Source organism: Jiangella muralis (assembly GCF_001270745.1).
GTDB classification, from domain to species: Bacteria; Actinomycetota; Actinomycetes; order Jiangellales; family Jiangellaceae; genus Jiangella; species Jiangella muralis.
The window spans coordinates 57,672-115,342 of the sequence record NZ_KQ434754.1 but is presented as its reverse complement, the minus strand read 5'-3'; the positions used below and the strand labels follow the sequence as shown (position 1 = coordinate 115,342).

52 protein-coding genes (2 of these 52 cut by a window edge) are annotated in these 57,671 nt (G+C 72.7%); 17 read left to right on the top strand and 35 right to left on the bottom strand.

Going from position 1 to position 57,671, the window contains the following annotated elements:
* The 3 genes from ACW62_RS08680 to ACW62_RS08670 all read right to left on the bottom strand — a co-directional run.
* On the bottom strand, positions 1-725 hold the 5' portion of the coding sequence (locus ACW62_RS08680; RefSeq protein WP_053203715.1) for a D-alanine--D-alanine ligase family protein. It extends 241 nt beyond the left edge of the window; the window shows 725 of its 966 coding nt (coding positions 1-725); it begins with the start codon at positions 723-725; the stop codon falls past the left edge of the window.
* A gap of 16 nt (positions 726-741) precedes the next feature.
* On the bottom strand, positions 742-2,079 hold the full coding sequence (locus tag ACW62_RS08675; protein WP_053204014.1) for an aminotransferase-like domain-containing protein: 1,338 nt from the start codon (positions 2,077-2,079) through the stop codon (positions 742-744).
* 98 nt (positions 2,080-2,177) lie between these two features.
* Positions 2,178-3,314: an N-acetylmuramoyl-L-alanine amidase gene (locus tag ACW62_RS08670; protein WP_053203714.1), complete on the bottom strand. Its 1,137-nt coding sequence runs from the start codon at positions 3,312-3,314 to the stop codon at positions 2,178-2,180.
* Positions 3,315-3,512: 198 nt separating this feature from the next.
* Here ACW62_RS08670 and ACW62_RS08665 point away from each other — a divergent pair, with 198 nt between their 5' ends.
* Both ACW62_RS08665 and ACW62_RS08660 read left to right on the top strand, forming a co-directional pair.
* Positions 3,513-4,112, top strand: a complete 600-nt coding sequence (locus tag ACW62_RS08665) for a hypothetical protein (protein WP_157574547.1) — start codon at positions 3,513-3,515, stop codon at positions 4,110-4,112.
* Entirely contained in the window at positions 4,106-5,023 is a 918-nt protein-coding gene (locus ACW62_RS08660; RefSeq protein WP_053203712.1) for a hypothetical protein, read from the top strand. The genes ACW62_RS08665 and ACW62_RS08660 overlap by 7 nt, the downstream gene beginning before the upstream one ends.
* Here the strand turns inward: ACW62_RS08660 and ACW62_RS08655 are convergent.
* The 12 genes from ACW62_RS08655 to ACW62_RS08600 form a co-directional block, all read right to left on the bottom strand.
* Positions 5,020-8,115, bottom strand: a complete 3,096-nt coding sequence (locus ACW62_RS08655; RefSeq protein WP_053203711.1) for a LysM peptidoglycan-binding domain-containing protein — start codon at positions 8,113-8,115, stop codon at positions 5,020-5,022. The two genes, ACW62_RS08660 and ACW62_RS08655, sit on opposite strands and share 4 nt — an antisense overlap.
* Before the next feature lie 80 nt (positions 8,116-8,195).
* Complete coding sequence (locus ACW62_RS08650) at positions 8,196-8,627, bottom strand: pilus assembly protein TadG-related protein (RefSeq protein ID WP_053203710.1); 432 nt, start codon at positions 8,625-8,627, stop codon at positions 8,196-8,198.
* Positions 8,624-9,061, bottom strand: coding sequence for a TadE family protein (locus tag ACW62_RS08645; protein WP_053203709.1), 438 nt, complete (start codon positions 9,059-9,061; stop codon positions 8,624-8,626). The genes ACW62_RS08650 and ACW62_RS08645 overlap by 4 nt, the downstream gene beginning before the upstream one ends.
* A gap of 1 nt (position 9,062) precedes the next feature.
* On the bottom strand, positions 9,063-9,497 hold the full coding sequence (locus tag ACW62_RS08640) for a TadE/TadG family type IV pilus assembly protein (RefSeq protein ID WP_083459510.1): 435 nt from the start codon (positions 9,495-9,497) through the stop codon (positions 9,063-9,065).
* A 3-nt stretch (positions 9,498-9,500) separates the two neighbouring features.
* The gene (locus ACW62_RS08635; RefSeq protein WP_157574545.1) at positions 9,501-9,701 is read right to left on the bottom strand and encodes a hypothetical protein; all 201 of its coding nucleotides are present in this window, start codon (positions 9,699-9,701) and stop codon (positions 9,501-9,503) included.
* A 124-nt stretch (positions 9,702-9,825) separates the two neighbouring features.
* The gene (locus tag ACW62_RS08630; RefSeq protein ID WP_053203706.1) at positions 9,826-10,731 is read right to left on the bottom strand and encodes a type II secretion system F family protein; all 906 of its coding nucleotides are present in this window, start codon (positions 10,729-10,731) and stop codon (positions 9,826-9,828) included.
* Positions 10,728-11,636 (bottom strand): type II secretion system F family protein, encoded by a 909-nt coding sequence (locus ACW62_RS08625; protein WP_053203705.1) that lies wholly within the window; start codon positions 11,634-11,636, stop codon positions 10,728-10,730. The genes ACW62_RS08630 and ACW62_RS08625 overlap by 4 nt, the downstream gene beginning before the upstream one ends.
* Positions 11,633-13,237: a TadA family conjugal transfer-associated ATPase gene (locus tag ACW62_RS08620; RefSeq protein ID WP_083459508.1), complete on the bottom strand. Its 1,605-nt coding sequence runs from the start codon at positions 13,235-13,237 to the stop codon at positions 11,633-11,635. The genes ACW62_RS08625 and ACW62_RS08620 overlap by 4 nt, the downstream gene beginning before the upstream one ends.
* Positions 13,230-14,039 (bottom strand): CpaE/TadZ family protein, encoded by an 810-nt coding sequence (locus tag ACW62_RS08615; RefSeq protein WP_053203704.1) that lies wholly within the window; start codon positions 14,037-14,039, stop codon positions 13,230-13,232. Before ACW62_RS08615 ends, ACW62_RS08620 begins: the two co-directional genes overlap by 8 nt.
* Entirely contained in the window at positions 14,039-14,740 is a 702-nt protein-coding gene (locus tag ACW62_RS08610; protein ID WP_053203703.1) for an SAF domain-containing protein, read from the bottom strand. Before ACW62_RS08610 ends, ACW62_RS08615 begins: the two co-directional genes overlap by 1 nt.
* Before the next feature lie 51 nt (positions 14,741-14,791).
* Positions 14,792-15,217, bottom strand: coding sequence for a hypothetical protein (locus ACW62_RS08605; RefSeq protein ID WP_053203702.1), 426 nt, complete (start codon positions 15,215-15,217; stop codon positions 14,792-14,794).
* Between the two features lie 807 nt (positions 15,218-16,024).
* Positions 16,025-16,825 (bottom strand): hypothetical protein, encoded by an 801-nt coding sequence (locus ACW62_RS08600; protein ID WP_157574543.1) that lies wholly within the window; start codon positions 16,823-16,825, stop codon positions 16,025-16,027.
* Between the two features lie 253 nt (positions 16,826-17,078).
* Between ACW62_RS08600 and ACW62_RS08595 the strand changes: the two genes are divergently transcribed.
* The 13 genes from ACW62_RS08595 to ACW62_RS08535 all read left to right on the top strand — a co-directional run bounded on the left by ACW62_RS08595 (position 17,079) and on the right by ACW62_RS08535 (position 31,788).
* Positions 17,079-17,405 (top strand): hypothetical protein, encoded by a 327-nt coding sequence (locus ACW62_RS08595; RefSeq protein WP_053203700.1) that lies wholly within the window; start codon positions 17,079-17,081, stop codon positions 17,403-17,405.
* Complete coding sequence (locus ACW62_RS08590; RefSeq protein WP_053203699.1) at positions 17,402-18,655, top strand: conjugal transfer protein; 1,254 nt, start codon at positions 17,402-17,404, stop codon at positions 18,653-18,655. Before ACW62_RS08595 ends, ACW62_RS08590 begins: the two co-directional genes overlap by 4 nt.
* Positions 18,656-18,701: 46 nt before the next feature.
* Positions 18,702-19,025: a hypothetical protein gene (locus ACW62_RS08585; RefSeq protein ID WP_053203698.1), complete on the top strand. Its 324-nt coding sequence runs from the start codon at positions 18,702-18,704 to the stop codon at positions 19,023-19,025.
* Positions 19,026-19,069: 44 nt separating this feature from the next.
* The gene (locus ACW62_RS08580) at positions 19,070-19,798 is read left to right on the top strand and encodes a hypothetical protein (protein WP_053203697.1); all 729 of its coding nucleotides are present in this window, start codon (positions 19,070-19,072) and stop codon (positions 19,796-19,798) included.
* Positions 19,791-22,358: an ATP-binding protein gene (locus ACW62_RS08575; protein WP_083459506.1), complete on the top strand. Its 2,568-nt coding sequence runs from the start codon at positions 19,791-19,793 to the stop codon at positions 22,356-22,358. Before ACW62_RS08580 ends, ACW62_RS08575 begins: the two co-directional genes overlap by 8 nt.
* Positions 22,355-24,541, top strand: coding sequence for a hypothetical protein (locus ACW62_RS08570; protein WP_053203695.1), 2,187 nt, complete (start codon positions 22,355-22,357; stop codon positions 24,539-24,541). Before ACW62_RS08575 ends, ACW62_RS08570 begins: the two co-directional genes overlap by 4 nt.
* Positions 24,538-25,077, top strand: coding sequence for a YbjN domain-containing protein (locus tag ACW62_RS08565; RefSeq protein WP_169792016.1), 540 nt, complete (start codon positions 24,538-24,540; stop codon positions 25,075-25,077). The genes ACW62_RS08570 and ACW62_RS08565 overlap by 4 nt, the downstream gene beginning before the upstream one ends.
* 167 nt (positions 25,078-25,244) lie before the next feature.
* On the top strand, positions 25,245-26,009 hold the full coding sequence (locus tag ACW62_RS08560) for a hypothetical protein (protein WP_157574541.1): 765 nt from the start codon (positions 25,245-25,247) through the stop codon (positions 26,007-26,009).
* A 4-nt stretch (positions 26,010-26,013) separates the two neighbouring features.
* A complete protein-coding gene (locus tag ACW62_RS33880; protein WP_053203692.1) occupies positions 26,014-27,234 on the top strand; it encodes a J domain-containing protein in 1,221 nt (406 codons plus the stop codon).
* 95 nt (positions 27,235-27,329) lie between these two features.
* Complete coding sequence (locus ACW62_RS08550) at positions 27,330-28,700, top strand: CHAP domain-containing protein (protein ID WP_053203691.1); 1,371 nt, start codon at positions 27,330-27,332, stop codon at positions 28,698-28,700.
* Entirely contained in the window at positions 28,697-29,515 is an 819-nt protein-coding gene (locus ACW62_RS08545) for a hypothetical protein (protein WP_053203690.1), read from the top strand. The genes ACW62_RS08550 and ACW62_RS08545 overlap by 4 nt, the downstream gene beginning before the upstream one ends.
* Positions 29,516-29,608: 93 nt before the next feature.
* On the top strand, positions 29,609-31,471 hold the full coding sequence (locus ACW62_RS08540; RefSeq protein ID WP_053203689.1) for an FtsK/SpoIIIE domain-containing protein: 1,863 nt from the start codon (positions 29,609-29,611) through the stop codon (positions 31,469-31,471).
* An 8-nt stretch (positions 31,472-31,479) separates the two neighbouring features.
* Positions 31,480-31,788 (top strand): hypothetical protein, encoded by a 309-nt coding sequence (locus tag ACW62_RS08535; protein ID WP_053203688.1) that lies wholly within the window; start codon positions 31,480-31,482, stop codon positions 31,786-31,788.
* Between the two features lie 139 nt (positions 31,789-31,927).
* Here the strand turns inward: ACW62_RS08535 and ACW62_RS08530 are convergent, their stop codons facing one another.
* The 13 genes from ACW62_RS08530 to ACW62_RS08470 form a co-directional block, all read right to left on the bottom strand.
* On the bottom strand, positions 31,928-33,157 hold the full coding sequence (locus ACW62_RS08530; protein ID WP_053203687.1) for a GNAT family N-acetyltransferase: 1,230 nt from the start codon (positions 33,155-33,157) through the stop codon (positions 31,928-31,930).
* Positions 33,158-33,636: 479 nt separating this feature from the next.
* Entirely contained in the window at positions 33,637-34,029 is a 393-nt protein-coding gene (locus tag ACW62_RS08525) for a hypothetical protein (RefSeq protein WP_053203686.1), read from the bottom strand.
* 2 nt (positions 34,030-34,031) lie between these two features.
* Entirely contained in the window at positions 34,032-34,637 is a 606-nt protein-coding gene (locus ACW62_RS08520; protein ID WP_053203685.1) for a hypothetical protein, read from the bottom strand.
* Positions 34,638-34,747: 110 nt separating this feature from the next.
* Positions 34,748-36,196 carry a hypothetical protein gene (locus tag ACW62_RS08515; RefSeq protein ID WP_053203684.1) on the bottom strand — a complete coding sequence of 483 codons (1,449 nt, stop codon included), beginning with the start codon at positions 36,194-36,196 and terminating at the stop codon, positions 34,748-34,750.
* Positions 36,193-39,060, bottom strand: coding sequence for an FtsK/SpoIIIE domain-containing protein (locus ACW62_RS08510; RefSeq protein WP_053203683.1), 2,868 nt, complete (start codon positions 39,058-39,060; stop codon positions 36,193-36,195). The genes ACW62_RS08515 and ACW62_RS08510 overlap by 4 nt, the downstream gene beginning before the upstream one ends.
* A 197-nt stretch (positions 39,061-39,257) precedes the next feature.
* Positions 39,258-39,746: a hypothetical protein gene (locus ACW62_RS08505; protein ID WP_157574539.1), complete on the bottom strand. Its 489-nt coding sequence runs from the start codon at positions 39,744-39,746 to the stop codon at positions 39,258-39,260.
* Positions 39,747-40,130: 384 nt separating this feature from the next.
* The gene (trxA, locus tag ACW62_RS08500; protein WP_053203681.1) at positions 40,131-40,454 is read right to left on the bottom strand and encodes a thioredoxin; all 324 of its coding nucleotides are present in this window, start codon (positions 40,452-40,454) and stop codon (positions 40,131-40,133) included.
* A 47-nt stretch (positions 40,455-40,501) separates the two neighbouring features.
* On the bottom strand, positions 40,502-41,473 hold the full coding sequence (gene trxB / locus ACW62_RS08495) for a thioredoxin-disulfide reductase (RefSeq protein WP_053203680.1): 972 nt from the start codon (positions 41,471-41,473) through the stop codon (positions 40,502-40,504).
* 76 nt (positions 41,474-41,549) lie between these two features.
* A complete protein-coding gene (locus ACW62_RS08490; RefSeq protein ID WP_053203679.1) occupies positions 41,550-42,368 on the bottom strand; it encodes an anti-sigma factor family protein in 819 nt (272 codons plus the stop codon).
* A complete protein-coding gene (gene sigM / locus ACW62_RS08485; protein WP_053203678.1) occupies positions 42,365-43,018 on the bottom strand; it encodes an RNA polymerase sigma factor SigM in 654 nt (217 codons plus the stop codon). The genes ACW62_RS08490 and sigM overlap by 4 nt, the downstream gene beginning before the upstream one ends.
* A complete protein-coding gene (gene murJ, locus ACW62_RS08480) occupies positions 43,015-46,536 on the bottom strand; it encodes a murein biosynthesis integral membrane protein MurJ (protein WP_053203677.1) in 3,522 nt (1,173 codons plus the stop codon). The genes sigM and murJ overlap by 4 nt, the downstream gene beginning before the upstream one ends.
* Entirely contained in the window at positions 46,533-48,728 is a 2,196-nt protein-coding gene (locus ACW62_RS08475) for a DUF6049 family protein (protein WP_053203676.1), read from the bottom strand. The genes murJ and ACW62_RS08475 overlap by 4 nt, the downstream gene beginning before the upstream one ends.
* Positions 48,725-49,180, bottom strand: a complete 456-nt coding sequence (locus ACW62_RS08470) for an NUDIX hydrolase (RefSeq protein ID WP_276202941.1) — start codon at positions 49,178-49,180, stop codon at positions 48,725-48,727. The genes ACW62_RS08475 and ACW62_RS08470 overlap by 4 nt, the downstream gene beginning before the upstream one ends.
* Positions 49,181-49,324: 144 nt before the next feature.
* Here ACW62_RS08470 and ACW62_RS08465 point away from each other — a divergent pair, with 144 nt between their 5' ends.
* Together ACW62_RS08465 and ACW62_RS08460 are read left to right on the top strand one after the other, a co-directional pair.
* Complete coding sequence (locus ACW62_RS08465; RefSeq protein WP_083459502.1) at positions 49,325-50,908, top strand: CCA tRNA nucleotidyltransferase; 1,584 nt, start codon at positions 49,325-49,327, stop codon at positions 50,906-50,908.
* Positions 50,905-51,279 (top strand): DUF3054 domain-containing protein, encoded by a 375-nt coding sequence (locus tag ACW62_RS08460; RefSeq protein WP_053203674.1) that lies wholly within the window; start codon positions 50,905-50,907, stop codon positions 51,277-51,279. Before ACW62_RS08465 ends, ACW62_RS08460 begins: the two co-directional genes overlap by 4 nt.
* Here ACW62_RS08460 and ACW62_RS08455 read toward each other — a convergent pair.
* The 7 genes from ACW62_RS08455 to ACW62_RS08425 form a co-directional block, all read right to left on the bottom strand.
* Positions 51,237-52,277 (bottom strand): NAD-dependent epimerase/dehydratase family protein, encoded by a 1,041-nt coding sequence (locus ACW62_RS08455; RefSeq protein ID WP_157574537.1) that lies wholly within the window; start codon positions 52,275-52,277, stop codon positions 51,237-51,239. The genes ACW62_RS08460 and ACW62_RS08455 overlap by 43 nt on opposite strands.
* Positions 52,278-52,340: 63 nt before the next feature.
* Complete coding sequence (locus ACW62_RS08450) at positions 52,341-53,180, bottom strand: hypothetical protein (protein WP_053203673.1); 840 nt, start codon at positions 53,178-53,180, stop codon at positions 52,341-52,343.
* A 42-nt stretch (positions 53,181-53,222) separates the two neighbouring features.
* A complete protein-coding gene (locus ACW62_RS08445; RefSeq protein ID WP_053203672.1) occupies positions 53,223-54,824 on the bottom strand; it encodes a hypothetical protein in 1,602 nt (533 codons plus the stop codon).
* Between the two features lie 45 nt (positions 54,825-54,869).
* Positions 54,870-55,466, bottom strand: coding sequence for a GTP-binding protein (locus ACW62_RS08440; protein WP_053203671.1), 597 nt, complete (start codon positions 55,464-55,466; stop codon positions 54,870-54,872).
* Positions 55,447-55,746 (bottom strand): DUF742 domain-containing protein, encoded by a 300-nt coding sequence (locus tag ACW62_RS08435; protein ID WP_240477274.1) that lies wholly within the window; start codon positions 55,744-55,746, stop codon positions 55,447-55,449. The genes ACW62_RS08440 and ACW62_RS08435 overlap by 20 nt, the downstream gene beginning before the upstream one ends.
* A 150-nt stretch (positions 55,747-55,896) precedes the next feature.
* Positions 55,897-56,292 carry a roadblock/LC7 domain-containing protein gene (locus ACW62_RS08430; RefSeq protein WP_053203669.1) on the bottom strand — a complete coding sequence of 132 codons (396 nt, stop codon included), beginning with the start codon at positions 56,290-56,292 and terminating at the stop codon, positions 55,897-55,899.
* On the bottom strand, positions 56,289-57,671 hold the end of the coding sequence (locus tag ACW62_RS08425) for a sensor histidine kinase (protein ID WP_053203668.1). Its footprint extends 1,737 nt past the window's final position; only the last 1,383 of its 3,120 coding nucleotides appear in the window; its start codon lies beyond the right edge, outside the window; its stop codon occupies positions 56,289-56,291. The genes ACW62_RS08430 and ACW62_RS08425 overlap by 4 nt, the downstream gene beginning before the upstream one ends.

Below are 57,671 nucleotides of genomic sequence, written 5' to 3'. Positions count from 1 at the left end.
GTCGCCGCGGCGTCGTCGAGGCGGGCCGGCACGAAGAACTCCGTGGCACCGGCCGTGTACCGGGCGTGGTAGTCGTAGGTGCCGGACTCGGGGACGATCTCGACCGCGGGCAGCGCCTGCGGGCCGTCGCCGGTGTCGAGCACGGGCACGGCGACCTCGGTGCCGTCGATCCACCGCTCGATCAGCGCCCGCTCGCCGTACGCGAAGCACTCGACCATGGCAGCGGGCAGCTCACCGGCCGATCGCACCACCGTGGTGCCCAGCGCCGAGCCGCCGCGCGCCGGCTTCACGACCAGCGGCAACCCGAGCCGGGCCACCAGCGCGTCGAGCAGTACGCCGGCGCCCAGCTCGCGGAACGTCGACTGCGACAGCACCGCCGACACTGGCGTGGCGATGCCGGCCCGCCGCACGATGGCCTTGGCCACCGGCTTGTCGAAGGCCAGCCGGCAGGCCGTCGGCGCCGAGCCGACGTAGGGCAGCCCGGCCAGCGACAGCACCTCCTGAATGGCGCCGTCCTCGCCGGACACGCCATGCAGCAGCGGGAAGACGACGTCGGGCGCGTCGTGGCGCAACGACGCGAGGAGGTCGGCGTCGGCGTCGCGCTGCTCGACGTCGAGGCCCACCTCACGCAACGCCTCGGCCACCCGCCGGCCCGAACGCAGTGACACGTCGCGCTCGTGCGAGAGACCGCCGGCGAGAACGAGAACGCGGCCCAGATCGCTCATACTGGAACGAAACCCCTCAACTCTGGTCTGGCGCCGGTGCGTCGAGGCCGGGCCGCTGTGCGGCACTCCAGGCCCCGAACGTGGCGCGCAGTTCCATCTCCTGCTCGATGACCTGCGCCAGCCGGCGCACGCCCTCGCGGATGCGTTCGGGCGTCGGGTAACAGTACGACAGCCGCATGGAACGCGAGCCGAAACCGTCGGCAAAGAACGCGGTGCCGGGCACATAGGCGACCCGGTTGGTGACGGCGCGCGGCAGCATGGCCTTGGCGTCGATGCCGTCGGGCAGGGTCAGCCACACGTAGAACCCGCCGGACGGCTGGGTCCAGTGCGCGCCGGCCGGCATGAGGTCGTCGAGCGCCTCGAGCATGGCGTCGCGGCGCTCGCGGTAGGTCTCGCGGAAGTCCTTGACCTGCGCCATCCAGTCGTGGCCGGCGAGGTACTCGGACACCGTGAGCTGGCTGAACGCCGGCGGGCAGAGCACGCTGTTCTCGGCCGCGAGCACCAGCTTCTCGCGGACGGCGTGCGGCGCGAGCGCCCAGCCGACGCGCAGCCCCGGCGCGAACGTCTTCGAGAAGGAGCCCAGGTAGACGACCCGTTCGGCGTCGTCGGCCCGGATGGCGCGCGGCACCTCGCCGTCGAAGCCGAGCAGGCCGTAGGGGTCGTCCTCGATGATGAGGACGTCGGCCCGGCGGCAGATCTCGAGCACCTCGGTGCGCCGTGCCGCCGTCATCGTGATGCCGGCCGGGTTGTGGTAGCTCGGGATGGTGTACAGGAACTTGATGCGCTTGCCGGCGGCCTGGACGGCGTCGATGGCCGCGCTCAGCCGCTCGGGCACCAGGCCGTGGTCGTCCATCTCGACGTGCACGACCGACGCCTGGTAGGAGCGGAACGTCCCCAGCGCGCCCACGTAGGACGGCGCCTCGGCCAGGATGACGTCGCCGGGATCGATGAAGATGCGGGTGACGAGGTCGAGCGCCTGCTGCGACCCGACCGTGACGGTGACGTCGTCGGGGTGTGCCACGATGCCGACCGGACGCATGACGTCGCAGATCTGCTCGCGCAGCGTGGGATCGCCCTGGCCGGAGCCGTACTGCAGCGCCGTCATGCCCCGTTTGGTGACGAGATCGCTGACCAGCGAGCCGACGACGTCGAGCGGCAGCCCGGAGATGTTCGGCATGCCGCCGGCCAGCGACACCACCTCGGGCCGTGAGGCCACCGCGAACAGTGACCGCACCTCGGAGGCGGTCATGCCGTGCGTGCGGGTGGCGTAGCGGTCGACGTATGAGTCGAGACGTGAGCCGGTGGCGGCTGCTGCGTCGGTGGTCTTCCGGTTCGGGCTGGACTGCTGGCTCACGCACACACCTCCCGGGACAGGACCGACACAGACAGGGTCAACTGTGCCTCATCGCGGCGCGGGGACGCGAATCCAATTCCGCAGGGTGAGCCGGCGTGTCACCCCGTGGCGAGGTCGTGGAAGCGCAGCGCGCCGGTGGCGGCGTCCTCGCCCGACGGCAGATACACCCGCTGGATGGCGACCACGACGGCCTCGGCCACGACGTCGCGGAAATCGGGGTCGGCCAGCCGGGCGGCGTCGCCGTCGTTGGTGATGTAGCCCAGCTCGACCCGGACGGCGGCCATGCGGGTGTGCCGCAGCAGGTCCCACGTCTTCGGGTGCGCCCGGCAGTCGACGAGGTCGGTGCGGGCGACGATCTCGCGCTGCACCAGGCCGGCGAACTGCTCGCCGATGGCGCTGGCGGTGCCCGGCTCGCGGCTGCCGTAGAAGTAGGTGGCGACGCCGGCGGCGTCGCGGTTCGGGTGGGCGTCGACGTGCAGCGAGACCAGCAGGTTGGCGCCGGAGTCGTTGGCGAACGTCGCCCGCTCGGCTTCGGACGGCGACGCGTCGGAGCCCGGGCCCCTGGTGAGGTACGTCTGGACGCCGGTGGCCGTCAGCCGGCCCTCGATGCGGGCCGCGAGGTCCTCGACGACGGCGGCCTCGTCGAGACCGTTGCCGCGGTGGCCGCGGTCGGGACCGCCGTGACCAGGGTCGATGACGACGACCTTGCCCGGCAGCCGCTTCCCGGCCTGGCGCAGCGCCTCGACGGCGCGCAGGCTCTCGGGCCGTCCGCCGGTGACGATGGGCGCCAGCCGGCCGAGCGCCTTGAACGTGCTGGGACCGCAGGTACCGTCGGCGGGCAGGCCGATGTTGCGCTGGAACTCGCGCAGGGCGTCGCCGGTGCGCGAACCGAACACGCCGTCGACCCGGCCGACGTCGAAGCCCAGCTCGGACAGCCGCCGCTGCAGCGCGATGACGTCGTCGCCGGCCTGCGGGTTGCCCACCACGTAGGACAGCAGGCGGTCGCCGAGCCGCCAGCGCGCTTCGTCGAGCACGCGGTACGTCGTGGCGTCGACGACGCCCGTCGCCGTGAGGCCGCGCTCCTGCTGGAACTGCCGCACCGCCTGGGCGACGTCCTCGTCGAACGTGCTGGGGCCGGGTGCGGTGTCGTCGAGGCGTCCGAGCTGCGTGAGCTTGGAGCGGATCTCCGCGATCGCCGGACCGGTGTCGCCCAACTGGTAGCGAAGCGAGGTCATCCGGGGGTGGTCCTTCCCTGGCCGAGGTTCTGACATCGGGCTGTACGACGTACCAGCTCCGTCGGTTCCCGTTTCACGTGGAACCCGCACAACCCTCCGCCACAGCTCGCGCCGATTCTACCCACAGCGGGCGGTCGCAACCGCCCTGTGGTCCATCCGGATTTCCGGCGCAGCCAGCGGAAACGACACCGGCCGTTCATGCCGTTCCTGTTGCCGCTGTCATGTCTTGATCGCTATTGTCCCTGCATGAGCGGCTCGTTTCCCCGGACGGGCTGGCGCTTCACGGTCGGCTTGGTGAGCTTCGCAGTCGTGGTCGCATGCAGCGGCGACGACGGCACCGGCGATCCCGCGTCCCCCACGCCCACGGCCACCGTCACGCAAGACGCTGCCGCGCAGGCAGAAGAGCAGATCCGAACGGTCTTCGAACGGTTCATCGGTGCGGTCGTCGAGGCGCAGAGCGGCGCGGCCGACGATCCCGCCGCGCTGTTCGAGGGCCTGGCCACCGACGAGACGGTCGAGTTCAACGCCGGCATCGCGTCGCGCTATGCCGACCAAGGCATCGTCCGGGTCGGCGAGCCAGTCATCAGCGATGTCAACGTCCAGGTCGTCGACCGGTCCGGGGTCGTCAGCGCCTGCATGGACGAGTCCGCGTGGACCCCGCAGCTCACCAGTGGCGAGGCCATCCCGCCGGCCGAGGAGCAGTTGACGCCGCATCCCGTGGTGTACGAGGTCGTCGAGGCCGGCGGTTCGTGGCTCATCGGCGAAGCGATCGAACCTGGAGGGACCATCACATGCTGACCCCCCGACGCGTGTCCCAGGTCCTGACGGCCGTCGCCGTCCTGCTGGTCGGCCTGCTCGGCAGCATCGCACCCGGCCAGGCGGCCGGCGTGCGCGGCGTCGACCCCGCCAACGACCCCTGCTACGTCTTCATCGAGGTCAGCCCGGGTGTCTTCGAGTACGTCAACATCTGTCCCGACCCCGACGAGGACGACAGCGGCGAGGACGGCGACTCCGGCACCAACGGCCCGCGCTGCGACCTCACCGAGGAGCCGTACGACGAGTTCTGCCTCGGCACGAAGGCCTGCCGGGCCGACATCCCGTCGCCACTGCCCGAGGACGAGTGGCCGCCGGAGGAGACCCGGCCCAGCCCGGAGCACATCTTCACGTTCGTCGAGTGCCGCGTGCCCGGTCAGCAGGAGATCGAGAGACGATGGCGCTGGGTCAAGCCCTACGAGGGCTCCATTCCCGGCCTCGGCTGGCAGGCGCTGGGCCGGCTGGAGACGCCGGCGTTCACCATGACCTTCCGCCCGGCCGGCATGACCTACGTCGGCGCCGACACCCGCTACCTGCTCGACGGCCTCGGCGACGGCGACATCATCGGCAGCGTGGCCGGCCCGCTGCAGGCCACCGGCACGCTCAGCCACGTCGAGATCGACCCCGGCGACGGGTCCGACACCTTCGACTGCGACCCCGACCTGCGCTCGAACGCCTGCGAGCACGTCTACCTGGAGATGTCGCACGAGCAGACCGCCCAGGATCTCGACGGCCGCCCTGCTTTCGCCGCGCAGGCCCGCCTCGTCTACGACGTCATCTTCACCATGGGCGGCGTCGAGGTGAGCCTGCCGGGCGTGCCCGACACCCTGGAGAGCCCCTGGAACGGCACCGTCGTCCCGGTCGGCGAGATCCAGGCGCTGGTGCGCAGTCGTTAGAGGCGTTCCGGCACGCCGGTGTGTTCCGGCGCGGGGCTGGTCAGCTCGGCGATCAACCGGACGGTGGCGACCTCGAGGTCGTCGCCGAGGTCGGCGCTGATGGCGGTCATGCGGGCGATGGCGTCGTCGATGCCGAGCCGGTTGCCGGCCAGGTGCTCGGCCTTGATGCGGTCGCGCCACAGCAGCTCCATGCCGGGCTCGACCTGCAGGCCGATGGTCGACGCCTTGCGGGCGAGGTGGGCGTCGCCGCCGCGGAGGGCGCGCTGGGCCAGCTCGTGCGCGGTGTCGACGATGGCCGCGATCATCTCCTGCTTGAGGTGCTCGGCCCAGCCGTAGCGGCGCGGGTTGACGCCGGTGAACGGCTGGCCGCGGACCAGGTCCAGCGCCGCGACCAGCTGCTGGGTGCCGGCCAGCGCGGGGTCGTCGCCGACCAGTTGGCGCCACTCGTCCCAGTCGGTGGTGACGCCGGGGTGGAACCTGTACCCGGTGTCGACCCGCGGCAGGTAGTCGTCGCCGTGGGTGTCGCGGCCGAACCAGCGGCGAAGCTTGGAGATGGCGGTGTTGCGGGTGTTCTGGGTGACGCGGCTGCCCGGCCACATGGCGTCGTCGAGCGCGGCGTGCCCGAGGCCGGGATGCAGCGCGATGAACGCGGCGATCTCGGTGAGCTGGCGGTACTTGGACTGCTCGACCGGCCCTCCGGCGTCGTCGACCTCGACCGGCCCGAGCAGCAGGACGGTGGGCCCGTCGCCCGGCACCGGAGCCGGGGCGGGGCTCCCGGCCGCGAGGTCTGCGACGGGCGTCGCGGGCGGCTCGTCGTCCACCGGCTCGGACGCCGGCTCGGGCGCGGCCAGGCGGTCGAAGTCGGCCTCGAGGCTCTCCAGCAGGCCGGGACCGACGTCGCCCGGCTCGGGCTCGTCGGCCGGTCGGCCACCGGCGTCGATCCACGGCCGGGCCGGCTGCGTGGTGACGCCCAGCAGCTCCAGGATCTGGCGGTACTGGTGGTGGTCGAGCCGCTGCGGCTGGACGTCGACGCCCACCGGCTGCAGGACGGCAGCGTCGGCCTCGCCGGCGGCCAGCTCCAGAGACCACTGCCCCACGGCGCCGTGGCCGCTGGTGACGGCCGCGACGGCGACCCGGGGCAGTGACTGCACCAGCTCGGCCAGCTGGGTGTCCTGGTCGGGCCCGAGCGGCTCGCCGAGCAGCACGATCTCGGGCGTCCACGCGGCGACGGCGACCCCGCGGGCGCGCGCGTCGTCGAGGGAGTAGGCGCCCGACTCGGCCATCGCCACGCGGTCGTGCCGGGCCCGCGTGCTCAGCTCGGTGAGCAGGCTGCCGACCGTCGGCAGGTAGCGGATGCGGCCGGTGTCGAGGCCGCTGGCCAGTTCGGGGCAGGTGCCGACCAGCGTGACCTGGAGGTCGTCGGCCCACGGGCTGGTGGCCAGCTCGACGGCGAGCGCGGCCAGCACCTCGCGGGACGCCTCGCGGTCGCCGACGACGGCGAGGGTGCCGAGCCGCTCGAGGTCGAGCAGCAGGTGGCCGTCCTCGGGGCCGTGCCCGACGGTGACCAGGCTCGGGTACGGCGCCGGCACGTCGCGCAGCTCGGCGGCATCGAAGGCGCGTCCGGCGGCGGCCGGCAGCAGCCACACGTGCGCCTGCTCGGTCGCGACGAACGGCGGCGGCAGCACGGCCTCGTCGGCGAGGTACAGCTCGAACTGCTCGGACGTGAGCCGCGCGATGCGCAGCGGCGGCAGCGACACCCCGCGCTGGGCGCAGTCGGCGGCCAGCCCGCGCAGCGCGACGTCGACCACCTCGACGCTCATCGGGTCGGCGACGCCGCGCAGCTCGCGCTCGGTCTCGGCGGCCGCGCCGACGGGCATGGCGATGCGCTCGCCGGGCTCGCGTCGTCGCTGCTGGGACCGGCGCCGGGCGGCGAGGAAGGCCAGCACCCCGGCGGCCAGCAGGGCGCCGACGCCGGTGGCGGTGCGGATCGGCAGGTCGACGCCGTCGCCGACGGCCTGGGTCGCGGAGTCGCCCAGTTCGGCGTCGTCGGGCTGCTCGGCGGCCGGCGGTTGCACCGGCTCCTCGGCCGGCGGCTGCTCCTCGGCGGGTGCCTCCTCGACCGGTGCCTCCTCCTGGGGCTGCTCCGGAGCGGGCGGCTGGACCGGCTCTTCGGCCGGCGGCTCGACCGGCTCGCGCGACACCGGGTCGCCGACCACCGGCGGCGTTCCCGCGGCGCCCGGGACGGTGATGGTCCAGCCCGGCCGGATGAGGTCGGGGTCGGTGAGCCGGCCGCCGTCGGGCTGGACGGTGTCGCGGGACGCCTCGACCAGTTCGGGATAGCGCGCGCCGTCGCCCAGCCGCTGCTCGGCGATGCCCCACAGTGTGTCGCCCTCGGCCACGACGTGCGTGGTGGCGCCGGTATCGGCGACCGGGACGGCGGACGGTGCGGGCTCGGGCGGCAGCAGCAGCTGCCAGCCGGGATCGATCCAGTGCGTGTTGTCGAGCACGCGGCCGCCGGGCTGCGGAGCTCCGTAGTTGAGCTCGGCGATCTCGGGCCAGCGCGCGCCGTCGCCCAGCTCTTGCTCGGCGATGCGCCACAGCGACTCGCCGCGCTGGACGGTGTGCGTGCGCTGCACCGTGGCCGGCTGGGCGGCCGCCGCGGGAGCCGCCTCGGCCGTCGTCACCTCGGACGCGGCCGGCGTCGGCGTCGTCGTGGCCGGGGCCGGCTGCTGCGCGGGCGGCTGCACCGGCTCGGCGGCCGTGGCCACCCCGACCGGCCCGACGACGAACACGGCGGCGACGGCGGCGACCAGGCCGGCGGCGGCGCGCTGCTGGACCCGCAGGACGGGCAGCCGTGGCGCCTTGCGGCCGCTCAGCGCGGCCGGGATCTCGACCAGCAGGCCGGCGGCGAAGGTGAGCCAGCCCAGCCAGCCGATCACGACCAGCGCCTGCAGGAACAGCGACCCGTCGTCGGGCTCGGTGAGCGCGGACGTGACGTCGTCCCAGCTGGGCACGGAGCCGGGGAAGGGGTTGCCGGCGACGGCGACCAGTGCGAGCGGGATGCCGACCAGGACCGCGACGATGACGACCAACGCTCCCAGACCACGCAGGACCGATGCGGTCCTACGCCGGGGGCGGGCGGTTCGATGGGTTCGAGGCACGGGGGTACTCCTCACTGTTCCGTACCGACTCCGCGCGCGAGGCGGGCCTGCGCGCTGCCAGTGGCCTGGGACGTCGGCTGCCCGATCAGGGACAGGAAGACGTTGTCGTAGGTGATGGCGGTGTCGACCTGCACCGTGGTGTCGTTGACGCGGCGGCAGTCGGTGGGCTGGCCGCCCGCCGCCGTGACGTAGCTACTGGCGGCGGTGCAGGCCCGGGCGAAGTCGATGGTCGGGTGGCCCGCGCCGTCGCCGTCGATGATGACCGCCTGCGCCGCCGTACGTGCGGCCTCGGCGGCGACGGCATTGGCCCGCTGCATGGCCCGGATCTTGCCGCCGCCGTCGACGACCAGTCCGATGGCCAGGAACAACGCCATGACGATGACCACCGCGAAGATCGCGACGGCGCCCTGTTCGCGGTCGGAGCGCAGCGCCCGGGCCGTCATCGGCGCATCCGGTAGGTGTCGAGCGGGCTGTCGACCGTCTCGGTGATCTCCCGCGAGCCGGGCAGCCCGGGGATGGCGAGGTCGGACAGCTGGACCCGGCAGGTGACCGTGGCCGACACCGTGGCCGGCTCACCCGGCGGGCGGCTGAACTGGCTGGTGTCGATCTGGACGGATGGCCCGCCGACGCACTGGAGGTCCTGCCGCTGCAGCGACGCCTCGGCGGCGTTGCGGCCCTGCAGCAGCGCGTCGCTCTCGGTGCGGGCGATGGACGCGGTGCGCGCGGCCTCGGCGGCGGCGTGCTCGACCGAGCCACCGGCGATGGTGACCCGGCCGCCCAGCACCAGCAACGCGATGATCATCAGCAGGCCGGGCGCGACAACCGCCAGCTCGACGGTGGCCGAGCCGCGCTCCCTGCGTGCTTCCTGCGCGGACACGTCAGCCCGGCCCGGTGAAGCGCTCGACCGGACCGCTGGCCGACTGCGAGACCTGGTGCCCAGACCAGCCGGGGAACAGACTCTGCGACGAGCCCTCGACGGTGATGGTGACCTCGACGTCGCCACCGTCGCCGCTGACCGTGACGCTGCTGAGCACGCCGTCGGCGCCCGCCTCCTGGGCGAACGAGCGGGCCTCGGCGACGCCGGACGCGAGCGACCCGCCGTTGCCGGTGGCCACCCGCAGGCCTTCCTCGGCGGCGGCGAGCGCGACGTTGCGGGCGTGGTACCACAACGCACCCTCGATGACGCCGAAGGTGATCAGCAGGACGACCGGGAACAGGACCACGAGCTCCAGCGTCGCCGCGCCTCGTTCGGGACGTCCGGGGAGGCAGCGCCGGTCTCGACGCCGCTGCCCGTCACGTGGCCGGCGGCTCATGGACTACTGGATCTTCGCTTGTTCGCGGTTGATGACGCCGATGATGATGCCCACCAGGGCGACGGCCGCGACGAAGACCGCGGCGGCGATGACGACGTACTCGAGCGTCGTGGCGCCCTGCTCGCGGCGACGGTCGGTCAACTCGGAGTAGCGGTCGCGCAGCTCGGCGGACAGGACCGTCATCCATGTCTGGAGTTGCAGCATTGTCGTGTTCCTCTCGGGGGTGCGGGCTGTTCCCGACCCGTCACAGTTGTAGGCATGTCCGGGGAGACTTCTGTGACGTGTCAGGACCGGGGAATTCCTGACTGAGGAAATTACGGACAAAGAGTCATTCGAGCATACGCATCACCGTGGGAGCCGCCAGTAGAGCCATGAAAACCACGCCCAGAAGTGCGACGGGCATGACCATTCGTTCGCTGTCGGCATTGGCACGGGCGTGCTCGGCCGACAGCATGGCGTCGCGCAGGCCGCTGGCGCGGGCGCGCAGGCTTTCGTAGACCGTGGCGCCCTCTTCGCCGGACAGCCGCATGATGTCGGCGAGGTCGTCGAGGTCGCTGAGTCCAAGCTGGATCGAGAGCGTGTGCAGGCCCTCCCACGGCGTGGTGCCGGACCACCGGGCCCGGGCCAGCTCTTCGCGTAGCCGCTGGAAGACCCAGGAGTCGCCCACCTCGGCGGCGTTCTCGAGCGCCTGGGTGGAGCCGGCGCCGCCGGCCCGTTCCAGCGCGACGAGGTCGATGTAGGCGCCGAGCGCGCGGGTGAACTCCTCGCGGGCGTTGTTCGCCTTGGACCGGGTCTCGATGTCGGGCAGGAACCACATGACGACGGCGAGGATCAGGCCGACGAACGCCGGCACCGTGAACGGCAGCGAGACGCCGGTGATGGCCAGCGTCAATGTCAGGATCGCCGGGAATGCGAGTCCGAGCAGCGCCCACAGCGCCTTCTCGCCGTAATAGCGATAGGCCGGGATGCGCAGCAGGTCCAGTTCCTGGCGCGGCAGCCGGAAGCCGACCAGCGTCGGCAGCCGCTGTTCGAGGAACCGGCCGAGGCGGTCCTGGAACAGCGAGCCGGACTGGGTGGCCTGCGGTTCCAGCGCGCGCGTGGCCTCGGTGCCGGTGTCGTGCAGACGGCCGAGCGTCGCCCGCAGGTGCGGCTGCGCCGGTACCAGTTCGCGCACCACCAGCGCCAGGCCGAGCCCGGCCAGCGCGCCGGCGAGGATGCCCAGCTCCCAGATCATCGCGCCTCCGCCCGGGTCGGTCCGGTGGACGAGCGCAGGTCCCAGCCCATGATCCGCGGCAGCGGCCGGGGCCTGGTGATCTGCCGCATCCACAGCAGGCACAGCACGTAGCAGCTGAGCAGGACGATCAGCACGATCTGGCCGATGGCCGACCCGTACGGCTCGATGTAGGAGCTGTTGAAGGTCATGAAGGCGAGCACGACCAGCGTGATGATGGTGACCATGCGGGCGGTCGTGCGCGGCTTGGACCGGTCGGCCTCGATCTTGCGGCGCACCTGGACGTCCTGGGCCACGGTCGCCGCCAGGCCCTCCAGCACCGCCGCGAGGCCGGCGCCGCGCCGCGTCGCACCGAGGATCAGCGACGACGCGATGAGGTCGCCGGTCGCGTCGTCGAGGTCGTCGGCGAACGCACGCAGCGCCGCCACCGTGGCCCAGCGGGCGCGCAGCCGCGCGACCAGCGTCGTCACCTCCGGCCTCAGCGCGTCGGGGGTCGACTTCATGGTGGCCGTGATGGCCTGCTCCAGGCCGACGCCGACGGTGAGCACGCCGGCCAGCGACCGCGTCCACTCCTCCATCGCCTCGAGCTTGGCGACCGGGGTTGCCGTGGCCGGCGGGGCGAGCAGCGCGGGCAGGCCGATCAGCGCGGCCGGCACCAGGACGACGAGGATCAGCCAGCCGGTGAGCAGCCAGGCGACCATGCCCCCGGCGAGGCCGATGCCGAGCAGGATGCGCAACTGCCGGGCCGCCGAGTTCCGGCCGCCAGTCATGCCGATGAACCGCGCCTTGAGCCGCTGACCAGCCGTGGCCGGGCGGGCCCGGGCCGGCTGCGGGATCAGCCCGAGCACGATCACCAGGACGCCGCCGAGCACCAGGACCGCCGCGAGCGCCGCGGCGAACGCCGTCAAGGCGCACCGCCGTGGTCGAGCAGCCGCGGGTTGAAGCCGACCCGCTCGAGGTCGCTCAACCAGATCGGCGGCGTGCCGGGCACGGCGCGGTCGTCGGAACCGGGCTGGAAGACGTCGGTGACGGCGGGCAGGCCGTGCTCGCCGGGCTCGATCGCGATGATCTCGCTGATGTACCGCGACCGCTTGCCGCCGGAGTGGCTGTCGTCGATCAGTTCGATCTGCACGATGAGGTCGATGTGCTCGGCGATCTGCCGGTAGGCGAACGACTCCGTGACGTGCTGGCCGGCCTCCATGGCGCAGGTGACCAGGCGTTCGATGGCGGCCCGCGCGGAGTGCGCGTGCGTCGTCGACAGCGAACCGGCGCCCGACTGCATGGCCTTGAACATCGGCAGCACCTCGCGGCCGCGCACCTCACCGACGATCAGCCGGGAGAGGTTCATCCGCAACGAGTCGAAGACGAGATCGTCGAGCGTGATCTCGCCGACGGCGCGTCCGTCGGGCCCGCGCTCGCCGCTACCCGGCCGCGCCTCCCAGGCCACGATGCGCTTGTGCCGCTCCGGCATGTCGTGCAGGTGCAGCTCGTACTCGGTCTCGATGGTGCCGATGCGCTCCATCGGGTCCAACTCGTTCGTCAAGGCCCGGACCAGCGTGGTTTTCCCGGCGCCCTGCGCGCCCGACACGACCAGGCTCTTGCGGGAGCGGACGGCGGCGGCCAGGAACGCCCCGGCGGCCGGGCTCATCATGTCGAGGTCGACGAGCTCCTTGATGCCGATGTCGGTGAGGCGGTGCTTACGGATGACGGCGACCGGCCGCGGCGTGATCCACGCGGTGGCCGCGAGCCGCGACCCGTCGCGCAGCCGCAGGTGCAGGCGCGGGTTCGAGGGCGAGAACGGCCGCTCGTTGGTGCCGGTGCGGGTGGCCAGGAACGACAGCGTCTCGATCAGTTCCTCGTCGCTGTCGGCCACCGGCGGGCCGTTGACGATGCGGCCGTCGTGGTAGATCAGGTGCACGTTGTCGTGCCCGTTGATCTCGATGTTCTCGATGCCGGGATCGTCGACCAGCGGCTGCAGCCGGCCGAGCCCGAACAGCGCGGCCATGATGGCCTCGGCCAGCTGGATCTGCTCGTCCGGTGTGATGATCGGCAGGCCCTTGGTGAGCGCCCGCTCGGCGTGGTCGGCGAGCAGTTCGACGACGATGCTGCGGCCCAGCTCGCGCCGGCCGGCGTCGTCGAGCCCTTCCCGGCTGCGCAGCGCGTGCGCCAGCTGGTCGGCGGCCTGCTCGCGGTAGGCGCGGACCAGACCCCAGTCGACCTCGCCGCCGCGGCTCGTCGGGCGCAGGATGCCGCCGTTGCGCTCGAGCGCGGTGAGGTCGTCGTCGCCCGGCCGCCGCGCGTGCTGGCCCGACGGCACCGCGCCGCGGCCGCGCTGCGACGTGGCGGACGCGAGCCGTGCCTGAAGCGACCGGCGCAGATCCGTCTGTCCCGGGCCGCTCAGCGAGTGATGGGTGTCGCCCCACTCGTCACCGGAGCCGTTGCCGTTCTCCGGCTCCGCGAACAGCGGCAGGTTCTCCAGACTCGCCGCGGCGTTCGTGGGGTCAGCCATAGGTGTGCTCCTCCATCAGGGACTCCGCGGCCGGGGCCAGCCGGGTGCGATGGCGGTCGACCAGTTCGTGCACCGCGCCGACGACGACCCGCATGCTGCGGAACAGCGGGGCCGCCGCGAACCGCCGTCCGTACGGAGCCCCGACGCTGAGGGAGTCGGACGCGGCCTGGTCCCAGGCGACGGAGGCCAGCACCGGGACGCCGAGTGCGGAGTGGATCTCGCGGGCGCGGTACGGCTGGCCCTCGCCGATCAGCAGCATCGCCAGCGTGTCGTCGCCCTGGCCCAGCTCGACGAGGTCTTCACGCAGGACGTTGACGCGGGCCCGCGCGCCGCTGACGGCGGGCAGCGTGGTGCGGGTGACCAGCAGGACGGCGTCGGCGGAGCGCAGCAGCGGCATCGGGCCGTGCCGCATGCCCAGCCGCCCGGCGTCGATGATGACGTCGGTGCCGGTGCGCTCGAGGTTGGCCAGCACGATGCTCAGCGGCGACCAGAGCTTGTCCATGCTGGCCGCCTGCTGGGCGTTGACCAGCCCGGGGACCAGCCGGACGCGGTCCTCGATGAGCGAGATGGTCTGGTCGTAGAACTTCTCGTCCAGCACGCCGCGGCGGTGCGTGACGGCCAGGCTGACCAGCCCGCGGTCGGGTGGGACGGTGCCGCGCAGGTACCCGGCGAGGATGCTGCTGCTGCCGGCGACGTCGGCCTCGACCAGCACGACCGGCCGCGGCCACAGCATCGCCATGGCCAGCGCCGTGGTCGTGACGCCGGGCGCCCCTCGTGCCGAGGTGAGAGCGACGACGGCCATCACTCGCCTCCCGTCGCACGCGACCCCAGGACGACGACGATGCGCCCGGTCGCGACGCGGGCGGCGAGGTCGGGGGCGCGCACCTCGGGCACGACGACGTTGACCATGCGCTGCCCGGTCTCCTCGTCCGTCGTCGTCGACACGACCGTCGCCTCGATCGAGTCGGGCGTCGAGCTGGGCGGGTTGTCCTGCGGGTTCGGGGTGTCGACGATGCGGACGGTGTCGCCGGGACGCAGCGGCTCGCTCGGCAGTTGCGCCGCCGTGACCGCGACGCCGACCATCGACTCGCCCTCGGCCGGCAGGATGGCGCCGCTGAAGGAGCTCGCGGTGACCAGCGTGCCGGCCGGGAGGTCGACGGACGCGTACTGTCCCACGACCTCGCCGCTGCGCTCGGCGCGGATCGGGTCGAGCGCGGGGTCGGCGTTGATGCTCGCCGTCGTGAGGTCGTCCTCGGTGATCTGCTCGCCGCGGGCGACGTCGGCGCGGACCGCGATGACGTCGACCGTGTCACTCATGCTCGTGGCCAGCCATGCGGCGCCCAGGCCGCCGAGGGCGACCAGGGCCACGCCGAGCCCGATCAACGCCGGCCGGCGGCGCTGCTTCGGCGGCGCGGCGACAGCCGGTTCCAGCTTGGCCTCGGCGATGTCGAACTCGTCGTCGAGGTGATCGGGTGCCGGCTGATGGGTGGGGGGCGAACTCATCGTTGCCGTCCTGCTTTGTCCGGGGAAGGTGTTGTTCGTGCTGCGGTGCTGCTAAGTCGGGCTGTCCAGGTAGAAGGTGAGGGCCAGGGTCGCCAGCCGGCTGCGGGATCCGGCGCCGAGCTCGGTGACCAACCGGTCCAGGACCTCGTAGTCCTGTTCGTAGAGGCGGATGTTGAGCGGCGAGAGGGGCTGGGCGACGGGAAGCTGGGGCTTCGCCGTGCGGGCGGTGAAGAGTCGGCCTCCTATGCTGTTGGACTCATTGTGCAGTTTGACCAGGTGATCGTGGCCGGCTTCGATCGCATCGATGAGGACCTGCCCATTCGACCGGCCTGACCTCTGGCGTTCCGCCGCCACCAACGACACCAGCGACGACGGCACGTGCACGACGCTCGGTTTGATGACGGGCGCGATGTCGGCATCCACCACCGGTTCCGTGCCCTGCCGCAGGAATTCAGTGGTTGGAGTGCTCTCGGTCAACGCCGGCCTCCTCGATACACCTGCGAAGCCGTGCCCTGCATGGACGGCCTCGTGGCACGAGAATATGTGACTGAGCCCACAACTGCATAGGGCGTGAATTGTTAAGTCTTGGTGAGCGTCTGGTGGCTGTATGACCCATGTATGGGCTCCGTCCGGGGCGACGCGAGCCTCCCTGCCGGCTCCGCCGTTCAGACGATCTTCACGGCTGACCAGGGTCGGCGCAAGCCGAATGGCCTACTTCCATGATCATCTCGCGTCCCGAGTGACGGCCGTGACGGGTGTGCCCGTGTGATGCAGGCGTTCCGGCCACAGGTCTATACCTCAGTAGGTGGGTTGTCCCACCATGCGGACTGCCGTCGACGATCAGGTGACGTATCGCTCAGATTCGCCGCGCCTTCGTCACCTGATCGTTTGGTATCCGCATCGTGGAGATGATCAGGTGACACAACGCGCGGCCGTCGGGCGCTTCCGTCACCTTATCGCCGAGGACCCGGGGCACGAACCCGCGGCGGAGGTCACCGATTCACGTCCGCCGGTGGCAGCGACCGGCCCGGCCCCACCGGCTCCAGCCCGCCCGCTCACCGCCGGCCGGCCCGCCAGCCCGGCCGCCGGCACCGCGCGAGCCGTCCGAACTGGACGAACCTCCGGGGCTGCCGCCGGCACCGTCGAGGCCGCCGGCACTGTCGGGAGGCTGCGGGCGGCGGGGGATGCGGCACGTGCGCCAGGCTTCCACTCGGCCGGCGTCCGCCGGGAACCGTCGCCGGACGCAGGGTTTGCCGCGCCGCCGCCTACGTCGCCGAGGGCCGGTCACGCCGCCACGGGGACGTCGGCGCGGATGGCGCGCGCCACCTTGCGGATGGCGCGGCTGGCCCGTTGCCGCGCCGCCGGCCAGCTGAGCCCGTGCCGTTCCGCCGCAGCCGCGCCGCCCTCGGTTCCGGGGGCGGGCGTGTAGATGTCGAGGATCAGCGTGGCGTCGGCCGCCGTGATGGTGCCGTCGTCGACCGCCCACGTGAGGAGGTCGAGCAGTTCGTGATCGGCGGTGGTCCGCTCGGACGGCGGCAACGGCATGAGGTCGTCGGCCAGGATGTCGGGACTGGTGGGGGTCTCGCTGAGCTGATGGGTCAGCTCGCCGGTGACGGCGCGCAGTGTCTCCATGGCGATGTTCGCCGCGACCTTCACCGGCCGCCGCTCGATCGGGTACGTCGCGATCGTCGTCCACAGGGCAGCGACGGCGGTGTGCTCGAGCGCCGGCTTGGTGTCGCGGCCGGAGCGCGTCATCGCGATGCGGACTGCCTTGCCGAGCATGAGCTGGAGGACGGTCCGTCCGGCCAGTGAATCGCCGGCGCGGGCGAGGCGCAGCAGCGCGAGCAGGATGCGGTCGGCCTGTTCGGCGCCCGCCGCGGCGACCGCCAGTTCGACGTCCTCGAGGGCGAGGCAGCCCGACAACTCGGGGTGCCGGCGGGCCCAGTGGGCGACCGCGGGCTCGGTGCGCGGATCGCCGCACAGCCCGCTCCACTCGGCGTTCAACCGGCCCACGAGACTCGCGTCGGCACGACGGCGGGCGCCGCTGCAGGTGACGTCGGGGGCAGTACTGACGGGGTTCGGCATCGGGTGTCTCCTCCGGGGTGGATCGACCCCTCAACCGTGGTCAGCCGGGCTTGCCCCAGGTCTTGCCCGGAACGGTCGAGAGAGCGGAATTGCACTTGCCCGGCGGGGGAGTGTGCAGGTCAACGGCTTGCCCGATGACCGTGATGATCCAAATGCCCGATCCGCCACCACAACCCGCCCCGATCACCCCGTCACAAGACGCCACCCCCCGGCACCTACGCAGACAACCGACCCGCCGACCGAGGAGCCCGAGATGGATGAGCGCTTCAGCAACCGGCAGTCCCTCATGGACGCGGCCACGGTGCTGGCGGCGCGGCGGGCCATCGACCGGGAGCTCGCTCACCTCATCGCCGACCCCTTCGATCGCGACGCGGCCAAGCGGCTGCACGACGCGGTGGGCGCCAACGCCGACCGCGCGCAGGAGGCGCTCGAACGGCTGGTGCACGTGACGGAGCTACGCGAGCCCTGGGAACCCGGTGCGGTCGGCACCGGCTCCGGTGCGGGCTCGGACGGTGAGGTGGCTCCGCCGTCCTCGAGCCCGCACCGGTACGACACGACTCACGAGGAACCGGCGCCATGAAGATCAACTGGGGCTTCGGGCCACCGAAGGACAAGGACGCCGACGGCGCGCGCGGCCTCCGCGGGCGCGGCACCGGCGCCCCCGCCGCAGGCGCCCTGGGCGCTGGCACGCCCTCCACCGAGTCCAGGGCCGACGCGGACGCCGGCGGCCCGCGGTCCGAGCAGCACACGTGGACCGGCGGCTCCCAGCTCGCCACCCGCATCGTCGTCGGCCTGCTGTGGGTCGCTCTCGTCGCCGGCCCGCTGGCGCTGGCGCTGCAGGTGCTCATGCCCGACAGCCGGCCGGTCGTCCGTCAGGACGGCTACGTCGACCGCATCGGCGAGGCGGCCGCCGTCAGCGAGTTCGCCGAGCGCGCCGTCGTCGCCTGGCTCGAGACGCCGGGCGAGCAGTCCGACGTGCTGCGCGCCTACTTCGGCGACCTCGGGCAGAGCCGCCCCGACATCCCGTGGACGACGTCGGGCTCGGCCGTCGCCGAGATCGTCAAGGACGACACCGGCCTCTGGGCGGTCACGGTGGGCGTCGACGCCACCGAGGGCAAGCCGCCGGCCGACGCCGAGCCCGCGGCCGAGCCGGCCGAGACCCCCGCCGAGAACGACAGCGACGACGACGCCGAACCGGTCGAGCGCATCACGTCCGGCCGCCTCTACTTCCAGGTGCCGGTCCTCTACGTCGACGGCGAGATGATCGCGCAGGCGCTGCCCGCACCGGTCCCGGCACCCGACGAGTTCGAGCAGCTGGCCTCCGCCTACGACCACGGACTCGCGGCCGACCACCCCGCGTACGCCCGCGTCGCCAACTTCCTCAACGCCATGCTCGTCAGCGGCGACCAAGCCTCGCTCGAGGCCTACAGCAGCCCGGGCACGTCGTTCCGCGCGCTCAACCCGGTGCCGTACGCCGGCGTCCGCGTCGACACCATCGTCGCCGCCGGCGGCGAGGCGCCGAGCGAAGAGCCGTCCGACGGCGAGACCGCGGAGGTCCAGGCCAACGTCACGCTGAGCGGCTCCAACGGCGAGCAGCTCGGCGCCCAGTACTCGCTGGCGCTCCGGGCCCGCGAGGGACGGTGGGAGGTGGCCCGGCTGCGCACGTCGCCCGCGCTGGCCGAGCCGGTTCCGCTGCCCGAGCCGGCGCCGGTCACCACCCCGACTCCCGGGACGAGCACCTCGCAGGGGACCTCGTCCCAGGGCCCAACTCCGACGAGGGAGGCCGAATCAGACCCACCAGCCACCGGGTCGACCACCGAGTCGCCCTAGCCGATCACGTCCACGCACCTCAGCCCGCACACAAGGAGAAGGAGCCATGAGCCTCATCACCGGACTCACGGCGACGGCACCCGACCTCGCCAGCTCGTCCATCACCATCCAGGCCGGACTACTCGACTGGACCACTGACACCGCTTCGAGCCTGCAGACGGTGCTTCGCGTGGTGGCCATCACCGTCGCCATCCTGTTCGTGGTCTACAAGGCCGTGAACTCGAAGTTCGCCATCGGCACGATCATCGTGTCCGCGCTCGCCGCCGGCGTCTTCATCTGGATCGTCTACAACGTCACCGCCCTCCGCGACACCGTCGGTGAAGACCTCCCCGGGTCGGCGCCGGTGTCTCAGCAGGTCGACCTGACGTAGTCCTGCCCCACACCCAGGCCAGCCACGAGAGGAGGTGACGAGCGATGGCCGAGGACCCGGAGGAACTGGAGACCGTCAAGTACTACACGCGGGCGCGCAAGTTCCCGCAGCTGCTCGGGCGCATGCCCGACGGCACGAAGATCCCCGGCGGGCCCTACACGGTCCAGCAGCTGATCGCGGCCATCCTCATCATCGTCATCGGCGGGCTGACCATCGACACCTGGGGCGTGTTCGGGGTCTTCGGCAACATCGCCCTGCTGTTCGGGACGGCGTTCGGCGCGGTCTTCCTCATCGGCCGGTTGCCGATGAACGGCCGCAACCCGCTGTACGCACTACTCGGCCTGTACCGGGTGCTGAACGCGCCCACGTCGGGGCGGTACCAGGGCAAGCAGGTGCGGTTCCGACGGCCGCGGCGGGTCCGCAGCCAGACGAACGTCTACCTCGGCCCGCTGCCCGGCACCGACCCGTGGAGCGGTCTCGAGCCCGGCGTCGCCGCCGGCCGCGAGCTGCCCGACGGATTGCGGCGTCGCCTCGTCCACACGCCCGAACCGGTGCCCGAGCCGATCGACGATCCGCTCGCCGCGGTGGAACCGGCGCAGCCGGCCGCGCCACTGAGCGGGGTGCAGGCACTGCTGGCCCTGCTCCCGGCCGACCAGCACGACCAACCCGCGAGCGGACGGCGTTCGGCGCCACGTCCGCGGGGCCAGCAGCGCACCGCCGTCCGGCAGGGGAGCGGCGAGGTCAGCGATTCGTGGGGTGAGGACGATGCGTAGTCCGGCGCGGGCCATGGCCGGCCATCTGCTCTGGTCGCGGGGCGGCACGGTGTGGGCGACCTGGAGGCTGCAGGCGTTGCCGTACGGCTTCCGCCCCGACAAGGACAAGCACGGCGTGCGGGCGGCGCACCAGGCGCTGCTGCGGGCGCTGCCGGGCGAGGCGTTGCTGGTGGGTGCCTGCGCGGCGCTCGATCCCGCGGCCATCGTCGAGCGCATGATCAACGGCATCCCGCTGGAGCACTGCCCCGAGTGGGCGGCCGAGTGCGAGGCCACCCTCGACACCCTCGACGACCTCGCGCTGGGCCAGCGGACGTTCTGGCTGAGCGTCCCGCTGCGCAACGGCGGCCGGTTCGGCAACCTGAACGAGTCCTTCCGGGCCGCCGTCGACGACTTCCGCGACCAGCTGGTGCTGCCGCGGCACGGCATCTCGCCGGCCGAGCTGAAGGTGCGCACCGAGCAGGCCCGCAAGGTCGAGCTCGGCATCCCCGCCGTGTTCCGGCCGCGCCCGGCCACCGTCGCCCAGCTGGTCTGGCTCTACCAGCACACGCTGCAGCGCGGGCTGTTCGCCGACATGGACCTCCCCGAGACGCGGGCCGACCACGACGCCGCCGTCGTGCCCCGTCACGGCGTGTTGTGGCCCGACGCGCTGATCGACGAGGGCGGCCAGTCCGAACTCGACCGCCGTCAGCTCAAGAGCTGGAACCCGCTGCGCCGCAAGTACGTCAAGATCACCCAGCCCGACCACCCCGACGCCGTCTCGTACCAAGGGCTGCTGGCGCTGGCCGACACCCCCGCCGACGGCATGGTCTTCCCCGGCGGCGAGTACCTCGGCCGCGTCGACGACGCCGGTCTCGACGTCGACTGGGCGGTGCGGCTGCACACCCGCACGCGTGAAGAGGTCATCGCGCGCAACCGGCGCGCCGTCGCCAACCTCAACGACCAGTTCCTCCAGCAGGAGGGCCAGCTCGCCACCGGCATGCACGCCATCGAACGGTCCGCGCGCGACCTCGCCGAGTACGAGGCGCTGCTGTCCGCCGACGACCTCGAGGTCGAGGTCGAGGCCACGGTCATCTTCTGCGTCGCCGGGCGCACCGGCGAGCAGGTCATGGAGCAGGCCAAGGAGCTGCAGGCGTTCTACGGCGCCTCCGGGTTCAAGCTGACGCATCCGCTGGGCAACCAGGAGGACCTCTGGTGGGCCATGCTGCCCGGCGCTCCACTGTCCAAGTCGGTCCGCGAGTTCGCGCAGATCACCACATCGCACTCCTTCTCCGCGTCGGTTCCGGTGGTCACCTGCGACGTCGGCGACAGCAAGGGCAGCCTGCTCGGCCTGAACATCTCCACCGGCCAGACCGGCGTCGTCCACCACGACCCCGCCGGCGCCACGACCCGGCTGGACGTCTCCGGCTCGCTGGCCATTGCCGGTGAGCTGGGCGCCGGCAAGTCTGTCGCCCTGAAGAAGATCGCCGCCGACACCGTCGACCGCGGCGGCCGGTTCATCGCGCTCGACCGCACCGAGTCCGGCGAGTGGGTGACGATGGCCCGCGCGCTCACCACGCCCACCGTCGTCTCCGTCGTCGATCCCACCATGAGCATGGATCCCCTCCGGGTGTTCGACCGCCACACCGGCTCCCGGGTCGCGCAGTCGTTCCTCACCCCGCTGCTCAACGTGTCGCCGACGTCCGAGCGCGGCGTGCTGCTGTCCGAGGTGCTGGAGGTCGGCTACCTCGCCCGGCACGGCGTCCGCGGCCTCGGCGACCTCACCAAGCACCTGCTCGAGAGCTGCACGCTCGACGGCGCCTACGAGCTGGGCCGGCTGATGAACGTGTTCGCCCGCAAGGAGTTCGGCCGGGTCATCTTCGACACCTCGCTGCCGCCGGTCGAACTCAGCGACCGCGCCATCGTGTTCTGGACCCGCACCCTCGAGCTGCCCGACCGCGACGAGCTGCAGCACGCGCACCTGTTCGAGCAGCTGAAGCTGGAGAAGATCTTCGGCCGGGCCATGTACGCGCTGATGGCCAGCATGGGCCGGCAGGTCTGCTTCGGCGACCGGTCCGAGCTGGCGCTGTTCATCGTCGACGAGGCGCACCACGTCACCGCGTCGCCCGAGGGCGAGCGCGAGATCACCGTCTTCGTCCGCGACGGCCGCAAGCACCAGGCCGCGGTCGCGCTGGGCAGCCACGACCCCGAGAGCGACTTCGGCGACGCCACGCTGCGCGGCCTCATCCCCACCCGCATCCTCATGCGGCACCGCGACAAGACGCTGGCCAAGCGCGGCCTCAAGTGGCTCGACCTCGACCCCGACGACGAGTCGCTGGTCGCGCTGATCACCGAGCACACCAGCCCGGTCGGGCCCGACGGCGTCCCCGAGATGCGCCGCGGCGAGGCGCTCATGCGCGACGCCCTGGGCAACGTCGCCCGCATCAAGGTCATGCCGCCGTCCCGGCCGGAGCGGTTCGAGGCGATGAAGACGTCGCCGCCCGAGGTGCTGATCGGCGGCCACCGTCCGCCCGAGCTGGAAGCCGGCCGCACCGACAACGCCGTCGGATCGAGGCCCGCATGAGCGTTGTCGCCGGCGCCGTCAGCATCGCCGCCGAGGCCTGCCAGGTCCCCGGCGGCAACGGCCTGGGCGACCAGTTCATCAACCCGACGGGCAACTGCGAGCTGTCGGCGTTTCACGTGCAACTGTCGCTGGCCGGCGGCATCACCGACCCGTTCCACCTGATCTTCAAGGTGCTCATGACGATCACCTGGGCGATCTACCAGTTCCAGGTCATCGCGCTGGCGTGGGTCACCGACTTCGTGCTCGGCATGACCTGGCTCGACTGGTTCACCGGCATCGCCGGCGACTTCCAGGACTCCATCGCCGGCATGCTGTCGAACCTCAACATGTACGTCGCGATGCTGACGATCACGGCGTTCATCTGCATGCTCTGGATGGCCAGAGGTATGTGGGGGAAAGGCCTCGTCCAGCTCCTGTTGTCGCTGATCATCGCCAACTACGCGGTGGCGGCGATCAGTTACGACAGCCAGCATCCCGACAACAACCTCGCGCCGATCAACCCCATCACCTGGCTGATCGGCGACAACGACAACCAGGAGGGCCTGCTCTACGACGCCCGCGACACCTCCCAGTACCTCGTCGGCCAGATCGTCAACGACGACGAGTACCTCGACGACCTGACGAACCCCGAGAACCAGCGGGTCAGCCCGGGCGAGAGCATCCTCAGCACGTTCCTCTACCACCCCGCCATGCTGGTCAACTTCGGCTACATCCTCGACGGCGACTGCGAAGAGGCCTACGTCGTCGCGCTGTCCCATGCCGGCAACAGCACGTCGAAGGACGATCTGCGCGGCGACCTCGAGGACCGCGACCTCGCCGGACGCGGGTCCGCCGCCGACGGCATCGACACCGGGTCCGAGCTGACCGACCCCGGCACGTGGTGGGGCGGCACCGGCGACGAGCCCGTCGACTACGACCCCGAGGTCTGGAAGGTGGTCGGCAGCTGCCTGAACGACGAGGTCGACACCTTCGCCAAGATGGCCCGGCCGGACAGCTGGATGGCGCAGTTCGCGATCCAGCCGGCCGTCACGATCCTCGCCGTGCTGATCCTCATCATCGCCGGCGTCGTGTTCATCGCCGGCCTCTCGGCCCTCGTCCAGTGCATCAAGTTGCTGGTGACGCTGCTGCTGGCGATCCTCCCCGGCGGCGCCAGATCGGTGCTGTGGCGCAACATCGGCCAGCTGTTCGCCACCGTCCTCATGCTCATGTTCTGCATCGTCTTCCTCGGTGTGTTCCTCCACGTCGTCACGGACATCATGGCGGCGGGCCGGGCACCCACCGGCAACCCCGACGACCGCTCCGTCCGCTGGGCCGAGATCGGCAAGTTCCTGCTCATCGACCTGCTGCTGATCGCCGGCATCGTCCTCTTCTGGCGCGGCCGCGGCGCCGTCCACGAGACCAAGGACCGCGTGGCCGCCGCCATGGCATCGAAGTTCAACTCCGGCGGCGGAGGAGGCGGCGGCGGGTTCGGCGGCGGCTCGTCCATCATGCCCACCGGCGGCGGTGGGCCGGGCGGGGCCCGCAACGGCATGCAGCGGGCGGCGGGCAAGCTCAACGCGATGAGTGACGCCGCGCGCAACGTCAGGGGCATCGCGCGGACCGCCGGCATCGCCTGGGCGACAGGCGGCGGCTCCGTCGTCGCCACGGGGGGCGCCGCCGTCGCCAGGTCGACGGTCGTACGTGGAACCCGGCAAGCGGCGGCCAACCGCGGCGGTCAACTCGTCGAGCAGGCGAGGAGGCAGCGCGTCAAGCACCACCTGAAGCGCGGCGACCACGAATCGGTCCACAAGGTGAAAACCTTCAGCCGGCGGGCCGAAGTCGCGCGCGCTGATCGCGTGGATGAGGCACGGTTGCGGAAGTTCGACCGGCACACCAGGCGAGCTGAGGTCGGAGCACGGCTGACGAACGGACGCTTCGGCGCCAAGCGGGTGAATCAAGCCCCGGACCTGCGGACAGAGATGGAGTCCGAACTCGCGGCCAAGCGCCAGGCGATGCTGGACAGGCACACCGCGGAACGTAGGGCCGAGCGAGCGAAGCTGACCCCCGTCCAGCGACGCGTGGCCGAGGCGCGTGAGGACAGTCTCAGGCAGCGCGACCTGTGGCGGCAGGCCAGGCGAGATGCCGGAACGCCGAAGCCGGGAGGCCAGGGCAACGGCTCGATGGACGGAGGTTCGGCCCGGTGAATCAACTCGACAGGTTGCGAGCCAACGTGCCCACGACTCCAGACACGACGCGTGGTCCGCGCGGGCCCCGCCCGGACGCACCCGGGCGGCGCCGCGACGGCGACGGCGACGAGTTGATCATCGAGGTGCTTGCCAAGCTGGGTGCGGATCATGTGGCAGCTGGCGATGAGATCAGTGGCATCTGGGAGAACGGTCTGTTCTTCTTCGGCACCTTGGGGGGTGCCGAGCACGGTGCGGGCATCTTCCACATCCGCGGGGTATGGGAGCGGTCCATGCACGTGGACGAGCTCTCCACGAGCTTGATGTTCGCCAACGATTGGAATGCGCAGCATGTCTGGCCCAAGGTGTTCGTCCAGCAGGACGAGACGGATCTCCTGCTCCATGGCGAGGTCACGGCCGACCTCGGGGCTGATCCGGCGTTCGAACAGGTGGAGAACCTGATCACCACCGCGGTCAGTGCGGTCCTCGAAGTGTTCCGAGTGGCCGAACGAGCCTTTCCGAATGCGCCGCGCATCGTGGAGTCGCCGCCTGGCTGACGCGACTGACAGCGAAGGGTGTTGTGCCTAGGGTTGTGGCCAAGGTCGACGGTGAGATGAGGGACGCCCGGATGTCGGCATTGCAGGGAAGAAGGGGCGATGTTCCCGATCGCCGCTCTACTCGTGCGCCGTCGAGGCGGCCAGACCCTGGACCGTCGGCCTCCACGTTGGGCGGGCTGTTCGAGCCGATACGCGGTGCCGCTTGGCAGACCTGGGACGATCTCCCGTACCAAGTGCGCCTGGCGCTGAAGCAGGCGCGCTGCCTGCCTTCTCGCGAGTTCGTCGGCGGTGCCCTGCCGCCGGCACCGCCGGAGCACGAGGACGACCGGATCGAGTATGCCGAGGCGTGGGCGGTCGGTGAGGACTCGTGGATCCTGATCGAAGGGCGCCGCCCGCGAGCACTCCGGGGTAGCGCTGCCCGGCCATGGAACCTGACGGTACGCCGGAACCGCTACGTGGGGGAGGTCAGGAATCGGTACGGGACCGTGGCGGTCGATGCCGATGTGGCCACAGCCGGTGACGCGAGACACGATCTCGACGGCGAACAGCCCGCCGTGCTCGATGTCCTGCCGGCGGCAGTACGCGCGCAGGTACTGAGCACCGTTCGCGATCCCGGATTCGAGGACCAGTTCCTGCTTCGAGAACGGCACAAGGGCCGGCCGTACAAGCACCGGGCGGGCGTCATCAGGGCATCGTCGCGGCAGGTCATCGCTGTGCTGGCAACCCGCCAGATCGAGCAGCGCCGCTGGGGTTCGGTGCGCGAGGCGGATCGACAACTGGCCTCGACTCCCTGGGACGTGCAGGCACTCACGGCACGGGTGGGGCGCGAGGAGGTCGTCACGCTCGAGGTCGTCGACGACGAAGTCGCACTCGACGGAGGCGGTGCGATCGCGCTGCCGCCGTCGAGCTCCGACGCCGGGCGGAGTGGCTGACGCAGTGCCTGACCTCGACTACTACGAGCTCCTCGAGGTGCCGCCGACGGCGACCGCCGCCGAGATCAAGGACGCCTACCGGCGCGCCGTCCGCACGGCACATCCGGACGTCGGCGGCACGACCGCCATGTTCCGCCTGATCACCACGGCCTACGAGACGCTGAGCGATCCGGCACTCCGGGCCGACTACGACGCCGGGCTGGTACGTCCGGGCGCTCGCATCAACGACGCCTGGCCCGATGATCTGGACGCCGAGGCTGCCGAACCCGCCGATCCGGGCTGGGGTCGCGAGGCGTCGTGGGATGCGGCAGACGGGCGGCCCAAGACCTACCTGGGTGACCCGGACGCCTGGATTCACGGGCGGCGTGGCCTCGTCGTCACCGCGCTGTCCTGGACGGTCATCGCCGCGATCTTCGCATTCGGCGTGGTGATCCTCCTCTATGCGCCCGAGTGGCTGCGGCCCGACGCGGCCGGTCCAGATGTGTTGTCCTGGTACGGCGAGCAGCCTGTGGTCCGTCTGATCGCGATCGTCGCCTACGTGGCGATCCTCGGATCGGTGTGGGCCGATTCGGCCCGCGCCCTCGTCGCTGTTCACGCGGCCTTCGCCCTGCTCCTGGTGGGCTGGGTCGTTGCGTACTGGGGCATCGCGACGACACCGGAGCGTTGGTGGTTCGGCGCGGGAGTCTTGCTGTGGCTGCTCTACAACGTCCTCCTGACCGTGACGGTCTATCTCTCCGGGGTGCGTGAAGAGTTCGCAACGTTCCGACGCGAATCGGATCCATCGGAGGCCAGTGACCTGACGCGGTGGGCGCGGTCCGACGCGGGAGCCCGCGCCGTCAGGGTCGGCTACGGCGTGCTCGCTGCCACGTTCGTGTTCCTGGCAGTGGTGCTACTCGTGGCGCACGGACTCATCCGCCCGGCGGCGGCCGGGCCCGACGCGTGGGACATCGCGCTGCGGTATCCGGTCGCCGTCGCCATCGTGGTGGCCCTTTACGGCTACATCGCCTACATCTCGATCGGGCACCGTAGCGGCCTGGAGCTCGTCTACGTTCCGGTGGCCGTCGCCTTTCTGGCTTGGCCGCTCGCGTACTGGGACCTCGCGACGACGGGTGAGCGCTGGCTGTTCGGGCTGGTCGCGCTCGCGTGGGCCCTGCATGTCGGCGCGCAGTACGCGACCTCGTCGCTGATCGACCGGCGCCGGCCGACGCCGGAGTGGACGCGGTAGCCGCCGCGGCACTGTCACAGAACCACCCCTCCACCGACCTACACAGACGTCCGCTACCAGCCGCCGTGGCGGGCGCCCGGGATGGAGGGCGGGGTATGGCACAGGGTTCGGTCGCCGCCGGCGGGGCCGTCGTCGCCCGGCGCACGAAGACGAAGCCGGCGCGCACACCGGGCGGCAAGGGCTCCGGCCGGGTCCGCAAGTGGATCCTCGGCATCGCGCTGCTGACGGTGTTCGGCGTCGTGGGCGCGGCGTCGCTGGCGTTCGTCCCGGTCGCGACGGTCATGGCGCTCTGGTGCGAGATCACCGACCGTGCGCCGCTGGCCGAGTGCACCATGACCCCCGGTGGCGACGTCTGCACGGGCGGCGCCACGCTGGCCAACGTCCCTGAGCCGTGGGCCGAGATCTTCGTTTCCGCCGGAGACGAGTTCAGCATCGACCCCGCGTACCTCGCGGCCATCTACCTCACCGAGAACGGCAACACCTGGAAAGACCTCGACACCGACTGGCCGAGCTCCGGCTGCTGTTTCGGCCCCATGCAGTTCAACCTCGGCGCCGGCACCTGGGACGCGTACAAGTACAGCGCCGGCGGCGGTCCACCCGACTATCTGGACCCGGGCGATGCCGTCTTCACCGCCGCGAACCTCTTCACCCATACCGACGGCGTCTACGGCAGCGTCACCGCCGAGACGCCGCTCGGCGACGCCGCCCGCTGGGATCCGGGCACCTTCGTCTACTCGGCCGCCAGCTACAACGCCGGACCCGCGGGCAACTGGAACAACAACGAGACCAGGCGATACGTCGAGAACGTGCACGCGCTCATCTCGTCCAACTTCACCCAGGGCGGCGCCGGCGACTACGGCCAATACGCCACCTATCCGCCGCCGCACGGCATGGGCATCGGCGAGGGCGACGACGGCGACCAGGGCGAGGGCGGCGGCTGGGCCGGCTGCGGCGGCATCGGCGGCGGTGGCCTCGACGGCGTCGTGCGCATCGCGGAGCAGGAGTACGCCAAGGGCATCGTCGAACAGCCGCTGGGCAGCAACTGCGGCCCGACCATCACCGACACCTACATCGCGAGCGGCTGCGAGCAGTGGTGCGCCGACTTCGTCAGCTGGGTCTACCTCGAGGCCGGCATCCCGTTCCAGTCCGAACCCGGCACGCAGCCGTACTTCTGGCGACATGAGTGGCAGATCCCGGCCGTCATCGGCATGAAGGCGTGGTTCGAGTCCGGTGGGCAGGGCCAGGAGTTCATCCCCGTCGGCAGCGGCGGGCCGACCAAGCCGCCCCGCCCCGGCGACGTCATGATCTACTCCGGGCACGTGAGCATCGTCGTCGAGGTCGACGAGGCCAGCCGCACGCTGGTCACCATCGGCGGCAACGAGAACGACGCCGTCCAGCGGTCGTCCGGCACGTTCAGCGTCGGCCCGAGTGGCCCGGTGCTCGGCTACGGGCGGATGAACTCATGACCCGGTCGCGCTCCTCGCTGCTGCTCGTCGCCGCCGCGGCGGTGCTCGCCGTCGTCGGGCTGCTGCTGGTCCTCGGCGGTGGTGGCGACGACGGCGACGGCGGCGGCTCCGCGGGTGGTTCCGCCGGAGGTGCGCCGCGCCCCGGTGCGTCCGCCGGTCCCGGCGACGCCACCGACCCTGCCGACCCCGGCCCGCCGGACGCCGGCGACGCCGGCTCCGACCCGCCCGCCGACCCGCCGACCGGCGCCGGACCCAGCGACACCGAGGAACCGCTCGCGCCGTCCGACACCCCGACCGCCCAGCCGACCCCCGCACCCCGTCAGACCCCCACCCTCCCGCCGGGCATGCGGCAGCCCGAACCCGTCGTCGTGCCCGACGCCGCGACCGTCGACGACGCCGACCCGACCGCCGTCGCCGTCGCCGCGCTGACCGCCGCGTACAGCTTCGACGCCGCGAGCGACGCGTCGGCCGAGGACGCCATGGCCCGGGTCCAGGGGTGGCTGGCCGCGCCGCACGACTCCACCGCCTACGACCTCGACGGCCTGCGGCAGGACGTCCAGCGCGACTGGGAACAGTGGGCGCAGCACCAGGCGTTCGCCTCGATCAACGCCATCGAGCCGCACACCACCGACGTCGACACCGCCGACACCGCGACCCGCGCCGAGCGCCGGTTCTACGTCCGCATGACGCCGATCGGCCGCGACGCGTGGAACGGCCCGCTGGTCGAGCACCAGTGGTTCGCGTTCCTCGAACGCGCCTCGGCCGACGACGCGTGGCGCATCGTCGAACTGCAGACGCCGCTGGCGCACCGCTGACGCCTGACGTCCCATCGCCGGGCCGCCCCTTGTCACAACAGGGCATCCGGGCGCACCTTCGACAGTGAGGACCGACAACGGAGAGGCAGTCGCGTGGCGCCACATGACCCTGCCGACACCTTCGCCGCCGCGTCCGGGCCGCCCGACCCGGACGGCCGCGACGACAGGTTCGCGTCGGCGCGCCCGGCCGAGCCCACCATCAAGGGCTTCGCACCGTGGCAGCTGGCCGCCAGCGCCGTCGGCGTCGTGTTCCTGGCCGTGGCGATGTGGGCGATCCTGGCCACGCTCGACGAGCCCGACATCGGCGTGCTGTTCCTGCTGCCGACGCTGGCCTGCGCCGGCGCGCTGTACGCGGTGTCCGTCCGGCGGCGGCTGCGCCAGAACACCGTTGCCGACCTCGCCGAGGCGCTGGCCCGGCACATCGGCGTGCCCGACGCGTCGTACCTCGACATCGACGCGCGGCAGTGGCGGGGCGGCTGGGTCGGCGTCCCGCACGTGCTGAACATCCAGTACCCGACCGAGGTCGACGACTCCGCGCCCGACTGGGCCGCCGGGGTCGCCGAGGCCGTGCACCAGCAGCTGGACGAGCAGTACACCGTCGGCCGCCACAACGTTCGTGGCCATCGGCTCACGTTGCGCGACCCGACGCGGAGCATCGGTTCGCTCACCCCCGAGCCGGCCGCGCGCGCCGAGCGCGCCCGCGACGCCGTCCGCCGGGCGCTGCCCGACAAGGTCGCCCGTCCGGTGCCGACGCAGGGCGACCTGTCGTCGTGGCTGGTGCCGCTCGGCGTCGACGCCACCGGTACGCGGGTCGGCTGGAACCTCGCCGCGCCGCAGGGTCACCTGCTGGTGCTCGGGCGGTCCGGCGCCGGGAAGCGGGTGCTGCTCACCGGCATCGTCGTCGAGGCGGCCGCGCGCGGGTGGCCCGTGTGGATCATCGACCACCGCCGGGTCGACCTGCTGGGCGTGCGCGACTGGCCGAACGTGCAGATCGTCGCGTCCACGCTCGACGACCAGATCGTCGTGCTCAACCAGGCGTGGCGCGAGATGGAGGGCCGGGTCGCGCTGATCGAGTCCGGGTCCAGCCGCAGCGAGCTCGAGCCGCTGGTCGTCGTCGTCCACCACTTCCGCGAGTTCGCCACCGCCGTCGCCGACGCCGCCAACCGGGCCGGCCAGGGCCCGGCGGCCGCGTCGCTGGCGCACGACCGCGTCACCGACCTGCTTCGCCACGGCCGCCAGGTCAACGTGTACGTCGTCCTCAGCATGCAGCGCGCCGACGACCCACTGCTGCGCGAGGAGAACCGCGACGACGTCGGCACCGTCGTGGCGCTCGGCCGCCTCGACAGCCGCGCTGCGTCGACACTGTGGGGCAGCGACCGTCCGACCGAGCCGGCCGAACCGGTGCCCGGCCGGGCCGTCGTCCAGTCCGGCGATGCCACGCCGGCGCTGATCCAGTGCTACTGGACCCCCGACCCGCGTGAGGCGCGCCGCGTCAACGACGAGCAGGACCTCTACCTGCTCGACGCGCTGCGTCCCAGCGTCGTCACGCACCCCGTCCTGCACGTGCAGCGGTCCCGGGCGCTGGCCGACAGCCCAGAGGCGTCGTGGCGGGTCAACCTCAACGCCGACCTCGCCGAGGGCTACAGCCCCGGCACGTCCGGCCTCGCCGACTGGAGCCGCGCCCGCACCTCCGGCGGCGGGTCGGCGGCGGCCGCGTCCACGCAGGTCGAGACCGCCGGCTGGTCCGAGATGGTCATGGTGTCGCAGCTGCAGGCCGGCAGCCTCGCCCGCCTCGACGACGACACCGGCTGGGTGATCATCGAGCAGGTCGAGCCGGTCCAGAACGACGGCACCAAGCTGCTGATCCGCTGGCGCGGCAACGACGGCGCCGGCTCCCAGGTGGTGTCGCGCACCCTGGCGGTGCGCATCCGGCACCTCAGCGACGGCATCTACTGAGGGGCGCCATGGCCGACAACGTCTCCGACAACGACGTGTTCATGATGTTCCTCGCCGCGCCGCTGGCCCTGCCGGTGGTGGCGCCGCTGGTGTTCAGCTCGTGGGACGAGGGCCGCGAGTGGATGATCGACCGCGGCTTCATCGCCTCCCCCGACGACGCCGTCTGGGAGGTCCCCGGCTGGGACGGCGCCGGCATCAGCGGTGCGCACGTCGTCCTGCTGGTGTGCCTGGTGCTGCTCGTGCTCGCGCTCGGCAGCATCATGGCGCGGCGCAACCGGAACCGGAAGATCGACACCGAGGGCTGGGGCACCAGCTGACCGCCGGCAGGTCGAGGGCGGCCCGTTCACCCGGCTGAAGACCGACCTGTCGAGAGTCACGCGAACCGGTCGTCGAGGCCGCCGCTCGTTCCGGCGCCGGTCCGGTTCCCGCTGGCGAGGTGCGTGACCCGCTCCTGGGTCAGAAGATCTCGACCGTGACCGGGGCCCGGTGCCAGCCGAACGCCGTCGAGAGGCGGGCGACGGAGCCGGGCGTGCGCTCGGTCACGAGTCCGCCGGCCGCCAGCGTGGCCGCCGAGACGCCACCGAGATAGAGCGCGCCGAGCGCGCGGACGTCCAGGGCGAGGTCGGCGCCGGCGTCGGTGGGCGTGACGTCGGCCTTGGCGTCGTCGGCGACCAGTCGCCAGCGGCCGGTATTGCCGGCGAACGTGGGGTCGGTGACCTCGAGCACGACGTCGATGGGGGCGGCGTAGCGCCGGGCCGCGAGCGCACCCGGGACGTCGAGGATGCGTACCCACAGCGATGCACCGGTCGACCCGACCAGCGCGTCGGGGTTGTTGACCAGGTGCGGCAGCGGGTCGTCGACGGGACCGTGGCCGTACTTGACCGTGCGGACGAGGTCGACCGACGTCAGGAACCGCCAGAGCGCGGCGTGCGCGTCGGGCGTCTCGGCGAGCAGCTCGGTGACGCGGACCTCGCCGTCGGGGCCGCTCTCGCCCCAGCCGGACTTGAGGCGGTACCGGGCGTAGCCGCGCACGCCGCCGTCGTCCTCGTACACGACGGTGCGCTCGGACGACATGCCACGCCGCCAGCCCTTCGGGTCGGCGGTGAGGTACTCCCACCACTGGCCCGGCCGGGTGGACATGCCGGGTCGCTGCGCCAGCACGCGGTCGAACACCGCCACGATCTCGTCGAGCACGTCGCGGGTGGCGGCCGTCCGTAGCCGGCCGCCGTCGGGCGGGCTGCCGCCGACGGTGGTGTCGCGGCTGCCGATCTCGTACGACACCCGCCACGACGCCAGGCCGTAGCCGTATCGCCCGTAGATGGCGCTCTCGCTGGCCCAGAGCACCGCGAGCGGCTCGGTGCCGCGGTCGTGCGCCTCGGCCAGCATGGTGTTCATGAGCGTGGTCAACACGCCGCGCCGCCGATGCGTCGACGCGACCGCGACCCCGGTGACGTGGGCGGCCGGGATGACGCTGCCCGGCACGCTGAGATCGCGCGTGAGGATGAGACCCGAGCCCACGATGCGCCCGGCGTCGGTCATCAGCTGGGTGCGGCCGGGCTCGAAGATCATCCGGTTGTGGTCGGCGGTGTCCTCGTCGACGTCCTCGAGGAACGCGTTGGCGATGTGTGCTTCCAACTCCACGTAGTCGGCGTCGGTGGCTGTGCGCAGGACCAGGTCGTTCGTCACCGTCCCTGTCTAGCGCATGGTTCCCGGCTGGGCCAGGGGTTTACGGCGCGGCTGCGTGACGCGGCGCGGCCGGGTTGCGCGGCGCGGCGGGGTTGCGCGGCGCGACCGGGTACGAGGCGCGAGTGGGCCGGCGGTGTGGCCGGGTTGCGCGGCGCGGCGGGGTTGCGCGGCGCGGCCGGGCCGGCGTGGGTGCTGGCTACGCGGTGTGAGTGGGCCGGCGGTATGGGTGGGCCGGGCGATATGGGCGGGCCGGACGGTATGGCCGGGTTGCGTGGGGCGGCCGGGTGACGCGGCGCGGCCGGGTGACGCGGCGCGACCTGGCCGGCGGGGGCGCTGGCCACGCGGTGCGAGTGGGCCGGGCGGTGTGGCTGGGCCGGGCGGGTGCTGCCGCGCCGGCGGTGTGGCCGGGCTACGCGGCACCCCCGGGTACGCGGTGTGGCCGGGTTGCGCGGCGCGGCCGGCTAAGCTGCGCCGCCGGGCTACGCGGTGCGGTGCTGGGCCTGACGAGCCCGTTGGTCCGCCTCCTCACGTCGCAGTCGCCGGTCCTCGGCGTCGAGCAACGCCGCGTCGACCCGCTCGCCCGCCTTCTTGAGCAGGCCGACGATCTCGTTCCAGCGGGCGGTGAGGGCGTGGTCCGCTGTCGTGAACGAGGACTTGATGGCGCTGCCGATGCGCTCGCGGATGGCGGCGTCGTGGGGGAGCGCCTGGCTGGTCTTCGTGGTGATGCGCTTCTGGACGGCCGTGAGATCGGCGGTGGTGTCGTCGCGGCCGCGCACCGCCGCGGCGAGGGCGGCCTGGAGGGCCCGCTGCGACTCGCGCAGCAGGCGGATCTCTTCCTCGATGCCGCCGAGGGTGGCCGGCGCCGTGGACATGGCTACCGCCGCGCGACGTGGACGGCTTCGCGGCCGCGGTCGCGGACGGCTCGCGCGGCGGCCGGGATGACCTGGGCGAGCCGCTTCTTCACCTGGGCGAGGTTGGACGTGACCTGCCCGGCGCCCTTCGTGATCTGTTCGCCGTGGTCGAGCAGCTGGTCGGTGCTCCGGCCGATCTGCTGCGCGCCCTCGGCGACGCCGTCGACGGCCCGTTCGAGACGGTCGGCGCTCTGCCGCAGGCTCTCGGTGAACTGGGTGACCTGCGCGGCGATGGGCCGGATCTGCGGCTCGAACGCACCGGCGAGGTCGGCGTCGCCGCGCTGGAGGTCGTCGCAGGCGGTCTGCAGCAGACGGGCGCCGTCCTCCGTGACCGAGGCGGCGCGCTCGAGCTCCTCGAACTTCGCGCGCGCGTTCTCGGCCCGGGCCCGCAGCCGTTCAGCGGCCGCCTTGGCCTCCTCGGCCGGCGCACGTAGGTCAGTCAGCGCCTCGATGGCCGCGTTGGCCTTCTGCTCCAGCTCGGTGAGCCCGCGCGAGGTCTCGTCGCCGCCGCGGGTCAGCCCGCCGGCGACGTCGATGAGGATCTCGCCGGATTCCTTGATGCTCGGCATGGCTGCCGCCCTTCTCGTTCTGGGGCCCCACCCTGCCGGGATCCGGATGCGGCCGCTTACTTCCTGTAGGTCGTTTTGAGAGGGCGAATGTGACAGGTGGCGCTGATATTTCAGAACGCTCCGGCCGCGATGTTGGCCGCCGTGAGGGCGAGCAGCGCCACCCCGCCGATGCGGCCCCCGTACCTCACCAGCGCCGCTGCGTCCGGCCGGCGCGCGAGCCCGGCGCCCCGGCACACCCGGGGGAGCCGGCGGGCCGCGGCCACGCCCAGGCCGACCGCGACGACGGCCAGCGTGCAGACGATCAGCAGCGCGAGCGTCATGGCGGCGGACGTGCGGGTGCCGGCGACAACCATGACGGCCGCCCCGGCCAGCCCTGCGCCCACGACGGCGCCCATCGTGACCCGCCGCGACCGTTCGTCGTGGGCTACGAGCCAGGTCTCGAACTCGACCTCGGCCAGCTTCAGCTCGTCGCGCCGCCGGCCGAGCGCGGTCAGCGCGACGCCGAGGTCGGCGCCGCCGGTGCGCCGCAATCGGTCGAGCGTTGGTGCGGGGTCGTCGAGCTGGTGGGCCGTTCGGTGCACGACGGGGTCGGTATGGACGGCGGTGGCGGCGCCGCTCGTGGGACCGGCTGTGGTGGTGTCGCCCTCGGTGGGTCCGGCGGTGCGCGGGCCGGCTGAGCCTGGCTCGGGTGAGTCTGGCCCGGGTGCGACGGCGGTGCCGCGCAGGCTCAGGTCGGCGCGGCGGGCGGCGGTGCCACCCAGCGGGACGTGATCGGCGCCGGCCGGGCGACTGGCGTACGGGTGGCTGGCGGACGGGTGGCCGACGTACGGACCGGTGCCGGTGCCGGTGCCGAAGCCGAGCGTGTCGTCGGCGGGTGGACGGCGGGCCGTGGGCGGACCGTAGTCCGGATCAGGGTCGGTGCGGGACGAGCGGTGGCCGACCAGGCGGGTCGGCGGCTCGTACGCCGGGCGGGTCGAGGGCTCGTATGCCGGGCGGTTGGCCGCGGCCGGTGGGAGGTGGCCGGCGGGCGGATCGTCGGCGGCTGGGCGGCCGGCGCGAGCAGGGCCGAGGCCGTAGCGGTCCGAGTGCGGGCCGGGACCTTCGTCGGAGGGGAGAGGGCTGGGGCCGGGAAGGAGGGGGGTGCGCGCGTAGCGGTCCAGGTGCGGGCCGGGACCTTCGTCGGAAGGGAGAGGGTCAGGGTCGGGAGGGTGAGAGGCGCGGCCGTAGCGGGCCGGGTGCGGGCCGGGGCCGTCGTCGGGAGGGTCAGAGGTGAGGCCGTACTCGGAGCGGACCGCGGCGCAGTGGGCGAGGCCGTCGTCGGCGGCGGAGGAGGCGCGGTGGATGCCACGGAGCCGGGTGGCGGCGGTCTGCTCGCGCTGCTCGGTGTCTTCGCGCGTGCCGGCGTCGTCGTTGCGAAGCAACTGCTCCGTGCTCTGCACCGACGAGGTGAAGCGGGCCAGGGTGGCGCAGTAGGCGCGCATGGCCGGGGCGCGGACGGGGGCGCCAGGGCTCGGCGTGGTGGGGTCGTCGGCGGCGCCGAACTCGACGTCGGCGGTCATGGCGTCGCTCCGAACCCGGAGCCGGGTGCGTCGGCAGCGCGGTCGGGCCCGGCCGAGCCGCCAACGGCCCCGACGCCCTCAACGCCCCCGGTAGCAGCCCGGCCAGGAGGCGCGGCCGGACGGGGATCGGGGAGGACGGCGCCGACCTGGAGGGGATCGAGCAGGACGGGGTCGGTGTCGCCGGCGAGGTCGTGGAACCAGAGGCGCCCACGCGACGCGGGGAAGGGTGGGCGGACGCCGAGGAAGGAGGTGGTGTCGATGAGGTCGCCGCCGGAGTCGGCCCGCAGTTGCAGCCGTTCGCCGTGCTGGCCCAGCTTGCGCTGGCGGTCGGGGGTGTCGAGCCAGATGAGAGGGAACACCGACAACGCCGGTCCGGTGCCGCACAGCCAGCCGAGCGGATGTGGCTCGTCGGAGTAGAGCGGCGCCTCGACGCCGGAGTACTGCAGGCCGAGCACGGCGACGAAGACCGGGCCGGACGGGCGGGTGGCGAGGGAGGGCAGCTGGTCGAGGTGCGCTTCGTCCAGCACGACGACCCGCGGGCCGAGCCACTGGACGACCTGGTCGAGCGGCCTCCGGCCGGGGATGCGCGGGGGCAGCAGGTCGACGACGACGAAACCGGCGTCGTGGCAGCCGGGCTGGAGGGCGAGGCCGGCCAGCATGGCGCTGACGGCCCCGACGGCGTGCGCTTCGTCGCGGCCGGCCAGCAACAGCCCGCGCCCGTCGCCGGAGCGGGCCGGCACCCCGACCAGCGGCGGCGAGACACCCACGGGCGCGCCGACGTAGACGGTCGGCACCGGCGTCGACGCCAGCACGGGTGCGGCGTCGGCCAGCTCGACCCCGCCGGTGCCGCGGCTGACCCGGATGCGGGGGTCGGCGCCGAACCGGGCGACGACGGAGTCGCGGATGCGGCGGCGGTCGTCGGCGTGCAGCAGCCCGCCTTGGAACAGCTGGTCGGCGTCTTTGTCGCCGCGCGCGTGGTTGAGCACGCCGGAGCCGCGGCGGCCGGTGTCGAGGCGGTCGCGGACCGTGCGGTCGAGCAGCAGGCTCAGCTCGTCGGGCTTGCACCGCAGCCCGACCCGCAGCTCGAGCTGGTCGAAGACGGACGCCTTCTGGGCGGCCCTGCCGGTGCCGACGGAGTTGAGGCTCTGGGTGGCCAGCAGCACGTGGACGCCCTGGCTGCGGCCCTGCTTGACCAGGACGTCGAGGGTGTTCCAGGCGGCGTCCTCGGTGGGCCCGGTGAGCATGAGCTGGAACTCGTCGGCGACGAACAGCACGCGCGGCAGCACTTCGCCGGTGGCCTCGCGGTACTGGGCGATGTTCTTGATCTCGCGGCCGGTGTCGGCGGACGCCTCTTTGAACAGTTGCTTGCGCTGGGCGTCGACGGCGGCGAGGTGCTGCAGGACGCCGAGCGCGAAGGTGGCGTCGGCCTCGATGCCGACGGCGCGCACGTGCGGCAGCGCGGGCCGGCCGGGCCGGGGCGCGTACTCGGCGAACTCGACGCCGGCCTTCATGTCGAGGAGATACAGCTCGAGCTCCTCGGGCGGGTACCGGTGCGCGAGCGCGTGGATGAACGCGTGCAGCAGCGTCGTCTTGCCGGACCCGGACGGCCCGACGACGATGCCGCCGATGGCCACGCCTTCGTCGTCGCCGACCGCGAGCTCGATGGCCGAGCCGTCGGCGGCCTGGCCGACGGTGGCGGCGATGCGGGTGTGGGTGGCGCCGGCGCCGGGCCGCTCGGCGGCCAGCAGGTCGCCGAGCACGACCGGCCGGTTGACGCCGCGTCGGACGGCCGGCGCCAGGATGGTGGTGAGGAACCGGTGCTGCGCCGAACCGGGCGGGTTGGGGCAGCGCACGCGCGCGTGGTGCAGCAGCGCGGGCGGTGACGACGCCCAGGTGGCGCCGCCCTCGTGGTCGACGTGCAGGTGCTCGGCGTTCTCGAGGAGGTCGGCCAGCGCGACGCCCTGCGGCAGCTCGCGCCCGGTGTCGATGACGGCGACCACCGCGACGCCGCAGCGGTTGCCCGTGCGGGCCAGCGACCAGAGCTGCTGGGCGTCGTCGGCGGTGAGGTGGGGGCCCAGCCCGGCCGCGAGCACCAGCGAGCACGGGATGCCCTGCGCGGTGCCCTCGCGCCACCGCGTGACCAGGGAGTCGTCGTCGCCGAGCAGGACCTGGCTGTTGAGCCGGTGGACGTGCTCGCGCAGCGTCCGCAGCTCGGCCGAGACCTCCTCGTGGGTGGCCCGCACGCCGCCGGCGGCCAGCGGCTCGGGCAGCCGGCTGAGGACGCCGAGGTTCTGCCCGAGCCCGCCGGGGTCGAGCAGGTGCAGCCGCAGCGAGCCGGGCAGCGCGGACGCGAGCGCGCGGGTGACGAACGCCTGAGCGAGGTTGTGCGCCGGCGCGCGGCCGCCCGGGGCGTGCGTGATGACGATGTTGCCGCCCAGCGCGGGCAGCACGAACGGCAACTCGACGATGTTGCTCGGCGACGCGAGCCCGAGCGTGGCGGCCCGCACGACCTGCGTGACGTGGACGGGCTGGTCGTACGGCTCGGCCCAGAGCGGAGACTCCCAGCCCTCGTGCGCGTAGCCGGGACCGCGGCCGAGCAGTTCGGTGATGTCGAGGCGGACGCGGTCGGCGGCGGCCAGCAGCGACGCGTGCGACCGGGCCTGCCGGCGGCGGGAATCGCGGGCGATGGCCTGCTGGTCGTCGGTGAGCCGGCGGCGCTCGCGCTCGGCAGCGGCGTGGGCCAGGGCCCGCAGGTGGAGCGCGGCGTCCTCGGTGGCCCGGGCGGCGTGCGCCAGGGCGGCCGGACCGTCGTCGCCGGGGCCGGGACCGCGGAGAAGACCGAGGCGGAGGGCGGATACGCGCATGCCTGCCCTTCCTGTCGAGGTGCCTGTCCCCTACGAAAGTGCGCGGGATGGCCGGTTTGTGACCGGGAAGGGTCGAGGGATCTGCGGGACGGTGCCAGCGGCGGGACGCGTCCGGGAATGACGCGGCCGGCCGACTCCGGGGTGTCGGCCGGCAGAGGTGCTGGAGCGGGCAGTCAGTTCATCCGAACGGACGACGCTCAGAAGAAATCGTCCTGGCCGTCATCGGGAACTCGGACAAACCGTTCGATCATTTCCGCTTCGGTTTCCCATTCGGGATACTTGACCAAGATCGAACTGGTTACTATTCCGATCACGAGGCCCACTCCGAACACCCAGAGGTCCGCTGAGAACCAACCGAGCAGAGCAATGGCGCCGGCCGCCGTGAGCGCACCCTGGCCCACGACCGTCGCCCACCCGGCGACATAGTCGTTGTCGCGGCGCCGGGCGATGAAATCGACCCCGCCGCACGCGAGGCCGACCACGGCCACAGGAATGAAGGCCGCATGGAGTTCGGCCACGCCCGCGAGGTCGGCGAGCGTCGCCAGCGCGGCCAGGACGATCGCCACGATCGAGGCGATCATCGTGCCGATACCGAGTAGCAACAGCTTGGTCTGCCGAACCGCCATAGAGGTGTAGGCCTCGACGGCGGCGTTCTCGGCGTTCACCAAATCGTCTCTGTATTCCATGTACACCTCTCGCCTGACGTCCCAGGAGCCCCGGTCACTGACACGGTAGGTGTCCGAGCAAGGACTTCCGTGACGAGATGATCCGGGAGAACTCGGCGCTCGGCAAACGGAGCGGCTCGTTTCTGCGGATACGACATTCAATGTCGGTTTCGGTCCCCAGGGCAAGAGGTCCGGAGCAAACTAGTACGCGTTACAACGTGTTTTTAAGGCGATTGTGGCGGTTATGTCCGATTGATTTTTCGTCCGGATGGATGAGTGCGCCCGGCGTTCGGCCGATGCGACGCCGAACGCGACGACGCCCGCCGGGCGGACCGTGGGGTCCACCGGCGGGCGCCGGAAGCGGCCTTCGGACGGCCGCGGAGCCGCGTCGTCGACGAGCGGGCGTCAGCCCACGTAGTCGGCGAGGTCGTTGAGCAGAGCGGCCTTCGGCTTGGCGCCGACGATCTGCTTGACGACCTGACCGCCGGAGTAGACGTTGAGCGCCGGGATCGAGGTGATGCGGTAGCTGGCCGCGATCTCCGGGTTCTCGTCGACGTTGAGCTTGACGATCTCGAGGTTGTCCTGCGAGGCGGCGATCTCCTCGAGGACGGGGGCGATCATGCGGCACGGCCCGCACCACTCGGCCCAGAAGTCGACGAGTACCGGCTTGTCGCTCTGCAGGACCTTCGCGTCGAAATCGGCGGTGGTGACGTGCTGGATGTTGCCCATGTGTGACTCCTTGATGGTGGGCGCTTCTCTGGTGACGGAGCTCGGCGTCAGCGGACGGCGAGCTCGGGCTTGGCGGCGTGCTCGGCGGACTCGAGGTCGGCGAGATAGCGCTCGGCGTCGAGGGCGGCCTGGCAGCCGGTGCCGGCCGCGGTGATGGCCTGGCGGTAGATGTGGTCGACGACGTCGCCGGCGGCGAACACGCCGGGCAGCTCGGTCTTCGTGGTGGGCGCGTCGACCAGCACGTAGCCCTCGTCGTCGAGGCGGAGCTGCCCCTGGAACAGCTCGGACCGGGGGTCGTGGCCGATGGCGATGAACAGGCCGGTGACGGCCAGCTCACGCTCGGCCCCGGTGACGGTGTCGCGCAGCCGCAGCCCGCTGACCTTCTCGTCGCCGAAGATGTCGAGCACCTCGGTGTTCCACACGAACTCGATCTTGTCGTTCGCGAGGGCCCGCTCCTGCATGACCTTCGACGCGCGGAGGGAGTCGCGGCGGTGGATGACGTACACCTTGCGCGCGAACCGGGTGAGGAACGTGGCTTCCTCCATGGCGGAGTCGCCACCGCCGACGACGGCGATGTCCTGCTCGCGGAAGAAGAACCCGTCGCACGTGGCACACCACGAGACACCGTGGCCGGACAGCCGCTTCTCGTTCGGCAGGCCCAGTTCGCGGTAGCTCGAACCGGTGGCGACGATGACGGCGCGGGCGCGGTGGACGTTGCCCTCGCTGTCGGTGACCGACTTCACCGAACCGGTGAGGTCGGCCTCGATGACGTCGCGGGTGAGGATCTCGGCGCCGAACCGCTCGGCCTGCGCGCGCATCTCCTCCATCAGCGCCGGGCCGAGGATGCCGTCGCGGAAACCGGGGTAGTTCTCGACCTCGGTGGTGTTCATCAGGGCGCCGCCCCAGCTGACCTCGCCCTCGATGAGCAGCGGTTCCAGCCGGGCCCGGGCTGCGTACACAGCCGCCGTGTAGCCGGCCGGCCCGGAACCGATGATGATCAGGTCGCGGATGTCGGTCACGCCTGTGCCTTCCTAGCGTCGAGGTGGTTCATCTGCCCCAACGGATCCTAGGCGGTCGGCATTCCCGGCGGGGCGCTCACTCGCTCTTCGGGACCTCGACCTGCGGCTGCATCGTCTCGTTGGACGTGGAACCACAGGTGGTGATCAGCCAGCCGTCGTAGGTGGTGGCGTCGTCGAGGACGATGAGCACGCCGGAGCCGACGTTGGTGGAGCCGACCAGCGGCAGGCCGAGCTCGTCGGCCAGCTCCTCGCCGCAGGTGTCCGACCCGGCGGGCTCGGCGTCACCCTGGACGACCTCCGTGACGGCGGTGGTCAGCCGGGCGGGGTCGAGGGCCTCCGGAGCCGCGTCGGCCGGCGTCTCCACGGTCGGCGCGGGTTCCTGCATCGTGCTCAGAGTGCCGTCCCGGGCGAGGTCGGAGGGGGTGCTGAAACTGGGGCCGACGTCGTCGGCGCCGCCTTGTGCCTCGGCGGCCGCGACATCCCCGTCCCCACCGCTGTCGGAGCCGCCACCGCCGCCACCGACGGCGACATACCCGGCAAGGCCGAGGACCGCGACGCTCGCGGCGGCGGCCAGGCCCTGCGGCAGCCGGCGCCGGAACCAGGCGACGGTGCCGTCGCCGGCGGAGCCCGCGGACGCGGCCGACGCGGCGTCGCCGGACGCCCGCTCGGCGGCCAGCGCGTGCGAGATGCGCACCGCCACGAACTCGGGCACCGGAATCTCGGCGGGGAGGGCGCGCAGCGCGACGGTGACCTGGGCCAGTTCGTCGAGGGTGGCCTGGCAGCTGAGGCACTGGTCGACGTGGGCCTGGACCTGGCGGGCCTGGGCGTCGTCGAGGACGCCTTCGGCGAGGTCGGCCAGCACGTGGCTGGGCGGATGGGCGCCGGCAGTGGTCACCGATGCTCACCTCCTGTTCCACGCGACGTCCCAGATGGGACGTCGCCACCGGTGGCTTGGTTCCCGGTGGTGTTGAGCCGGCCGGGGGCCAGCAGCGGGACGAGCTTGGCCCGGGCCCGGGCGCAGCGGCTCTTGATGGTGCCGACCGGGAGCCCGAGCAGTTCGGCCGCCTCGGCGACCGGGAACCCTTCGACGTCGACGAGGATGAGCGGTATCCGCTGGTCGGCCGGCAGCGTGGCCAGCGCCTGCTCGAGGTCGACCCGTAGCGCGGTGCGCTCGGCGGGGTCGCTGGACGGTTCGGTGGCGGGCGCGACGCCGGGGATCTCGGTGCCGTCGAAGGCGACCGGGTCGGCGGGACGGGCGGCCTGGTGCCGGACGCGGTCGAGGCAGGCGTTGACGACGATGCGGTGCAGCCAGGTGGTGACCGCGGACTCGGACCGGAACGACCCGGCCCGCCGGAACGCGTTGATCATGGCGTCCTGCAGGGCGTCGGCGGCGTCGTGCGGGTCGCCGAGCGTGCGCAGCGCGACCGCCCACATGCGGTCCTGGTGGCGCCGCACCAGCTCACCGAAGGCGTCGGGATCGCCGTCGACGTGCTGACGCAGGAGTTGCTCGTCGGGCACCCGGGGACCGGGCGCGGACTGCGTCACCCGAGCACCTCCGCTTCGGCTATTCCGCTCCGATAGTTGCCGTCGTCGGCAAGGGGCAACTGAGTGAACCATACGAGGAGATACCGAGTGCTCACCGCTTCGTCAAGCGTGCGGGTGACATTCTGCTCAGAGTCCTCGACGGTGTCGATGGCGGTCCAGCCGTCGAGATCGCCCGGCGCCTGGGTGGCGTCCTCCGGCGCGACCCGCAGCTCGAAGCTCACGCCGGAGTTGATCAGCGCCAGCCGGACCTCGCGCACGGACACCGCCTGCCCGAGGTCGAGGTAGACGCCGACGCCGTCCTTCTGGGCCTCGAGCGGGTCGTAGTAGTTGACGGTGGTCCAGGTGGTCTCGGGGTCGCCGTCGAAGACGTTGCCGACGTCGCTCGGGTTCTCCTCGCCGTTGCCGGCGGGGTCGTAGTCGGTGGCGGCGCTGACGGCGACGGGTGTCGCCTCCGCGGCCGGGGTGTCCTCGGACGGCGGTGTCGAACCCTCGGTCGCCGAGGTGGTCGGCGGCGAGTCGTCGCCGGCGTCGTCGATGGCGCCGAGGAGGAGCTGCAGCCCGACCAGCGTGGCGCCGACGAGCAGCAGCATCGCCGCCATGACGCCGAGCAGCCGGGCGGTGCGGCCGGACTTGCGCCGCTTCCGCAACTGCTCGACCCGGCTCGGTGGCGGTGGCTGGTCGCCGGGCTCGTCGAGGATCGCGGGCGGCGCCGCGACGACGGCTTCGTCGGCGACGACGGAGCGCTGCTGGTGGCGTGCGCCGTTGGCCAGCTCGGTCGCGACCTCCAGCGGGGTGACCAGCGAGGTCGCGTGGTGTCGCCGGCCGTGTCCGATGGCGCGGTCGGTGACGGCGTCGAGTAGCCGGGGCACACCGGGGCGGACCTGGCGGGGCGAGGCGAGCCGGCCGTCGATGAGCGGCGCCGGCGGGAGTCCGCCGGGCGTGCCGACGGGCCAGCGGGCGGTCAGCGCGGCGTAGAGCACGCCGCCGATGCCGATGGCGTCCAGTTCCGCCGGGTGCGGACGGGACGGGTCGGTCGGCGCGCACGGCGTCTGGGCGATCCCGCGCAGCGCGTACTCCGTCTCCAGGCCGGCGATCTTCACCGAGCCGTCGGCCGTGACGAACACCAGCGTGGGGTCGAGGTGGCGGTGCGCCAGCCCTTGTGCGTGCGCGGTGGCCATGGCCTCGGCCACCTCGCGCCCGACGGCGGCGGCCTGCTCGGGGTGGAACGCGCCGGCGTGCGCCAGCAGCGCGGCCAGGCTCTGCCCGGGGGTCCACTCGCGGACGACGTAGGCGACGTCGTCGTCGCTGCCGACGTCGAGGACGCGCAGGAACCGGGGGTCGGAGACGGTGGACGACACCCGCGCCGCGGTGGCGAACCCGCCCGCCCGCGGGTCGTCCAGCGCGACGGCCTGGACGAACACGGCCCGCCGCAGGACGTCGTCGACCGCCTGCCAGGACTGGATGCCGTCGGCGTTCTGCAGCAGCCGCTCGAACCGGTACCGTCCGGCGACCGTGCGCCGCTGTCCCGGCGCCGCACCGCGCGGACCGGGCGGCTCCGGCGGCACGCCCGGCCGGGTGCCCGGCAGCGGCTGGACGACGCGCGCGCCCTCGCGGGCCGCGTCGAGGCCGAGGGCCGCGGCGCCGCCCACCCCCGCGCGGTCGCGGTACCCACCGGCGTGGGTGTCGAAGAAGCTCGGCACGCCGGGCAGGGTCTCGTCGAGGAAGAACTCCGACGTCATGTCGGGGTCCATCGGCCGGCGGAAGATGCTGAGCGTGCCGGTCTCGACCGGGATGTTGTACTCGGCGGTGTCCTCGAGCAGGTCGCCGGGGTCGCCGGCGGGAACGGCGCGTCCGCCGCCGCGCAGCCGGGCCAGCACCATCGCGACCGCGGTGCGCACCTCGGCCACCCGGAAGGCGTAGGCCAGGCCGACGAACGTCACGACGCCCACCGTGCCGCCGATGAACAGCTCCAGCATGCGCGCGAGCAGCGACGGCAGCGCGTCGCTGATGCCCAGGCCGGTCCAGCCGCGCCACACCAGCCAGGCCAGCCCGGCCGCGATGGCGGAGTGGATCAGCAGCCGGATCACGTGCTGCGCCAGCTGGCCGCCGCCGAGAGCGCCGATGCGCTGCTGCAGCCTGACCGCGCCGACCGCGGCGCCGACGATGTACGCGACGCTGTAGCCGGCGGCCAGCGCCATGGTGACGTACTGGGCGCCGGGCGCGGCGATGGCGACGCCGACGGCGCCGATCATGATCACCGCCGACACCCAGATCTGGGTGTAGAACGGCGTCTTGGTGTCCTGCAGCGCGAAGAAGCCGCGCAGCACGAGGTAGTGGACGGTGAAGGCGACCAGCCCCGGCATCAGCACGATCAGCGTCAGCGCGAGTCGTCCGGTCTGCCCGCCGGCGGACCCGTAGTCGAAGATCATCGCCGTCAGCGGGAATGCCAGCGCCGCCATCAGAGCGCCGAGCGGGATGATCACCGCCAGGCACATGCGCAGCGCGGCGACCAGCTTCTCGCGGACGTCGTCGAGGTGGCCGTCGGCGGCGAGGCCGGACAGCCGCGGCAGCAGTGCGGTGGCCAGCGACACCGTGATGATGGAGTGCGGCACCATCATGATCAGCATGGCGTTGGCGTACACCGAGTAGCCGGCGCCGGCGTCGCCCGCGCTGACGCTGCTGGCGCCGGACGCGACCTTCACGACCACCAGGTACGCGAGCTGGTTGACCACGACGAACGCGACCGTCCACAGACCCAGCCGCACCGACTCGCCGAGCCCCTGGCCGCGCCAGTCGGTGCGGAACCGCAGCGAGAACCCGGTCTTGCGCAGCACCGGGATCAGGATGACCGCTTGGGCCAGCACCCCGACCGTGGAGCCCAGCCCCAGCAGCATCGTCTGGGTGGTCGTGAACGGCTCGAACCCCTGGGTGCCGTAGACGAAGAGGAAGACGCCGAACACCGCGATGGCCACGATGTTGTTGAGGATCGGCGACCACATCATCGGGCCGAACCGGCCCTTGGCGTTGAGCATCTGGCCGATCAGCACGTACAGCCCGTAGAAGAAGATCTGCGGCAGGCAGAACTGGGCGAACATGACCATGTTGTCGAAGTACGGCCGCATGTCGGGGTCGAGATAGCGGTCGTCGACGATCAGTTGCATCAGCCAGGGCGCGGCCAGCACCGCCAGCAGCGTCGCCAGCCCGAGTACCGCCACGGCCAGGCTGAACAGCCGTTGGGAGAACGCCTGGCCGCCGTCGGCGTCGTTCTTGATGGCGCGGACCAGCACCGGGACGAGGACGGAGTTGAGCACGCCGCCGCCGACCAGGATGTAGATCATGTTCGGCAGCACGTTCGGCACGTTGAACACGTCGGCCGTGGCCGCCGTCAGGCCGATGGCCGCCGCGATGACGGCGGCCCGCGCGAACCCGGTGAGCCGCGAGACCACGGTCCCTGCGGCCATGATGGCGCTGGAGCCCAGCAGGCCGGAGCTGCGGGGCGGCTCTTGCGTCGCCGTCACCGCGCGGCCTCCTGGGTGGGCCTCGCCTCCGCCGGAAGCTCGTCGACAACGCTGCCTCCGGCCGGTTCGGGCGGGTCGTCGTGACGACGGTGGCGCCGGCGCGACCGCCGGCTGCGCAGCGTACGGCGGACGATCGCGCCGAGGAACAGCGCGCCGGCCCCGCCGACGATGACCCAGCCGATGGTGCCGTACTCCGTGGCGTTGACGACGGTGGGCACCGGAGTCCCGATGGGCCGGCCGTCCTCGGTGGTCAGCTGCACCTCGATCGGGACGCGGCCGTTCGCCGCGGCCTGCGCCGTCACCTCGACCAGGCGCTGCTCGCCCGGCGCCATCTCCTGCGTCTCGACCTCGGCGACGCGCAGGCGGTCGGGGTTCTCGGACTGCACCTGAAGCCGGACGTTGACGGCGTCGGGCAGGTCGTTGGTGACGGTGAGCGGGAACGACCCGGCCCGGCTGGACAGCGTGACCGACTCGGGCACGTTGATACTGACCCGCTCGATACGCCGGGTGAGGCCGTCGCCGATGCCCCGGGCGTAGGAGACACCGGTGTCGGGGTTGTCGCGCCAGCCGGTGGACGCCGAGCGGAGGGTGGCGTGGTCGAGCGCGGTGGTCACGTCCTCGGGGTCGGCCAGCAGGGTGGTGTACTGCATGGCGTCATCGCGCAGCGCGGCGGTGGCGGCGACGTTGGCTTCGGGCAGCAGGGTCGTGCCCTCGGACGGTGCGGACGAAACCTGCAGGGCCTCGCCGCCGGCGCCGACGCGGTCGGTGAGCCCGACCGGCTCGACCCAGGTGCTGGACGTCCACGCCGTCACCAGGCTCTGCGGGATCGGGTCAGCCGGCCGCCAGCGCAGCGGCGGCGCGGCGACCAGCAGCGGCGGCTCGGTGCCGGTGTCGGCGGCGGCCAGCGCGACCATGGCGGTCTCGGCGATCCAGCGCTGCTGGAGATCGGCGGCGCCGGCGGTGGGTTCGGCGGCCGCGACGGCGTCGGCGATGGCCGAGCTGAGCCCGGCGTCGGCGGCGACGACGCGCAGCGTCTTGTCGCCGGCGGTGACCTCGCCGAGCGCGCCGGCCTCGCTGTGGTCGGAGTCGTCCTGGTCGGTGGCCTGGACCGTGTCGGACGGGACGACGACGGTGCCGGCGCCGGCGTCGGCCAGCGTGTTCAGGACGTCGTCGGTGACGGCGCCGTCGTCGAGCCAGGCGACGCCGGACGTGGCGGCGGGCAATTGCTCGGCCGCGGCCTCGCTCGCCGCCAGCGACTGCTGGCTCAGCGTTCCGGCCAGGGCGGCGTCGTGATCGTCGAAGGCGCCGACGTCGGGCAGCGCATACGGCAGCATCCAGACGTCGTGCTCCTGGGTGACCTGGTCGAACCGCTCGCGCCAGGCCTGGGCGGCGTCGGTGTTGGCCTGCGAGCCGTCGACGGTGCCCTCCGGCGAGACGACGCTGTAGCCGTCGGACAGGGCGGACACGGTGTCGAGCAGGTCGGGGTCGACGGCCCAGGTGACGGGTGCGTCGGCGCCGGCCTCGAGGACGGCCGACAGCGGCTGGTCAGCGCCCAGTTGCTCGGCCAGCGTCTCGTCGGTGAGCGTGCCGTCGGGCAGCAGCGCCGGCCGGGCCGCCAGCGGCCAGAGCATGGCGACCGGCACGGACGGCAGCTCGTCGGGGTTTTGGATCCAGGGCACGACGGTGCGGGACGTGCTGACGCGGCCGCGCTCGCCCTCGGCTGGGGTGGCCAGGATGTCGACGCCCACCACATAGACGCCGGACGCGTCGAAGCCGAGCTGCTCGTCGGTGAGCGTGACGGTGAACGTCTCGGCCTGGCCCGGCTCGAGCGTGCCGGCGACGTCGTCGAAGCCGTCGCCGGGCCGCGACCCCCAGTACAGCTCCTCGTTGCCGCCGATCTCGCGGATCTCGGACCGCGACTCGACCCGGTTGCCGCTGAGCCGGAACAGCGCCTGGACGTTCTCCATCGGCTGGTCGCCGGTGTTGCGCACCGTCCCGCTGAGCGTCAGGCCGTCGGAGTCGGGGGTGAGGACGCTGGGCGTGACGCTGGTGAGCGTGGTCTCGGCGCTGACGACATCGGGGTCGGGCGCGTTCTCCTCGGCCGCGGCCGTGGCAGGGGCCAGCAGCCCGACGCCGATGACGGCGGCGGGCGCGCACACGGCGGCGAGGGCTCGGAGGCCGGCCAGCCTCATGACCGGTCCTTCCGGGCGCCGCCGGCTTCGGCGGCGGTGCTCGCCGGAGTGTCGCCGGGCGTGGCCGGGAGCAGCTCGCGCAACCGTCGCGCCAGCCGCCGTTCGGATGCGTAGCGCATCCGTCCGGCCAGCTCGTCCAGTGGCACCCACGCCACTTCGCTCACCTCCACGTCGTCGGTGCTCAGACTCCCACCGGTGGCCTCGAGGAGAAAGTGGTGCACCGTCTTGTGGATCCTCCGATTGTCCGCCACGAACCAGTAGTCGATGTCGCCGACCGGGGTGACGACTCTCGACTGCAGACCAGTTTCCTCCGATACCTCCCGCACCGCAGCTTCCTCGGGCGTTTCACCTGCCTCGACGTGTCCCTTGGGCAGCACCCACTCCAGCCGTCCGCGCCGGTCGATGCGGCCGATGAGGGCGACGCTCGACGGGTGCTCGTAGTGGTCGACCACCAGGCCCCCCGCTGAGGTCTCGCGAACGGTGCGCAGCCGCGGCCGGCTCGCCTTGCGCCGTCGCCTCGCTCCCCGACGTCGCCGATGGTGCGGACCGTCGGCTGGCGAGGACGGCGAGCCGGGCATACGTCCAGAGTAGCTGGGATGCGGCCGCATCCTGGTTGCTGTGGATGCCGCGGTCGCCGACCGCGAGGTCTGACGCCAGTCTCCAGAGAATTGCGGTTGGGATCCCGGGGGTGTCGCCCCGTAGGCTGGTCCGTCGTGATCGGAACGAAGGAAGCGGCGAACGACGTGCTCTCGAAGGCGCAGCGGCAGGCGGTGCGGCAGTTGCTGCGCATCGCTCCCGTCGTCGACGAGCTGGGCGCTCGCTTCCAGGCCGCCGGGCACGAGCTGGCGCTGGTGGGCGGCTCCGTCCGCGACGCCCTGCTCGACCGTCTGGGCCAGGACCTCGACTTCACCACGTCCGCCCGGCCCGAAGAGACGAAGCGCCTGCTCGCGGGGTGGGTCGACAGCCTGTGGGACGTCGGGCAGAAGTTCGGCACCATCGGCGGCAACAAGGACGGCTTCCAGATCGAGATCACCACCTACCGCGCCGACAGTTACGACGCCGCCAGCCGCAAGCCGGCGGTCGCCTACGGCGCGTCGATCACGGACGACCTCCTGCGCCGCGACTTCACCGTCAACGCGATGGCCGTGCTGCTGCCCGGCCGCGAGTTCGTCGACCCGTACGGCGGGCTGGCCGACCTCGGCAGCCGGGTCATCCGCACGCCGGGCACGCCGGAGCAGTCGTTCTCCGACGATCCCCTGCGCATGATGCGGGCCGCGCGGTTCGCGTCGCAGCTCGGCTTCGAGGTGGCGCCCGAGGTGGTCGCGGCGATGACCGACATGGCCGGGCGCATCGAGATCGTGTCGGCCGAGCGGGTCCGCGACGAGCTGACCAAGCTGCTGCTGTCATCGGCGCCGCGCACCGGGCTGACGCTGCTGGTCGACACCGGTATCGCCGGCCACGTGCTGCCCGAGCTGCCCGCGCTGCGGCTGGAGATCGACGAGCACCACCGGCACAAGGACGTCTACGAGCACTCGCTGACGGTGCTCGAGCAGGCCATCGAGCTGGAGCGGCGGCTGCCCGGCGGCGGCCCCGACCTTGTGGTTCGGCTGGCGGCGCTGCTGCACGACATCGGCAAGCCGCGCACCCGTAAGTTCGAGGCCGGTGGCGGCGTGAGCTTCCACCACCACGACGTCGTCGGCGCGAAGCTGGCCCGCAAGCGGCTCGCGGCGCTGCGCTACCCGTCCGCCGTCATCGACAGTGTGGCCAAGCTCATCCAACTGCACCTGCGCTTCCACGGCTACGGCGGCGGCGAGTGGACCGATTCCGCGGTGCGCCGCTACGTCCGTGACGCCGGCGACGAGCTGGAGCGCCTGCACGTCCTGACCCGGGCCGACAGCACGACGCGCAACCGGCGCAAGGCGGCGGCCTTGCAGCAGTCGTACGACAGTCTGGAGGACCGCATCTCCCGGCTGGCCGAAGAGGAGGAACTGGCCGCCATCCGGCCCGACCTCGACGGTAACCAGATCATGCGGGTCCTGGGCATCGGGCCCGGGCCGCTGGTCGGCCGCGCCTACAACCACCTGCTCGAGGTCCGGCTCGACCACGGTGTGCTGTCCGAGGACGACGCCCGGGCCGAGCTGCTGCGCTGGTGGTCCGAACAGCCGGAGAGCGCCACGTGAGAACCGGCCCGGCGGTCGCCGTCGACGCCGTCCTGGTGCTGGTGTTCGTGCTGATCGGCCGCCGGACGCACGACGACCCGCTGTCGCTGGCCGGTCTGGCGCGCACAGCGTGGCCGTTCGCGGCCGGGCTGGCCGTCGGCTGGGCGGTGACGCTGCTCCGGCGGCGGCCGCCGGTGGCGCTGGTCACCGGCGTGACGGTGTGGCTCGCGACGGTCGTGGTGGGCATGCTGCTGCGGGCGGCGTCCGGGCATGGAACGGCCGCCTCGTTCGTCGTCGTGGCGACCGTGGTGCTCGGCGCGTTCCTGGTCGGCTGGCGCGTTGCGGTGCGTCAGTTCCGGCGCGACGCGAGCAGCTCGTCCTCGGCGGCGTAGTCGTCCATCGCGTCGCCGTAGTACTGCGCCAGCAGCGGGAACGCCTCGCGCCACGGCCGGTCGGCGAGCCGGCCGCGCAGCCAGGCCGACGTCGACTCGACGGCCTCGGCGTAGCTCGCGACCGGCACGTAGCCCAGCTCCGTCGCCGCCGCCGTCATGGCCACGAGGAACGGGCGCGGCACGGACCACGGGGTGCGCCCGACGCCGCTGGCCGGCGCCGGGCCGTCCAGAGGCACCAGCTCCGGCTCGTGGCCGGCGGTGGCGCTGACGATCCGGACGATGTCGGCGACGGACGGCGGCTCCGGGTCGCCGGCGTTGAGGATCCGGCTGGCCGGGCGCCCGGCCGCGAGCCGGACCAGCTCGCCGAGGTTCGCCGCGCTGGTGGTGTGGAACCGGCTGCGGCCGCCGTGCGACAGCGGGATGCGCGGCCGCCGGTCCAGCGCGCGCAGCAGCGGCCAGACCTCGCGCGGGCTGGTGCTGCCCGGGCCGTGGATGGCGCACGGCCGCAGCACGGTGACCGGCAGCCGGCCGTCGTCGAGCAGGGTGTTCTCCAGCAGCAGCTTCTTCGTCGAGTAGGTGGCCGGCCCCGGCGCCGTCGTGGCCTGGGTCTCCGGCACCGGCCCGGCGAAGCGCGGGAAGTCGTCCGGCCCGGTCGCCTCGTCCAGCGTGCGGCCCGCGTCGTCGGCGTACACCGAGGCGCTGGAGACGACGATCAGCGAGCCGACGTCGCCGGCCAGGCCCAGCAGCAGCCGCGCGTCGGCGTCGTCGTAGGCGATGGTGTCGAGCAGGACGTCGGCGCCGCCGGTCTCGCGCAGCACGCCGGCGAGGTCCGCGCGGTCGGCCAGCCGCTCGTCGACGCCGCGCCGGGCCCAGCCTGACGGTGCCGTGGTGCTGCCGCGGTGCACGGCCGTGACGGACCAGCCGTCGTCGAGCAGGGACTCCACGGCGGCGCGGCCGATCTGGCCGGTGCTGCCGACGACGATCGCATGACGGCTCATGGCGTCCGACGCTAGCCAGCGGTCCGGGCGCCGGTCACGCTCGTCTGCTCAGGGCAGAGCGCGTCACTCGACCGGCCGCAGCGTGGCGCTCACGACGACGACGCCCTCGCCATACTGCGCGTCCAGCTCCGCCTGCAGCCCGTCGTCGACGAACACGCTCAGCTGCACGGCGTTGGCCGTGACCTCCGGGCCGACGGAGAGCAGGTCGGGGACGGCCGCGGTGAGCTCGTCCTGGATCGCGGTGAGGTCCCGCGTGCTGCGGTCGGCCGCACTGACACACAGCGGGCCGCCCCAGAGCCCGCGCAACTCGGCCTCGTGCGCGTCGAGGTCGCCGGTGAACCGGGCGTTGAGCACGGTGGGCTGGACGGAGGAGTCGACCCACATGCCCGCGCCGTCGGCCTGCTCGTCGACGTACGCGTTGACGGCGTTCAGCGCGGCGTCGGTGGCGGTCGCGGGGTCCGTGACGGCCCACCCGCCGGCCGACGGCTCGCACGGCGAGGTGAAGTCGGGCGCCGCGTCATCGGGAACCACCGGCGAGGTGGCCGCGCCGGGCAGCGGCGGCTCGGTCAGCGTGAACGTGCTGCCGTCCCAGGTGCCCGTGACGGAGTAGAAACCCCAGGTGACGCCGCTGGCGGACTCGGCGTCGGGCGCGTCGTCCCAGTTCCAGCCGGCGATGTCGGGACCGCCGCACTGCGGCGGATAGGACTCCGCCACCATGCTGCACAGCTGCGGGCCGTGCTCGGGGCTCTCGAGGACGGTGAAGATCCCGGTGTAGAGCTGGCCGGGGTCGGCGGACGACGGCAGGTCCGACGGCGAGGCGCTGACGGGCGCCTCCTCATCGCCGCAGGCGGCGAGCAGCAGGGCCGCGACCGGCGCGGCGACGATCCACCCGAAGTGACGCATGCCACTTGGACGTCGGTCGAGGCCACGGCGTTCCGGCCGGCCTCAGTCCACCGGCTGCAGCAGCGCCTCGACCCGTACCACGCCCGGCCCGTACTGCTCGTCGAGCCGTTCCTGCAGGCCGTCGTCGACGACCACCTGGATCCACACCGAGTTGGTCGCCGAGTAGCTCGACGAGGAGATGGCGTCGTACTCGGTCCGGATCTCGGCGGCGATCGCCTCCAGTTCCTGCTCAGTGCGCTCGGCCTGGCTCACGCAGATGGCGCCGCCGTACAGGCTCCGCAGCGCGGCCTCGTGGGTGGCGAGGTCGGCGGTGAACCGCACGTTGACGACGATCTCGGCCGGCGCCGTCGCCGACCGGTCTTCCATCGGCACGTCGCGGTCCAGCCAGAGGTCGACGTAGCCGGGCGCGGCGCGGGCGTAGGCGTACGCGGCGTCGAAGTCAGCCGAGTGTGTCAACGCGCCGTCGAGGATCGCCCAGCCGCCGGGCGGGGTGGGGCAGAGCGTGTCGAACGGCGGGAACGGGTCCTCCTGCTCGTCGCGGGGCGGTGGCGGTTCAGCCGGCCCGGTCAGCGTCAGCGCGGTGCCGTCCCAGGTCCCTCTGATGTGGTAGTCGCCCCAAGTCACGCCGTCGGCCGACTCTTCGCCGCCGACGTCGTCCCAGGACCAGCCGCGCACCTCGATGTCCCCGCCGCACTGCGGCGGGTAGGACTCCATGACCGCCCAGCAGGCGTGCGGCGGACCGTCCGGCCGCTCGTGCACGAAGAACGTGCCTTCGTAGATCGTCGGCGCGGCGTCGGAGGGTGGCACCGGCCGCAAGGAGGCGGTCACCCGGACGGTGTCGGGTCCGTACTCGTCGTCGAGCCGCTCCTGCAGGCCATCGTCGAACAGCGCCTGGACGTCGACGAGGTTCTCCTGCTCCATCACGGCGGCGGAGAAGATGCCGTGCTTCCCGGCCAGCTCCGCCTGGATCTCCTCCAGCCGCGTGTGCGGGTGCCGGGCCTGCGTGACGCAGAGCGCGCCGCCCCAGACGGCGCGCAGCTCCGCCTCGCGCGCGGCGAGGTCGCCGGTGAAGGCGACGTTGAGGATGGCCCCCGGCGCGGCGGCCGGAGGTGGCGCGTCCGGCGGCTGCTCCACCTCGCGATCGACCCACAGGCCGCCGTAGCCGGGCAGCGTCGCGGCGTAGTCGACGGTGGCGGCGAGCGCCTCGGTGCTCGCGGTGGCGGGGTTGGCGAGCACCCAGCCGCCCGCCGGCGCCGGGCAAGGTGTGTCGAGGTCGGGGCCGGGCGACCGCGGCTGCCGGTCCGACGGCTCGGGCGGTCCGGCCGGCTCGGTCAGCGTGAACACGGCGCCGTCGAAGGTGCCGGTGACCTGGTAGTCGCCCCAGCTGACGCCGTCGATCGTCTCGTGCTCGACGGCGTCCCAGTCCCAGTTCGGGATGTCCGGGCCGCCGCACTGCGGCGGGTAGCTCGCGAGCGCGCCCGCGGGGCACAGTTGCGGGCCGTGCTCAGCACTCTCGAGCACCGTGAACGTGCCCGTGTAACGCTGCTCCTCCGGTGCGGTCGCGGCGTCGCCGGGCTCGGCGTCCGCCGCGGTGCACGCCGTCAGCGTGATGACGAGCCCGGCCAGCCACCCCCTGTGACGCATGTCACTAGGACGGACAGTGCGCGCGGGAGGTTCCGGCGAACCGGGTCAGGTCTGCTGGATCAGCGACATCGCGTGCTCGACCAGCGTGACGAGCACGACCTTGACCGACTCGCGGTCGCGCGCGTCGGTGACGACGAACGGGACCTCGGGGCCGACCTGGAGAGCGTCGCGGACGTCCTCGACGTCGTGCTCCTGGATGCCGTTGAACGCGTTGAGCGCGACGACGAACGGGATGCCGCGCTGCTCGACGTAGTCGATGGCGCCGAAGCAGTCGGCCAGGCGGCGGGTGTCGACGAGCACGACCGCGCCGATGGCGCCGCGGGTGATGTCGTCCCACATGAACCAGAACCGGTTCTGACCCGGCGTGCCGAAGAGGTACAGCACGAGGTCGTCGGCCAGCGTGATGCGGCCGAAGTCCATGGCGACGGTCGTGGTGCGCTTGTCGGGCAGCATGGAGAGGTCGTCGACGCTGGTCGAGGCCTCCGTCATCAGTGCCTCGGTGCGCAGCGGCTCGATCTCGCTGACCGCGCCGACGAACGTCGTCTTGCCCACGCCGAAACCGCCGGCCACGACGATCTTGACCGACAGCGCGTCTTGGTCGGCCTGTGTGCCGCCAGACACCTCAGAGTCGACGAAGGCCATCCCTCACCCTTTCCAGCACGCTCAGATTACGAGCCGGCTCCTCGGAGCCGGCGAACGCCGCATGCGGGTCAGCGACCCGCACCAGTCCTTCGGTCTCGAGGTCCGCGACGAGCACGCGGGCCACGCCGAGTGGCATCGAGACGATTGCGGCCACCTCGGCCACGGACCGTGGCGAGTGGCACAGCCGGAGGATCCGCTCCCGTTCCGGCTCCGGGTCGGAGCCGTTGGTGCGGCCGTCCTTCGTGGTGGAGACGAGGGCCTCGATGGCGATGTCCTGCACCGGGCGCGTGCGCCCACGCGTCGCAAGGTACGGCCGTACCCTCCGGCCGTCAGGTGCCGCCATCATGACCTCCAGACCATCGTCGGATCGCAGATCTGCGCGCTGCTGACCCGAATCCCTACCACATCCGGCACTCGTGCACGTCGATTCTCACCCCACCCGGGTGGCCGGGTTGAGGACGGCGCCCACGCGTTCCACGAGCAGGGCCATCTCGTAGCCCACCTGACCGAGGTCGGCGGTGGAGGCTGCCAGCACGGCCAGGTGCGCGCCGTCGCCGACCGCCATGACCAGCAGGAAGCCGTTGCTCATCTCTACCAGGGTCTGCTGGACGGTGCCCGCGCCCAGGATCAGCGAAGCGCCGACCGTGAGGCTGGCCAGTCCGGACACCACCGCAGCGAGCTGCTCGCCGCGTTCACGCGGCATGCCCGTGGAGCCGGCCAGGTGCAGACCGTCGGCGGACACCACCACCGCGTGCGCGGCGCCCGTGGTGCGGTCGACGAAACGGTCGAGCAGCCAGCCGAGCTCGTCGCTGGAGGCGTTGGTCACGAATCGCTCCTCTCGGGGTCGCTGGGCCGCTTGGGGACCCAACCACCGGTTTCCTCCCGGCCGCGCCCGACACCTCGCTGCAGGCTGGCCAGCGTCGAGGCAACGTTACTCGCGTCCTTGGCCGCCGCGGCAGGGCGCCGGGGTTCGGTCTCGTTGAGCTCGCCGATGGAGCCGGGCACCAGCGAGGCGCCGCGCCGCCGCAGCGGCAGTCCGGACGCACTGAGCGCGGGCTCGGCCTCCGCGACCGGCTCGGGCACCGGGGGCGGCGGTGCCGTCTCGCGGCTCGCCCAGCCGGAACCCACCCGCGGCGACGCCTGGATCGGCTCGGTGTCGCGCTGGCCGGCGCGAGCGCTGGCCGCCTCTTCGGCGGAGCGCAGCGCCTCGGCGGCCCGCCGCCAGCCTTCGTCGGCCGGGCTGGACCAGTCGTCGGTGGTCGAGGTGCCGGACCGGCTGAACCAGGCGGAGGCGACGGAGTCGTAGATCGGCGAGTCGCTGTCCGGCAGCACCGGCTCGGGTGCTCGCAGCGAGGAACGGGCGGCCGCCGCGGCGGGCACGGCCGGCATGGCCGGTGGCGGCGACGCCGGCGGGCGGGTCTCGGGCCGCGGCTCCTGCCGGGGCTCGCGGGTCGGCAGCGCCGAGCCGGTGCTGCCGTTGGTCAGCGGCTGCCGCCACGCGTCGTCGGGCCGGGCGCCGTGGTCGGTCGAGACCCGGCGCTCGCCGGTGTCGGAGAGGCGGCGTTCGCCGGTCTCGGCCAGCTTGTGCTCACCGGTGTCGGCGACGGCGTGCTCGCCGGTGTCGAAACGGGTCTCGGCCGTGATGGGCGCGATGCGCGACTCGCCGGTGTCGGGACGTAGCCGCGACTCCTCCGGGCTGGGCCAGGTGGGCCGGCCGGCGTCCATGGCGGGCGCGGGGTCGGCCGTCGGCCGCGGCAGGTCGGACGCCTCGACCGGGATGCGGGTCTCGTCGGGACGCTCGCCGCGGCGGGGCAGGCCGGACACGGCCGGCGCGGTGAGCGGCAGTGACGGCGAGGAGTCGTCGCGGCGGAACGGCGCCGGGCTCGGGTCGAGGTTCCAGGAGTCGCTCAGGCCACCGGCCGGCTGCGCCGCCACCGGCTCGGCCGGAACCGGCGGGATGACGCCCTCGCTGGTGTCGAGCGGGGAGAGGATGAGGTGCGCCGGGAGGTCGACCTGCGCGGCCGTGCCGCCCTCGGGCACCGGCTCGAGCCGCACCTGGATGCCGTGCTTGGCGGCCAGCCGCGCGACCACGTAGAGGCCCAGCGTGCGGGACGCCGCGACGTCGATGTCGCCGACGTTGCGCAGCCGCTCGTTCAGCTCCTCGAGCTGGCCGGCCGGGATGCCCAGGCCGGAGTCGGTGACCTG

Bases quoted from the DNA above. Each gene is read 5' to 3' on its own strand.
- ACW62_RS08670 (WP_053203714.1), bottom strand. From the start codon at position 3,314: ATGACCTCGCTTCGCTACCAGTTGGGCGACACCGGTCCGGCGATCGCG.
- ACW62_RS08665 (WP_157574547.1), top strand. From the start codon at position 3,513: ATGCCGTTCCTGTTGCCGCTGTCATGTCTTGATCGCTATTGTCCCTGC.
- ACW62_RS08660 (WP_053203712.1), top strand. From the start codon at position 4,106: ATGCTGACCCCCCGACGCGTGTCCCAGGTCCTGACGGCCGTCGCCGTC.
- ACW62_RS08650 (WP_053203710.1), bottom strand. From the start codon at position 8,627: ATGACGGCCCGGGCGCTGCGCTCCGACCGCGAACAGGGCGCCGTCGCG.
- ACW62_RS08640 (WP_083459510.1), bottom strand. From the start codon at position 9,497: ATGAGCCGCCGGCCACGTGACGGGCAGCGGCGTCGAGACCGGCGCTGC.
- ACW62_RS08635 (WP_157574545.1), bottom strand. From the start codon at position 9,701: ATGCTGCAACTCCAGACATGGATGACGGTCCTGTCCGCCGAGCTGCGC.
- ACW62_RS08630 (WP_053203706.1), bottom strand. From the start codon at position 10,731: ATGATCTGGGAGCTGGGCATCCTCGCCGGCGCGCTGGCCGGGCTCGGC.
- ACW62_RS08620 (WP_083459508.1), bottom strand. From the start codon at position 13,237: ATGGCTGACCCCACGAACGCCGCGGCGAGTCTGGAGAACCTGCCGCTG.
- ACW62_RS08615 (WP_053203704.1), bottom strand. From the start codon at position 14,039: ATGGCCGTCGTCGCTCTCACCTCGGCACGAGGGGCGCCCGGCGTCACG.
- ACW62_RS08610 (WP_053203703.1), bottom strand. From the start codon at position 14,740: ATGAGTTCGCCCCCCACCCATCAGCCGGCACCCGATCACCTCGACGAC.
- ACW62_RS08600 (WP_157574543.1), bottom strand. From the start codon at position 16,825: ATGCCGAACCCCGTCAGTACTGCCCCCGACGTCACCTGCAGCGGCGCC.
- ACW62_RS08595 (WP_053203700.1), top strand. From the start codon at position 17,079: ATGGATGAGCGCTTCAGCAACCGGCAGTCCCTCATGGACGCGGCCACG.
- ACW62_RS08590 (WP_053203699.1), top strand. From the start codon at position 17,402: ATGAAGATCAACTGGGGCTTCGGGCCACCGAAGGACAAGGACGCCGAC.
- ACW62_RS08585 (WP_053203698.1), top strand. From the start codon at position 18,702: ATGAGCCTCATCACCGGACTCACGGCGACGGCACCCGACCTCGCCAGC.
- ACW62_RS08580 (WP_053203697.1), top strand. From the start codon at position 19,070: ATGGCCGAGGACCCGGAGGAACTGGAGACCGTCAAGTACTACACGCGG.
- ACW62_RS08575 (WP_083459506.1), top strand. From the start codon at position 19,791: ATGCGTAGTCCGGCGCGGGCCATGGCCGGCCATCTGCTCTGGTCGCGG.
- ACW62_RS08570 (WP_053203695.1), top strand. From the start codon at position 22,355: ATGAGCGTTGTCGCCGGCGCCGTCAGCATCGCCGCCGAGGCCTGCCAG.
- ACW62_RS08550 (WP_053203691.1), top strand. From the start codon at position 27,330: ATGGCACAGGGTTCGGTCGCCGCCGGCGGGGCCGTCGTCGCCCGGCGC.
- ACW62_RS08545 (WP_053203690.1), top strand. From the start codon at position 28,697: ATGACCCGGTCGCGCTCCTCGCTGCTGCTCGTCGCCGCCGCGGCGGTG.
- ACW62_RS08535 (WP_053203688.1), top strand. From the start codon at position 31,480: ATGGCCGACAACGTCTCCGACAACGACGTGTTCATGATGTTCCTCGCC.
- ACW62_RS08525 (WP_053203686.1), bottom strand. From the start codon at position 34,029: ATGTCCACGGCGCCGGCCACCCTCGGCGGCATCGAGGAAGAGATCCGC.
- ACW62_RS08520 (WP_053203685.1), bottom strand. From the start codon at position 34,637: ATGCCGAGCATCAAGGAATCCGGCGAGATCCTCATCGACGTCGCCGGC.
- ACW62_RS08515 (WP_053203684.1), bottom strand. From the start codon at position 36,196: ATGACCGCCGACGTCGAGTTCGGCGCCGCCGACGACCCCACCACGCCG.
- ACW62_RS08510 (WP_053203683.1), bottom strand. From the start codon at position 39,060: ATGCGCGTATCCGCCCTCCGCCTCGGTCTTCTCCGCGGTCCCGGCCCC.
- ACW62_RS08505 (WP_157574539.1), bottom strand. From the start codon at position 39,746: ATGGAATACAGAGACGATTTGGTGAACGCCGAGAACGCCGCCGTCGAG.
- trxA (WP_053203681.1), bottom strand. From the start codon at position 40,454: ATGGGCAACATCCAGCACGTCACCACCGCCGATTTCGACGCGAAGGTC.
- ACW62_RS08475 (WP_053203676.1), bottom strand. From the start codon at position 48,728: ATGAGGCTGGCCGGCCTCCGAGCCCTCGCCGCCGTGTGCGCGCCCGCC.
- ACW62_RS08465 (WP_083459502.1), top strand. From the start codon at position 49,325: ATGCGGCCGCATCCTGGTTGCTGTGGATGCCGCGGTCGCCGACCGCGA.
- ACW62_RS08455 (WP_157574537.1), bottom strand. From the start codon at position 52,277: ATGAGCCGTCATGCGATCGTCGTCGGCAGCACCGGCCAGATCGGCCGC.
- ACW62_RS08450 (WP_053203673.1), bottom strand. From the start codon at position 53,180: ATGCGTCACTTCGGGTGGATCGTCGCCGCGCCGGTCGCGGCCCTGCTG.
- ACW62_RS08445 (WP_053203672.1), bottom strand. From the start codon at position 54,824: ATGCGTCACAGGGGGTGGCTGGCCGGGCTCGTCATCACGCTGACGGCG.
- ACW62_RS08440 (WP_053203671.1), bottom strand. From the start codon at position 55,466: ATGGCCTTCGTCGACTCTGAGGTGTCTGGCGGCACACAGGCCGACCAA.